Genomic DNA, 47,148 nt, shown 5'->3' on the forward strand with positions numbered 1-47,148 from the left:
GCTATATAGAACCCTTTCCCCAAAAGAGTCAATATCATTTTTTACTTTTTTGTAAAAATATAACATTATAACAATAAACATCTATTTCAAGACATCTCAAAAAAATAACTAAAAATAAAATAAATAGGCTGACTTTAAAGGAAATAGAGTGCCTCATTGCAAGGCATGAAAAGAGGAACACCGCTAAAATGGGTTAATCATAATAGCTTTTATAGCCTTTGTTTGACACTCCTTTAAAGGTTGCTTTACAGAGATTTCTCAACATAAGGTTGATGGAATTATGGGATAAAAAGAATTTGCATGATCTGTAATCTGTTAATCAAATCCTTGTAGAAATGTACTAAGCTATGTTAGCTTTTGTCATTTGACACTTAATGCTTTCGACATTTAATATTGAAAAGTACGCTTACAATCTATGTGGGATAACGAACAACAAAAGAACGATCCCGGACAGGACCCTGCTCTTGTCATTAAACGCTTGCGCCCTGAGCGCAGGCAAGTTTCTATCCGTTGGCTTACGGGAACAGTGCTAACGGGAATCACTTCCTGTATTCTTATGGGGATTGCACTTTTTACGGCTCTTGATGAACAACAGCGATTGGTAACACCGCCACAATGGTTTACAATAGATAATTTTTCACAAGCACAAGACCCTGAAGCCAATGGCTATAAAGGGGATCGTATTATGCCCACACATGCACGGCAAAGCTTCGATAGTAAACGCCAATTTGAACTATCAATTGTGCAAAAAAAAGGCGATGAAAAAATCATTCAAACACAACATTTTGAATGGATTCGCATGGCGTTAGCCGAAAAACGTCCTCAGAAATATAGCTATCCCAAATTTGATTCTTTAAGCATTCTTGCCAGCGATTCGAAAACGCAAAGCGTCAATCTACAAGATTCCGGGCAAATTTACGGTGCAAAAATCGAAACAAAACTCACCCTACGTAGCTATGATTTTAAGGTTAATCAATTCGATTTTAAGGACACTGATACGCTGACAGAGGAAGAAGCACAACAAGAGGTAAAAAAGGCTGGATTTACTTTAGAAAAAAGTAGTGAACTTCTTTCGGTCCTCACACTCATCGATCCTTTAAAATTAGAAGATGCCTCTTCTGATTCCCAAGGAACAGAATCTCCTGAAGTTCGAATCGTTCAAGAAAATGTAACCGTTTCTCCTCAAAATCAGCGGATCGATTTGGCGAAAAATTATGTTGAAGATATTATTCCTATTCGTAAAAAACAAAAAATCGCTGATGCTTTCAAAAAAACCAATTACACAAAAAATCAAATTGAAAAAGTTGTAAGCACTCTCGAAAAATATAGCCTTTCCGATACGCTTAAAGAGGGGAGTTTATTGCGCATTGGTATCGTGACACAAGCTGGAGAAGAAGACCATCTCGTACGCGCAAGTATTTATCATGGGATGTATCATGTTCTCACCATTGCCCTCAATGATAAAGGTCAATTCATTGAAAGCACAGAGCCTAAGATGTCTAAAGCACTAAAAACGGCTTTTCAAAATGGTATTCCTCATTCTTATATCAATAGCGCACAATTACCAACGGCTTATGATGCACTCTATAGTGCTTTGCTCAGCCACAATATATCACAATCGCTTTCTTATCGTCTTATTCGTCTCCTTGCCACCAATATTGATATGAAAAGCCGAATAACCCCCAATGATCAGATCGAAATATTTTATGCCGTCCCCCAAAGTGATACAGAAAGCCAAAATGGTAAAAAGAAAGCAAAAAAAAGCTCTCAAAGCACTGATCCAGAAATTCGTTATATTAGTGCAACTTTTGGCAATACAACTTATAAATATTACCGTTATCAATTAAAAGACGGAAGCATTGATTATTATGATTCTGAAGGGAAGAGTTCAAAGCCTTTCTTACTGCGAAAACCCACGCCCAATGGCATTTTCGGTTCCCCCTTTGGTCCGCGGAAACATCCTATTTTAGGCTATGTGCGCATGCATACAGGGGTTGATTGGGTAGCACCAAAAGGCTCACCTATTATTGCTGTAGGAGATGGTATTGTTACAAAAGTAGGCGTCACAGGCGGCTATGGAAACCATACGGAAATTCAACATGCGAATGGATATGTCAGCAGTTATTCACATCAAAGCCGTTATGCACCAGATATAAAACCAGGTGTGAAGGTACGACAAGGACAAATCATTGGCTATGTTGGGACAACAGGGATGGCAACCGGCCCCCATTGTCATTTTGAAATCATTGTCAATGGCGTCAAAGTTGATCCCATGCGCATCCGTATACCCGATAGCAAAGCCTTAACCAACCAAGACCTGCAAACATTCCTACAAGAAAAAAACAATATTGATTCCTTAATCAACAGTCCGATAAAACCCTCTGAAGAGACTTAAAGCATGGAAAGACCGTAATAAGTGTCTTTCTCACAAAAGCTTATCAATATAAAGTCTTTCAAAAAATATCTAAGAGTTTAAATGACCTCAAAAGTATTTCTGCGCTTAAAATATTTTAAAGGAGACGGGTACGCAAAAAATAGAGCAATGTTTTAAAATAGGTATAGCCTCTATCGCCTTATCAAGGTGTACAGTGGAAATATAAAAAAGAAAAAAGGCTGACCTTTCTTATCGTATTCTATCAGGCATCTGCAAATCGCATTCTTCTCCATCTCTTAAAAAGATCATAGTTAACAATATCTGCATTAAAATAAACACACAAATTGCAAAATGTTTGTTGAAACAAAAAAGAATGATGAGGAGGCATTTTAGCAAAAAAGATGAGCGTTCAAGCCTATAATAGAAAAACAGGAGAATCAGTTTTGGTCAAAGATTTTTTAGGGCCGAATAGAATTCAAAATATTTCCCTTGAAAGGTTATCGTAATTTATAAAAATATTTTTTTCTCATCATAAGGCTAATTTTGAAAAATTTTCTTTTAAACAAATGGCTCATTATTTTAACGATTGATGCTGAGTTTTGATAAAGGAATGACAATTTTTGTCTCCCCTCCTAAAGAAGACGTTTCAAAAAGTGGTTTTTCACCAAATTGCATATAAAAGCGGTTTTACCACCACAGGGGACCAAGTCCTATCTTTTGTACTAAAGTTTGACTCTTCATCCCCACGCCATCATCTTTTATAATGAATACCAATTGTCTATTGGGGCTTGAGGACCAGAGGAGATATAAATACGACATACCCGTTGATCAGGAAAAGCATGTTTTAAGGTATTGATCAGCCATTCACCCAAGATAATTCCAAAGGATGTAGCATCTTTTGAAGACAAGCAAGACTTTCATGAATGGTGATGATTTTGCCAAGCTATCTTTATTTTCTTCTCTTGAAAACGAATAAACAAAGAAAATTTACGCCTTTAAAAATCAATCAGAGATTTTTTTTGCACTCTTCGTGGCCCAGTTTTGGTAAAGGAATGACGATCTTTGTCCCTCCTAAAGAAGACGTTTCAAAAAGTGGTTTTTCACCAAATTGCATACAAAGCTGTTCCACCACCACACGACCAAGTCCTGTCTTTTGTTCTAAAGTTTGATTTTTCATCCCCACGCCATCATCTTCAACAATGAGCACCAATTGTCTATTGGCTTGAGGACCAAAGGAGATATAAATATGCCCCTCTCGTTGATCAGGAAAAGCATGTTTTAAGGAATTGGTCAGCAATTCACCTAAGATAATTCCAAGAGTTGTAGCATCTCTTGAAGACAGACGACAATCTTTAAAGTCCGTGTGAATGGTAATGTTTTCACGCAATTCAAAAGGGACTGATAATTCGACATCATGCACAACAGAACTGAGAAAGTCAGCCAAAAAAGTCGTTTCCATATCATCACTCAAGCGCAAACGACGATGGGCTGTGGAAATTGTCTGAATACGATCTCGTGCAGCTCCTAAAACAGAACGGACTTCTTCATTTTTACTCCGACTTAATTGAAGACCCAGTAAAGAAGACACCGTCCCAAGAGAGTTGCCGATACGATGACTTGCATCCTGCAACAATATTTCAACCCGTTGGCGTTCTTTCTCGGCATGATTACGCGCTCTTTCTAATTCTTGGGTCCGTTCTTTCACACGGGCTTCAAGAGCAGCATTCTCACTATGAAGCAGCAATTGATACAATTTTAAAGAGCGTACATCACGATGAAAACGATTAATCACAAAATAGGCAGAAATAAAAGTACTTACAACAGAAACAATCGCTGCCAATGTTAAAGCAGCCCGCATCAATGCGATTCCATCACGATGTTTTTGTCGCACCACATCATCACCATTAATAAAACTTGTCATCAATTGCGCTAAACGCGCCACTTGAATCTTTTGACTTTCAGAAAAAGCAGAAGGTTGAGAAGATTGATCAGGAACCGTATCAAGAGCCTGCATATGGGCATTCATAAATTCTTTTCGTGCTTCAACCTCGCCTTTAAAAGCCATAAACCATTCATCCCATTGCGGATGGGCATAAACAATAAGTGCGATATAATCGAGAATATCTCCCAACTCCCGCTCTGCATTTTCAAAGCGGACTTTATCTTCTGGTTTTCGAGTTTTTGCATAGCTGCGATCAGCAACAGCCATATCAATCAGGCTAATAAGCACCAAATCAGCCTGTTCGCGTAATTCTGAACTCGTATTTAACTGAGCAACTTCTCGATCAACGGCATTGGAAAGCAACATAATAAAAACCGATGCGAAAAGAGCCATCACGAGGGAAACAACAATTGCGGCCCACCGCCAGCGTGATATCGTTGCATCAGAAGAAGGCATTTGAGGCAGCAAATTTGTCTTTGTTGTCATAGAATTTCCATTGGCGAACTTGAAAGTCGTCATTTTTCAGTACAAAGGAAGGCAGCCTTATGGAACAAACACCAAAAGCCCATGAGAGCGTTTATATAGGCTTTTCTTGTATTCCGAAGAGACACACGCCTAACATTCTGAATTTCCTCAGATACTGACTTTACTGTAATAGCTATAACGGGAATAAAAAAAACAAGGCTACGCATCATAATTATTATGCTTTTTTAGCCGTTAAATGAACACAATGTACTCCCAGCAGAATAAGAATCGGGACCATAATCGGATTCACCATTGACATGAAGAAGCTCCTGTAATCGATGACGCGCCCTGCTTACACGGCTTTTAATGGTTCCAACGGCACAGCCACAAATAGCCGCCGCATCTTCATAAGAAAACCCTGATGCTCCAATGAGAATAATGGCTTCTCTTTGATCGGCTGAAAGCAGATTTAAGGCTTTTTTAAAATCTTGCAAATCAAGCGTTCCATATTGAGAAGGATGAACCGCAACATTTTGAGTAAATACACCATCAGTATCTTGAACTTCTCTCCCCTTTTTGCGCATTTGACTATAAAATTCATTGCGCAAAATGGTAAAAAGCCAAGCTTTAAGATTGGTTCCCATCTCAAAACTATCTTGCTTAGCCCATGCTTTCATCACCGTATCTTGGACCAAATCTTCGGCTTTATCGTGCTTGCCACTTAAAGAAACAGCAAAAGCACGCAGAGCCGGCAACACCAAAAGGAGTTCTTTTTTAAAGTTTTTCGCGCATTTTGACATAAAGGGTTCAAACCTTTTTCACATTGTTTAAAGCAAATTGCTCTGCACGCTCCAACTTTTCTAAAAGCTCGAGCAAACGCCGGGGTAGCGCTTCTTCTTGAATTTCCATGTAAAATTGGCGTAATTTCCGTGCTATCTCACTGTTCGTCCCGAGAAGATCATCTTCAACTTTAAAGTGTGTGGTGAGATTTTTTTCATCACGGTCATTCATTTTTCATCCCCCTAATCCATATAATATCAGTAGCACCGCGAAGAATTTTTCGCCTTATGGTTGTAAATATAACTCTCGGTAAAAAGTTCCATACAAATTGGAACTTTTTTATCTGTTGAGAATTTCAACCAACAAAATGCTTGAAAGGTCAAAGGAGTTATAAATTATGTCATTATCAACGCGCATTGCCCCGCATCTTCCCTATCTTCGGCGTTTTGCCCGTTCTGTTACAGGCAGCCAATCTTCTGGCGATGCTTATGTTTCCGCGATGTTAGAAGCCCTTATTGCCGACATTTCCATTTTTCCTAAAACATCCAGTGACCGGATTGGGACCTATTGGCTTTTTTGCCATCTTTTTGACCAAACCACCCCAAATATCCCTGAACCCCTGCCACAATTTGGGCTTGAACAAAAAACCAGTGCCAAATTATCCTATCTCACCCCCCGTGCGCGCCAAGCATTTTTGCTCATTGCCGTTGAAGAATTTAATGAACAAGAAGCCAGTGAAATCATGAATCTAGATACGAAAGAGTTTCGCAAGCTTCTCAACCAAGCCTCCATTGATATTTCTCAACAAATTGCTACAGAAGTGATGATTATTGAAGATGAACCTCTTATTGCACTCGATATTGAGCAAATGGTAGAAGGTCTAGGTCATCATGTTGTGGGCATAGCGCGTACGCGTGATGAAGCTGTCATCATGTATCATAAGAAAAAGCCACGGTTGATTTTAGCGGATATTCAATTAGCCGATAACAGTTCAGGCATTGATGCGGTCAATGAGATTTTGAAAAATGATCGTATACCGGTGATTTTCATCACGGCTTTTCCAGAAAGATTACTAACTGGTGAGCGTCCAGAACCAACTTTTTTAGTGACCAAACCTTTTAACCCAGATATGGTAAAAGCGCTTATTTCGCAGGCTTTATTTTTTCAAGAGAATGCTTCTAAAGCAGCTTAGAACAAAGTAAACCTCTTCCATTATGATCGTTACGCCTCTTTCAAAGCCTCCCATAGACAAATCTCATATGAGCGCGCTCATGCAAGCGATTCGTGGTGCTGATATTTGTGTTCTCTATCAGTCCACAAATCTGGTTTATTTATGGGCTGAAAACTTGCCGCACCATTTGCACCATAAATGGCGGGTTGGATGTCGTGACAGCGACTTTTTTTCACTTGACCTTGCAGATAATATGGAAACCATTAAATTGCAGGTTTTAGCCAATGGCAAAATGCAAACCGTTGAAGCACGTTTTGAAGATACGAGTAAACAAGAGATCTGGTACAAATTTTCTATTGATTGTCACCGCAATGATAACGGAGACATCATCGGTATTATTACCACCGGTGTTAATATTTCTGGCTTACGCCGGCGCGAACAAGTGCTTAAAATTCTCCTACGAGAAGTCAGCCACCGTTCTAAAAATCTTCTAGCGATCATTCAAAGTATTGCCAGCCAAACGGCTCGCTATACGGAATCCCTTCAGGTTTTCTTACGCAAATTTCAAGGTCGTCTTCATTCTCTTTCTCATTCTCAAGATCTGATCACCGATTCCGATTGGCGTGGCGCCCAATTTCGTGAATTGGTTCAAACACAAGCATTTGGCTATCTCATGAGAGAGACCGAACGTTTTTCACTTGAGGGTGTCAATCCTTATCTTTTTCCCAATGCCGCTTTGCATATTGGTTTGGCTTTTCACGAATTGATTGTTAATTCTCTTTCTTTTGGAGCCCTTTCGCAAGAAAAGGGAAGCGTTTGTGTGCGCTGTGAAATTGAAACAAAACTGAATGATAAAACGCACCTAATCATCACTTGGAATGAACACTTTGAATCCGGGTCCCCTCCCGAAAATAATAAGAAAGCTTGTTTTGGCAGTGCAGTTCTTGAAAAAATTGTTCCCATTTCTGTCAATGGTTCAGCTTCCTTCAAATGGACTAAAGAAGGGATTGTTTATTGCCTTTCTGTTCCAGATACTTATTTTGATATTTTTTCTTAAAAGAGCCTTTCAAACCATAAACTTCTTTCTTCAGAAAAATTTCTAACCTATTGAGCCCTGTTTTTCTTCAACCCAAAGGTATTTTCCCAACCTCGCAAAAAACTTAACAATGAAAATGCCACAATCAAAGCTCTCTCCCGCTGCCCATCAACATCCATCCCTCCCATAACGGCCTATTAAACAGAAACCCAAACGATGAAGAACAAGCCGTTTCAGCTTTTTATATACCAAATCAAAACGGGCCTATTTCCCCTCTTTTTTGTATAACTTTCTTGTATAGTTCTTGCAGTTTTCATATCTTTTTATTTTGAATAAAAATGATGAAATTTCAAGAGTTAAAGCTAACCATCACGCTTTAGAGCTTGACGGAGCTTAAAGCGCATCTATGACAAAATCAATAAACGAATAAAAATTACACAATTTTAATGCTTTTATTTTTATTCTAATGCTTTTATTGATTGCATTCTCAATCCTCCTTTTCACGCAAAAGAAAACACCCAAAACAGAAGATACTTTTCTCTTCACACACTTTTTAAATATTTCTCAGGACCTTCAAGCTCATTTCAAAAACAGTATCTGTAAAGAGGGTCCTCTCCCCCCGTCAAGTGAACCATCAAGCCCTTTTGTACCCGCCATAGCCCTTACGGACTAAAAGCAGCCATTGGGCATCATTATACCCGCCATAGAACAAACCCATTATATTACTCCGTACAACAAACCTTTGACATTAGAGAGCATTCACAAGAGACATTTTTAGTGTTTTTAACATATTCAGCCACCAGTTTTTCCCACAAGCTTGGCTTTTTGGAAACAGCTTGGAAACAGCTTGGAAACAGCTTGGAAACAGCTTGGAAACAGCTTGGAAACAGCTTGGAAACAGCTTGGAAACAGCTTGGAAACAGCTTGGAAACAGCTTGGAAACAGCTTGGAACGAAAAAACTTTAAAAACGTTAAACAATGAAGAAGCCTTAAGGCTAACAAATTGGAGTCCATACTGTCAATTACTCATTTGGAAAATATTTTATGAATCCCCTTCTTTTTATTCTCTTATTGGTTTCATGTACGGATGATTTTAACCGTTGCTATTCCAACAATACAATGACTAAAATCTACCCAACGGCTCAAGCCTGTGAACAAGCTATGGTGCCTTCCATAAAAAAGTCTGCATTTTATGGACAACAAATTTTTGCCCAATGCATAAAAATACACCCTCATGTACATCAACAAAAAGTAAAATTGATCTGGTCTGTAACAAACCGCGGAGATTTCCTGCTTAAAAGCCCAAATGCCAATGACAAGAGATCAACAGTCCACAAAGAAGACATTTTACCAATATTGCCTTCTCTTCTGCGTTCTTCTTCCACAAACCTCTTGCAGAAAAAACTTTAAACGCATAAACCCATCAGATCTGAAAAAATAATCAATAGAAGACATGATGGATAATAAGCCAATGCGACCTTCAAAAGCCCCTCACACAGAGCAAAATCCTCAGCCCCAAGATCTCCCCTTAGATCCTGCTGTAGAGCGGGTGAGAAAAAAACTGATGGGTTTAATGATGATTTCCGTTTTAATAACGTTGTTCCTCATTCTAACCGTCCTGTTCTTAATCGTTTATAAAGTTACAACGGGATCAGCACCAAAACAAACAGAGCTCTCTTCCTCCAACAACAAAAATCCATATGTTATCCACCACACGCTCTCTCTACCGAAAAAAACACAGATTTTGTCGCAAAGCTTGACAGACAACACTATTGTTCTAAAAGTTTTAACCCCGGAGGGACAAACAAAATTTATGATTTACAATTATCATACCGGTGCACTAATTGCCGTTCTTTCTATTGAAACGACAGAAGAAATATCAACGACAATACCTCATTAAGCAAGTCAATAACATCACCGGCTTACCCAGCATATTTAAGGGATTTAAACATTTTCCTCTGCTTCAAGATTGACCACTTGGGCGACGACGCGTTTTTCTCTGTATCCCCTCACTTCATCGAGATGAAGGGAAAAGCTTTCAAACAGTGCATTTCTATTCTTTAAAAAAAAACGGATATTGCCTGTGAAAACTCAAATGAAAGTGTAAGAAACCACACCTATACTCGTCATCATACCAACAGCATCATAAACACTTAATACAGCATGTTTAAGGGATTTAAATATTTTCCTCTGCTTCAAGATTGACCACACGGCGACGACGCGTTTTTCTCTGTATTCCCTCACTTAATCCAGGCAAAGGAGAAGCCTCTTCTGTTGATGTTGATGCATCTCCATTTTTAGAGCTTTCTGCTGTTGTAAGAGAAAGCTCAAGGGCTGATTCGTCTTGAGTCCGTACCGTACGCCGACGCGGAGAACGACGTGTCTTCTTAACAGGTTCAACATTTTCCTCAGAGCAACTGTTCTCTTGACTCGTTTTCTCATCCGATAGAGCCTCGACAGCATTTTCACGTGCATCGCCATTTTGTACTTTGACATGTGAACCAAGATCTTTTTTTTGCGACTGTGCCTGCAATACATCTGTATCACACGCGACAGCATCTTTTTTTTGATCTTCAGAATCTATTTCACTGCATTCTTGCCCGTTGTTTTCCTCACAATTTTCATCACCACGGTTTTCATCACGCCGAGCCGATTGGGACATTTGCCCCGCTGCAGCTAAAATAATACGCAAATAGTGCTCAGCATGTTGTAAATAATTTTCTGACATCACGCGATCCCCGGCACCTTGTGCATCACGCGCAAGACTGATGTATTTATCGGCAATTTGCTGAGCATTCCCTCGAATTTTAACATCCGGACCGCTACTTTCATAATTGCGAGATAACGGGTTAGGACCGCGACGATTATTATTGTTATTACCATTATTATTATTGCGACCGCGTACCCGTCTATTTTGTTGTGGCCTCATCTTTATCCCTTTATTGGAGTGTGTGTCTTAATTGACTCTTCTTCATTGCATTATTTTTTAATAATGCTGATCATGTTTAACATACGCTTATCAAGCTATCCGCGTTTTGTTTTACTCAAACGAACCCTACTGATATTGATAAAAGCATATATTTTCTTGAAAATCACGAAACAGCAGGGAAATCATAAATCAAAAATTCCCTATTTCTCTGTCAACCAGCAGAAACCTAGTGATGTTCACATAAAATGCCAAGTGTTTTTTTTTAAATAAACCATATTTCATTAAAAAAATAATTACCTTGTGGAAAACAAAAAGGAGAACACACATAGAACATACCTGACAAAGAACAAAAACCTGCCAGAGAACACGGAAAGCTTTCCTTTTTCTGCCCTAAAATCACCTTTTGCTTTAAAACCACCGCTCCTAAAAACGCTGATATGCCTTCCCCCTCGTGCCCCAAACTCATAAGCACTTCTGCCCGAACAAGTCACTGCGCGAACCTCTTTATTGTATGAATATAGCCTCTCTTCACCGCTAAAACAACCCCTTGCGAGCGATAATTCACAATCGCTTCACAAAACCCCTTAGATTCTTATAGATAGATTAATATGAAGAATTATTCAAGCCCTATAATCACCAAGAGACCACACTCTTCTTTCTCAAACTTACCAACGATCCTCTCAATTTCTATTTTAACCCTATAGATTTTTAAGTGAACACCCTTCTTCATTGATAACAAATTGAGCCTAAAAGGAAAATAGTTAAATAAAAAACATTAAATTATTTTAAAAAAAACGATCAAAGGTTACACTTCCTTCAAAATCGGATTCTTCTCAAAAAAAATGTTCCCCCTTAAAGTCTATCAATAAGAATGGCATACCACATTTTTCTCTTATCACACTTTTCTTATATTCTTGTCTTAATCTAAGAAAATTGGAGAGTATAAAATATACCCATTTGCGCCCCAATAAAGCGCTTTACGCATAAAATACCTTGAAGGTTATACCCTTTCAAAGCATCTAGAGCAATATCTTTTAGATAATGGAGATTGATTACCTCACGCTTTTGTTTGTTGCGTTTTTAAATGGGGTCACGACCCTCACGTAAAACAGAACGCCACCCTGTTGCCAATTCACGGGCTTGTTTTAAAGAAACATTTCGCAACGCTCCCAAGCCCATTTCGCGACAACGTCCGTGAAGGGTATAACGATAAAGCCATTGAGCACCGCCATCTTTACACTTATGAAGTAACAAGCCGGCACCATCACACTATTTGCCAGCTCCCAATGTTGCGAAAGCCCTTGCATTAAGACGATTCATAAGGACCATTTTTACTCCTTATCTTATACAAATTTAATCCACACACTCATCCCGCTTGTGATGTGCAAATGAGTGATTTTAATTGATGCAACATAAACAGCTTTGAAATGAGAGAATCTTACGTTATTCGGGTCTTTAATTCCATATGAATAACGCTAGATTATCATTATAAATAAATATCTTATAAAAGATCAGAAATGTTTTCTACTCAGTTTTGTCATGTCTATTGATCCATGTTATATCTATTGATCCATTTGTCGTGTCTCTCAACTTAAGTGACCCTTAAAGGACGCGGATTCTTTCTCCACATTGGTCTGTCAACACTCCGAACTTTTTCAAATTTTTACAACAAATTGACTTATAAAGACCATTCATCTTTTTTGTCTTAAACTTTTATATTGAGTAAAAAAAACTTATACCGTAGTTTTTTTATCCTCAATCTGTTTCTTTTTGGATCAATCAAAATCATTGACTTGCATGTTACACGTAAGGAAAGCATGCGCAGAGTAAAAACAGAGAAAGAAAAAATTAAGGAAGCCTCTTATAGATCGTTTCAAAGGCCAAGCAAAAGCTATCCATAACATAAGAATGCCGCTTAGTTTGCACTTTTATGAAACGTGAAAGAAGGAGGATATTTGATAAATTTTATACCCTTCATGCGCACCTTCCCCATTTACCAAAGCACCATCGCAAAATGATCTTTCCACACTGTTATTTTTCTTAAATGAAAAGCGCACAGTATGTTTTCCTCAAAACGCACATATCCCTTAAAATACTTTAAAGAGGCCCCCATGGGCTTATACGATCACGTCTAAATGGACCAGGGCTTGTACAAAATAAACGCATCTTATTGGTATAGAGGTTGTTGGTAATAAAGGCAAAGAGCAATGAAGCGTTTTTTATCTTTTCATTAAAATTCGCACTCTTTCAATTTTTCGTGTACCCCCCCTAAAAGTAATTGCGTTTTCTGCCTTTTTTATTTTCTTTTTCATTGAGAAAACAATCCCGTAAGAGAAAATAATTTCCATCCCCCGGTCGGACCATTGCCAAACATTGTTTTTTTGTCGTATCAGAAAGCTTATCCCACATTTCACGAATAGCAAAATAGGCCTCACTTTCCAAATTAAGACAATGCTGATAAACTTCTCTTTTCATATCGGGCATCACGGAAGCAGAAATTTCCTTGCAATACACACGCAAATCAAAGACAGGAATAGCCAATTCAACAGGCGCTTGTTGTGCTATTTTTTTGTGAGAAGAAAAATAACTGACCGCCTTTGCAAAAATAAAACACAAAATTACAATACAAAAGAGTATCACACAAACAAAAGCAATCTTGCGATATAATCTTTTAAAATAAGCCTTTTGCCTTGCACGGATTCTTTTTTCCATAAAGACTATACCCTTTAAAATTCCAAGAGAATCTTTTTACAACCCCAAATGATAAAAGCACTTTTTTACACAATACAGGGCATAACAGCAAATGATCAATAGACTTAAGGACGCTTTTTCTCTGTAGCATTAATATTTTTACTATTTTTTATCATAGAAAACTCTTATGAAAAATTTTCCTCCTTTATGAAAAAACAAAGATTCTTCATCCATCGCACTCTGTAAACAATTCGCCTTCGTTAAGACACGTTCCATTTATGGATAAAGAATGTTCATTATTTTGTATGTTGAATAAGAAATCTGCCTATCATAGGATTTTCTCATTTCAAATCTGTTTTCCCTGTTATACCCGTAAAATCACTTGATTTAACGTTACAATGCGGAGCTAACGCATCTATCAAAGACTGTCCAAGAAAGGCATGCCTCTAACCGTCTTAAGTTCTAAGAGCTTTTCGCAATATTATGAGCTAGAAAAGTGGACGCCAGAGCATACTCTTTTTTATGAAACATCAAGAGAGAAGAACCCTATCCATTTTATTCACGTCATGGAGGCTGGTTCCATTCACGCCCCCCTCACGAAATGAGCTTAAGAGGAGGATAACTCTTTAAGGTTTATCGCACATTGTGGACTAGAAAATATATTGATCTGTTTTCTCAGAGAGGGGTATGATCCCCCAAAGATACGTGAGAAACATAAAATGTAAAACATGATCTATTTAAAAGATATGGATCATTTTGAAAGCCGTAAAGCAAAAAGATACTGACAAGACGCGTAATTGTCCGCCTTTACATTTTCAATGAAGGCCGTCTCGCCATTTTTAGAAATAAACACCCCATCGAACATATAAAAGCTGGAGTCACGGATAGAGTTGCACCTGTCTTAATCTGAGAGCTCTTATTCATTTTACTCTCTCTCAAACATACTGTGACATTAGGATTTTGATACTGATTAAAAACAACAAAAAACTGCATTTTCTTAAAAAAAACGCGTTAAGGTTACAAACAGCAATGAGTTGAAACAACCCGTTTTTTTTCAAACTCGCTGTAAAACAACAATGGCAATATCATTAATAACACTGATCAAAATATTCATGCCCATCTCTTGCCTTTAAAGTCCCCTTCCTTCTAGATTTTTTATACCTCTTCTCTTGTATCACCCACTTGTGTCCACCTCTCTTATATCCGATTTTTGTCTCTACCCCCCTACTGCATAAACTTGTCTCCTCTGCATAAAGATGGAAGGAAAACGTAACAGCGTTTTGGGAGATTTTTTCGTCCAAAGCATAAGACGTTCTGAAATAAAGATCCTGCTGGCACGTAATGTTTTTTCTGCTGTCGATAAAGTCTTCTTAAAGCACCCCATATTTTCTATCACAAATTATGTAACAAAAAGAAAAGATACAACAAACAGCGCTTGATGTATTATGGTTCACATGCGTTTCGTTCCCATTTTCGTGATTGACGCACAGAATTCACTTAGACTTTCCCCTTTGGCTTTCCCCTCTTATAATATCTCTAGAAAAAAAGCTTTATTTTATAAAGTGTTATGGATAAAATATACTCGCAAAGTTCAGTAGATGATGAAAAAAATCTTATTTAGATGAAGCTCTACTCCCTCATATTTAACACACACGAACACTCATGTGTAAAATCTTACACGCCTCCTCCTCAAAGGAATATCGCGACAACGGGAGAAAAGATTGTTGATGTAAAATTCCTCACAAAATTTTTCATACAAAAGATTTTCATACAGGGTGTTTTCATGCAGGGTGTTTTCATGCAGGGGATTCCCAAATAAAGGCTTCTCACATAAAAAAAAATAGATTTTCCAATCGAAATCAACAAACTCTATTAAAAACACATTGGCATTGTTCGCCATCTAGCATTTATGAGAATAATCCCCCCGCCGCTTTCCCCATACTGCTTTCTCCATTGCCACTTTCCTCGTGCCACTCTCAACCCAAAAGGAACAAAGATCCTTTACACTTCAACGCCCTTAAAGACAACAAACGTAAAGAAATAAAAAAACACCTGCATTTTTACTTTAAACGCCCCTATTGAGATAAAAATGCCCAAGATTTTAGAGATTTCATTGCAAAAGAACGTCACAAAATACAATAATGAGAACAATGAAATAAAGGATCTAAAGCCATCCCCAAAATACAGATCGAGTATTCAGCCTATGAGGCAATAAAAAAAGCCACACCATTAAATGGTGTGGCTTATGAATAGAGATATAATTTAAATAACATAAAAAAAGAAATCAATAAGCAATATTTATACACAAAACGTATAGTATTGCAATATTTTTAATTATATTTATAAAACTTATCCAGAGATAAGTATAAAGCCAGAGATAAGTATAAAGAATGAGCAATGAAAGCACTTTTTTATCTCATTCATCTGAATGAAAAAAAGCCTGTTGTCTCTCTTATCGCTTTAACCATATGAAGAATAATATCTTTTTATTGAAGGAGACCGTTTGCAGTAAAACAGACTTTAAAAACAAAATATATTTAATAAATCAAACCACTTTGTTGATTTGTCTTAAGAAAACGCACGCGTAAACACTCCGTTTAAGCACAAGGAATGATTTATAATGATCGCATCTTAAAGGAGAGATCCAAAGTCATAAGATTTTCTCATTTTCAAACCTATTTTTCTCTAGGCTTCAAAATTTATCTATAAGGCTTGCCTTATGCACCCTCATCACACGCCCTCACCTTTTTTAAAAAACATCATGATAAACTTTTCTGAAATAATGCTTTTGTTCTTGAAGATGCACGCTCTATCAATTTTGACATTTTTAAAAACATTTCAAACGCATAGAAATTCCATACCCCACCGAAAATAGAAATAAGGTTTTTCTTTATCTATACACCTTCAACGCAGACATATTGCTTATGATCACTCTTTTCTATTTTCGCTTTTTTAAAAAAGAAGCAATACCAAAAGCCCCAGAAAGAAGTCCCTCTAGAATCCAATAGGGATGTTTTGACCAATATTGCTGTGTATTTCTAGCGGCTTTATGTATTGTAATTTCTGAAATAAAAGAGCTATAATCTTTTGACAGTCCAAGTATTATCAATTGTATTGTCAATTGAGAAACAAAACCACTTTTATCGACAGATGATTTTATTTTAATTTCTGATGCATTCATCTTAGTCTCTGGTAGGTTATTCCGCCGCTTACAATCCTATTCATATTGCTTTGATCATTTTCTTTCACATTTTACTTCTATTTGATACCGATAATATCAAGCAGATCTACCCTATCTTCTAAAGCATCCATGCGCTTTGAAATTTTTTTCATATCTTTATATGCTTTTTTCAACAATGCGTTCAAAGGAGCATGGCCCATTCTCCCGCTGGCATAAAGCACCACACGAATACATTCAGGATCATCAATATCTGCAATAGAAAATGGAAAAAGTGCCATTATATCCCCCTTTTTGAACAGCTCCATGGAGCATTTGAGTCTTTTTTCCCTTTGTCCGACTCTTTCATTTTTCATTAAACTGCATTAAACGCTTTTGAAAAAAATTCCTTTATCGGAAGCCTTTACAAAACATTTTTTTTAATTATTTCTGTTTTCCACCTAAAATGGTGATTTTTCCTCCCTATCCGCCCAACATGCATAATGACATGGCATACTTCGTCGACTTCTTCCAATAGAACAAAGCAAACCTAAAGCGATCTTTAAACGATAGTCTGGAAACAAACCGGCCTTTTAGTCTAGCGGGATTTTGGACTTTTCCGGTCAAATGCTCTCTATCACCACTTCTCAAAGAATTGAGATTTCATGAAGGCTCTCCAAGCAAATCCTCAATGTCACCCACACATAAAAAAACACTCTAGCTTTAACTACTTCTCAAACAAGGATATTTTACGGCATAACGGGATAAACAATTATCTAACAGATTTTCTCCTCGCACACTCATTCTGTTTTAAAAAAATTGGCTGACAAATACAAAATACCCTCTTTCAAAGAACAGTTCAAATTCTCAGCCAAGCGTTATAATAAATCACGAACTTGCTTGCACAAACAAATCACCCGTTTTAAAAGCAAAGAGCGCTTTCTTCATACACTGCCAAGGGGAAGCCGCTCCATTTCACCTTCCTGTGCCTTAATACATCATATTTGTTGACCGCCTCCCAACATCTTCAAAGGACGAAGATTTTAAACCCCACATCAGTTTGTTAACAATCAAACGGCTCTAAAAGGATTTTATCTGCTGATCACTCACTTGCTATGACTCACTTGCCATAAAGCTCTATGAGTTCTAAGCTCTAGAAATAAGTCCTGCTCTGCAGATTTGCTTATGTATGCATACTGACGAGATATCATTACCTTCAATGATAGCGTTTTAATGATCGTCTTTTATGACTTCATAAAAAATTATCTCTGCACTTTTTATCATTACCCATCAAAGCTCTAAACCCACTGCACGAGACGATATATCACGAGCTAATAAGAAAAAGACACGCAAGAAAGAGAGAGTGGATAAAACCTTTAATTTTTTAGACCAAAAAAAGCAATGAAATGAAGATTTTCTTCTCTCTATGATCCCCTTCCCTCTATGAGCCCCTCTCATCAATGATGAGAGTCTTGATTTTTTAAAGAGCAATAGGCAAAAAGACCTTATATCTCCAACAAAGGCGGTACAAAAAGTAAAATCATAAAAGAGGAGGGATCATTTTTTCAGGAGTATCTCACAGCTTTCTGCAGGATAGATTCGATAAGGCTTTTTTTTATAATAGAAGATTTTACAACCCTTTTGCTCTCTCTTTTATCTCTCTTAAAGCTTTCACTCTCAGGCTTTTATCGCATAAACCACCGCCATATTAACAGGACGTGTTTCATCTCCTCCTGTTTTTTGCAACAAGACCTTATGTTCATGCTCTCCGGCGGGATCTGTTAACATATTTTTTCTGAGCAGTACAGATACATACTCTTGAGTACTCCCCCAACCGTGGATTATAAGATTGTTTTCAGCCTCTGACAAACTATGCTGGTGTTTACCTGCCGAATCTGTTTTTCCTTCATGGGTATGGGCTTTAAAAGATTCTTCTTGTCGACTTCCCAAAAGACGTCCTTTATCAAGTTTTTTTCCACTATCGAGCCCCCGTAAAAACATTCCCCGCAAATCGGGAACATTAAATGTTGTTTTCCCATCTCCTTTTCCCCATATTTCCCCCAGAACAGCAAAGAGATTGGCATAGCTCTTTCGCGAATATTCTTTCCCATCACACAGCAGCCACCCAGAGGGTATTTTTTCACTCGCAAAAGTTCCAATAAATCCAGGTGAAAAAGATTCAGGTAAAGGAGGAAAGGGCGGAATTTCAGGAAGTTTTATGGTAGGATTGGTTAAAAACCAACCATCAGCATTTTTCCCAGCAATATCACGCGTATAGACGAGTTCATAAAGCCCTCCCTTTTGTATTTCTCCCCCCTTTAAAGGCATGATCCCCTCTGGCGTTGCCATATAGGTTGGTCTTGAGGGTAATTGATTTAAAGAAACATTTGTTATTCCTCTATTGACGCCCTGTGCTTTAAAGCGCACCACAATGCCATCCATATACGTCTCAAAAAAAGACTTTGTCGCCAAACGAAGGGCTGTTTTTTTATTCTCCCTATCAACCGTAAACTGTGTTTCAATCACGCCCCCATTATCCAACAAATATTCTTTGATACGTTGCATCATAGCGCGCGCACTATCATTGACTGAACTTGGCGGTTGCCCTTCAGCCCAGTTTATACTCTCATCAACATAAGCATTTTCTGACGCGATGATTGACCAATCATAAATCGAACTCATAGGAGACACTCTTTTTGCAAAAAGGAAAGACGCGCAAAAACGGAAGAAAAGAAAGCCACAATTTTATTTTTAGATTCCGGCCTTTCTTCCATTTTTATTTTCTTCATTTTCAAGCCTATTTTGTCATAATCCACATGGAGTAATTTTGTTTTCGCATTGACAAAAACCGCTTCAGGCTTCACACGCAACACGTCTTGTGCCAGAACACCCTGGTAGCGTTGTGGATTTCCTTTATAATTAAAGCGATAAAGAGGATATCCTTTTTTCTTTCCCACAAGGGTAATATTTTCTTTTGCTCTCACATCACAAAGCCCTAGAATTCCTCCAACCAATCCCAGCACCTGCTGCGCATCACGCAATGGATCTTTTGTCACAGAAGGGATTGTTGTCGATTTTCCGGAAGTTGTTCCGTAATTTCCAGCCGCCTGTGTTCCGATCTGTAACAAACGTTCCAACCGGTTCCAATCTTGATTATCCTTTTCTGACCATTTTTGACGCTCCGCATCTAAGATATTTTGACGGTTGAGATCTTGAATCATCCCCCCTTTCAGAGCATTTCCTTGCACATTACTCTGTCCTTGATAATAGGCATTTGCCGCATTCACTTGATCAAGCTGAGAGCGATCAATCATCTGATTTGCGTTCATCATATTACCAATATCTTGATTATATTGCTGTGCTGCTGCATTTGTTGCCAAAGCGCCTAACTCATCGGCGAGTACGCCGGTATGGGCTCCAGAGCCATAACGCCCCGCCCCAGACATCGATTGGTTAATGGCGTCAGAAGTTTTATTCAAGGCATTTTGCAATGCCATATTAAATTTACTATTGCTTCCAATCCAATTTCCCTTCGCCATACTGGAAAGATTTGTGGCGGTGTTGGTTGGTGCATTTAACCACTGTGTTAGCGCAGGATTATTATAAAGCCCTGCTGCTTGTTGTAAACCGTTCAGTGCATTTTGTGTCATATCGCTAAGACCCGCAACGCGCTCTCCTTGATAAACATTTCCACCAATTCCCTTTTTATAAAGCCCCTGTGCATCTGCACTGGCTTGTTTAAAAATATCCGCCGCCCAAGCAGGGGGGGCATTTGTTTGTGTTGTCGTCTGCACTTGAGGTGTTTTTTTTCTACTCATGGACCCAGAACCTTTCTATATTGAATAAGATTACGAGAATATCCTTGATGAGCGAGCCTTTTCGCCCACCCAATTCTTCCAAACATATGTATTTCTTCAGCCTTGATTGTTCGCGCCCATTTTTCGACCTCATCAATCAATTTGACCAATTTCAGCCCTCCCTCTCCAGCCAAATCTGAGAGAATGACGCATTTTTTCCCCGTATGGGTACTTTCAACTTTGGTGATTGCAAAAGCACTAAAGTGAATTTTATTTTTTAAGACCAGCCATAATTGAGCTTGTCCTGTAGCAATTTCTTCAGCAATTTTTTCCAGACAAACATCATCCGGAAAACGCTGAGCATATTTTTTTAATGCCGCATTAAGACCCTCTTGATAGGGCGCTATTTTTTCCCATGACCAGTGCTGTGTTAGGTGAGCAGAATACACATCTTGATGATCTTGATGATCTTGCATCATGATTTTAGCTTTCTTAATTTTTTTACGCACACCGAACATCCCCCTTACGCCGCCCCCCACGCACTCCTATTTACCCCACACCTTTCAAAAGGAAGCCCCCTCCCTTGTGTCATAAGATTAAGAGAGCGGTCATAAGATTAAGAAAGCGCTTTTTTCATAAAAAACCATGGTACAAATTCTTTCCGATCATAAAGAAGCATTAAACCCTGCCTTATTCCTTTGATAAGGGCATGACACCCCCATCTGTCCTGTCCTTTGATGATCATAGCTTGGCTCTCACACATATCTTTTAATGATAAAGGTTCAGCCTATCGCATGCATTTTTGATTATAGAGGCATGCTTATCGCATGCCGGCTGGCATCAATTCCACATCAAATCCCGTGACATGGGTCCAATTCATCCCCTCAGGAATACGCAATTTAAAGCGATAAAACCGTGCCCTTGCGCGACAATGAATTTGTCCGGTATTATGAGAAGGCTGTTTTTCTGGCAACCAAATCGTTTCCTCTTCAAAAGATTGTCGAAAGCGCATTCCCACAGACAAATAAAATTTTCCACTATTGACTTGAGGCATAATATTTTTCACCCGTGTTATCATGCCATTTGTCTGCCCCATTTCTTGTGAAGTGACCACACAAGCCATAGGAGGACCAGAAAATGACCCCAGTCTACCCTTTTGATCAAATGCTCCCAGAATAGGTGATTCATTTTTCCACGCTTTACTATCAAGAGAAAAGGATAAATCATCAATATTCTTAGCGACAAAATCAAGACCTTCTAGCGTTGTTCCAGTCAAGAAAATGGGCAGGATCATTTTGATATCCACGAGAGCTTTTGTCCATTTTTGCAACCCCCAATCATAAATGAGCAAAATCCGTTTATGAAGGTTTTCATCGCTATCCACCATCCAATAAACACGATTATACACGCCATCGATCGCCGCAGACATGGTATAGAGATTACTCTGTCTTGACTTTGCGGTCATCGTTCGATCAACTTTTTCAAAGCCAATGGGGATAATCTGTCCGTCATTTGCTATTTGATAAAAACCGCCCTCATCAGCAAAGAAAGCCAAATCACCACGACAAACAATTGATTCAGCATTTTTAGCCCCTCTTTTATCGTGGATTTTTTGGAAACTAAAAATAATCTTAGAGCCTGGGATAAAAGAGCCGGCATAGATTGCAGAACGCATAAAAATAATGGGATTTGTCGTCTCAGTTGCCCCTTGCACAAAACCGCCATCAGGAAAATCTTGATAATCGCAGCTTTTTTTCCCCACGGTCCAAAACTCTGCATCATTCAATCCCGACCAATGAACCCGTCTTGGATGTTCAGTTAATTTCATCAAACAAACGAAATCGCCCCAGACGCGAACGAGCCCCGCTTGTGGTGGATTTCCCCCTAAATTTCTAAATGTTTTATCATGAATAATATCGATCACTTGTGGTTTATCATTAGCATTTACCGCAATAATAAAATCACCAAACAAAGCAAAAGACCACGGCGCGTCAATATTCGCCATATAAGCCTTTCCTTTTTGGCTTATATCTTTCCACTTCATTGTTGTATTATCAAGCAAGAAGATTTTTTCTCTTGTCCCAACAAGAATAGAAACGCCATTTTTTGTTTTAACCGCAAGAGCGCCTAAAATAGGCTCTGGACATGGCTCTGACAAAGGTTCAAAGTTTGGCATAGGGATATAAGAGCCATCCGCCGGGAGTACATTGACAAGTTCATCGGTAAAAATTCCATTGATATCCGCCACATCGGGTCGATAATCAGCAATTGGGAAAAAAGCCATCAAGCCCCCCTAAAATGTTTCAAGCCCCCAGTGCCAAAACACCAAGGCTTGCTCATTGAAACCACAAAAACCCCTAGAATAAAGCTCTAAGGACATAAAATTGAATAAAATACAACTATAAGTTGCTAACCCCTCGAGAAAAATGATCCCACCCATCATGGCAAGCTTACCGCCTCCACCAACGCTCAACCAAAATCATTCCTCAGCACTTCCCAATACCAGCCGCCCCAATACCAGCCGCTAATGCCAGCACGCCCCCTCCCCCAAGATTGAGAAAAAAGCCAGTCCCCCCCTCCATAAATCTTTGAAGAACCCGTTCCACACAAGACCCATCCATTTCAAGAAACATCAAGGTTGCTGTGGTTAAAACCACAAGAGCCCTTAAAACGAGAGCAAAAAAATCCCACAAATAAACAACCTACAGTTGATTTATTGCAAAAATATCCACGTCTACAAGCCCTCCCAACAGCGGCTCATCCTCAACATCTATTCCTCAAAGCCAATCTGGATCTCAAGACCAATCTAGACTCCAACACGCATGAAAGCCCCATGAAAGCCCCAAAGCGACGCTTAAAAACATAAGCACTCGTTCAGTCTTCAATGCCCATATCTTAAGCATAAACAATTTAAAAAAAGGCCTTTTAGAAATTCATTGGCTGAATCTTTGAAGAGCCTTTTCTGCGTGATGTTTCAATACGCAAAGCTTGAAGCTGTTCTTGAAAATCTCTAAAAGAAACGGCAGCATATTCAGGATCTTTAAGGATATTTTTATAAAGTTCATATTTTGCCCGTGCTTTAATGAGATCAAAAGCATAAATCAACCAAGGATTATTGTCTTCTTTGAGCTGTTCATCGCTAATATGAATAGGCATATAAGAAAGCTGTACAGTTTCGACATTTTCTGGCGTTGGAAAGAGTCCTATTTTTTGATCAAGGCACGTATAAAAGAATGGTGTTCCTAACTCAGGATGCATACCATATTGCTGATGCAACACTTCCAAAGGCTTAAAAAATAACTTTGTTGGTGCTGTATTCTTTGTTGCTAAAAAGACTTCTTCCAGCGTTTTTTCTGATTCAATAAAAACGCCTTCTTCTTTTCCATACCATGTTTTCTCACTTTGTGTTTTAAACGTGCTTTTTCTCCTTTCATTAAAGAAAAAGGGTTCACGTTCACACAAACGCAAAGCTGTAACAATTGAATCTTGAATTTGCTGGGAATATTCAGCTGTTGTATCGTCAATTTCATCTTGAATAAGCGCGACCATAGAAGCAAAAGTTTGCGAGCGGTCTGAATGAGTAAGATCGCGATTGTTAGGATCACGAGATAAAGCGGTCATAAGCCTATCCTTTTTTTGGGAAGTATTTTAAATTTTTCCCCCAACAGAACCCTCTTGTTGGGGGAAGGAAGAAAATTTGCTTTAAGCAGGTGCTCCATAAGTTGGGATAACAATTGTTCCAAAATCTTGAGCCCCTTGCGCACTTCCTGGCAAGGTAAAGCACGTTTTTTTCATACCGATAATGGTTTTTGCTGCGACTCCGAATTCTCTTTCATAGTCGAAGAGTTCTTCCACCAATTTATAGCGTGTTGCCCCTCGATCTTTTCCAAAAGCGATCACAGCACTTTGCGCTCCAAGCAGCACCGCACGACGCACATTGGGGACAGCTTTGTTTGCAGTTCCCGACTCAACCCCTTCGGTAATATGTTCAGCTTCGCGTAAAACAACACCATTATACATGCCCAAAGATCCATCATAGAGTGGATTTTTAATACGGCTTCCACTATAGATTGCCTTGGTAATGTCGAGCCATTGCCCGGCATCGGTATTGGTTCGCAATTGCGTTACTTGGGTTGGATGAAGATAAAGCACATAGACATTTTCCCCATCGATCCGCACGGGACGAATTTTAGGATTCGCTAATTTAGCCCGTTCAACTGCTTTATCGACCAGATCAAGATCAAAAGTATCATTTTCTTTTAAATCTTCATCTTTTGTTTTTCCATTAGGGCGCAAAACGCGTTTATCGGTTGGTGCCGTTGGGGCATTAAAGCCATAATGAACGGGTTTGAGTGTAATGGATCGTCCTTCAAAGTTAATGGATTTTGCTGTATATCCGCAAACTTGAATGAAGAACATCATACTTAGGCGATCCGCATACCAATCCACCAAACCATTTTTTGCTTCCGTGCGCAAATCGTGGAGAATACGTTGCTGATCAATAGTTCCTTCATTTTTGACCCGCACCGCATGAACAAGCTCATTAATCGCCAAGCGATCATTGAGAAACTGTAGAGCTTCTTCATTTCCTTCCAATGTTTGCCCTTCACTGACCCCATCACCGAGCAACTGCACACGCAAATTAAAGCTAATGGAATCGCCACTTGCTTTTGTGGTTTCATCCTTTAACTGTACAATACTGTTTGAATCATTTCCAATTAACGGTGCAATCGGGATTGCTTTTGAGACTTCTTGATTTAAGAGTTTAGACCATGTGCGCACTGCCATTGGGTCATTGAGTCCGATATAAGTTACAGTCATTTTATCCTCGAAAAGTTTATTGACATAAAAAAAACCCGGCAAAGTGCCGAGCGCTCAAAACACCACATTTCATTTCGATGGTGCCTTAAGTTGTTCTCGTGTGTTTTGTTTCTGTTAGCCTCTCGCCTCCCCCTGATAAGAGCTCTCCTTACCCCGCCTGTACTTTGAGAATGTTCCCCCACGCGAGCCTCAAGCCCACGCATCTCCCTTCCGCATTTCACGCGCGAAAAACCCTCTCATGGGTCCGGCTAAAAGACATCCCCCACATCCCTGCTGCACCAGAAGCTTCCTCACATTTTCGCGTAAATACTATTCTTGTGATTAAAATTCTCTTCCCCCCATTAAACGATTAAAAGCCGCTTTATTTTTAGGATCAGCAACCCAAGTGCTAAATTCTGCTTCTGACATTTTATCCAGCATATCCAAAGAAATCGGCCCATTTGGCGTCAAGCCATTATAAGCAGCAAGAGTCCTTGCAGAATTGTGTCTTTCCTGCAAATTTTCCCCCATGTTATTCTGAACATTGCTATAGCCAAATTTTTGTGCAATCGTGTAAATCACTTCAGCCGGATTTTGATTTTTTTGCGCACAATCGCGCAAGATCTGCTTCAATTCATCACCAATCCTTGCATCAATATTTTGGGGATCGGCCATCTCAGGATAAAGCGAAGCAAAAGCTGCCAACTGCTTCGCACGCGTTTCATAAATAAAATCGGCCGCTTGATCAAAATCCTGGTGCTTTTGTTTAACACTTGCCACAGACTGCTGATAAAACGCCTGCAACTGTTCTGCTTCGCGAGCCGGGGAAGGTTGTTGTTTTTCCTGGAACAGCCCTTGTTTTTGAAGTGTTTTTCCCAACCATTGCATATAGCCCATAAAATCCTTTTGCGGATCTGGTGGTGCATTTTCTTCCCCTTGAACCTCTTTTCCGCTTTCTTGAGAAGATGGCTGTTGTTGAAGCTTTTGCCTGTGAAAATTTTCTTCCAACGTCTTTTCTTCTCTTCCACTTTCATCCTCTTCTCCCCCTTGTGTTGAGGCAAGAAAATCCTGTTTCAAATGGTTTTGTTCTGCCGGCGTTAAGTGTTCTTGATCCATGACATTAGCCTTCTCTCTTTTTTAAAAACAATAAAATGAAATTTTTCCGATAAAACAGCCTATAAGCATTGATCCCCCCAAGGTGCTCTGCTCACATGATCTCCAACCTATCGATACCCCGCACACCCATACGAAGAAGGCAAGATACCTCCCATCCTGCTTCCCACCATGAACAACGAAGTTCTATCGAACATTTTCCCCAACATGCCCTTATCCCACAAAACAACGCTTCTCATCTTCTTACGATAAAGATAAAGAGAAGCGGCCATTACACACGGCATAAGCAACACGAAAGATAGAAATTGATGGACACCCTTCCCTTGGATCACTTCCCTTGGATCAAATGTCTCCAACATTGCGCATTATAAAGCGTAATTATAAAGCGTCACTGTTGAGCATTTGCTCTTTGCAACATCTGCATCATCTGCTCTGCTCCGACACTCTGCCCCATTTGCGCTGAATCATTTTTCTCTTCTTGGAGAGCATTTTGCGCCTTTATCGCAATTTTATGAATAAGTGAAGCCGGCAAAGGGGAATAGCGTAAGAGATCGAGCATAATCTCTGGTGTTGCAAAATTTTGCATCAAAGGAAGCAATTGCATGATGAGAGCAAAAGTCCGCTCTTTTTCATTAAGACTTGTTGGTGCATCATCCACGACAATATCATATTCCAAACTTGTCACCATTTCGCGTGTTAAGGGAACATATTGGGCATTTTCATCCCCAGCAATACGCACCAATCGCCCATCGGAGAGATAATTTTGAATAAGATAGAGAATAATTTTCCCCTGTCGTTGCCGATATCGACGCAAAGCATCAAAAAAGGAAGCCAACAGATTAAGGGAAGATTGTCGGCGTTGTTGTTCCAGAATACCAGGCTGATTAACCGCTCGTGTTCCAATAAATTCAGAAGACAAGCCCGTCACCTGCTCGAGAGCACTCTTTGCTTCATTAAACAATTGGAAAAACCCTTGCGGGAATTGTGCCACTGGTTTAGGCTGGATTCTTCCACCAGACACAGCCCCACTTTTCAACCAAGTAATGCTATCGGCTCTAGCCCAACTCTCGATGGCTTGTCGATCATCATCAAAAGCATCACGTTCAGCCATAATCCCGCCTTTTGATTGGCTATTGAGCAAATGCATCACTTGACTAAAATATTTATTTGCCCACCGTTGTGGATCTTTTGTAGGGCGCACAAGCCCGTAAAAGTGCCGGCTTAATTTATCAAAAGTACCCGTAATACACTCCCATCCCAATTGACCTGCAGGGACCAAAGGCTTATCCGGGGCATCAAGCAACTTTCTCCCCAAAAATGCTCGTTTGACAATTTTTTTGGTCAACCTTGTTGCTTGAACATCTGGAAAGGCTTTACTTAAACTTTGAAAATCCTGCTCTGAATAATCGATAAATTGACCACTTTGCGGCTCGAGTACTTTATAAACCACCTCACGTTCAAACCAGCGACATTCAACCAATGTCACCATTTTAGGCCGTTGAGAACCGCCAGCCTCTCCTCCATCTTCCAGATAAGCTCCTTCTCCTTGGTAGCTTTTTGTCATCCCACTGTTGGTTGAGTGTAAAAACCCCTGATGTTTCACCCAATCGGCATGAAGATCGCTCCAATGCACATGGGGAAACATTTGTTGAGCGACAGCCAAAGGTTTTTCATCAATATACCATAAACGTTGTGCATCAATAAGATTAGGCTTAACAGCACTAGCATCCCAGACCATTTTCATAGGGTCCAGCCGTGCAATGATGGGTTTTCCTTGCGGATCTTCTTCATAATCAAGGCGTGTATCCGTCCAGCCCATACCGCAAATGATCGCATCTTGAAAAGCATCAGAATCTTCATATTCCCCATCAGCTTCATCGCGAAACCATTCAGCCGCCCCTGTCAGAATTTGGTTTGCAAAGGCAGCGCCTTCTTGTCGTGGAATAAATTGGACTTGTCGTTTATTATTGCGCTCAGCCCCAATAACAGCATTAATCAGCGGGGCAATACGGTTAAAAGTCATCACCGGTCTATTTTGTTCGTTCAAGACAGCCAAGTCTTGCTCATTCCATTGCCGCCCATTATAAAAATCGTAGTCTTCTTGGGCATTTTTTCGCCATTTTTCAACATGCGCAATATCGTCCTGATACCACCCCACGAGTTTTTTAAAAAGCGCTTGCTGTTCAAGCGTTTCGATTTGACCAAAAGAAGAAAAAGAAGAATCTGTAAGTATATTCATTAAAAAGCCATCCATGAAGTTTGAGAATGGAGAGAAGAGTGATAAGGTTTTTTTCGCGCTCTCGCATGGGGCTGTTCATAAGCCACACACATCAGTCCAAAGGCATCAGCCCCATGGCTTGCCCAATCATGTTCAGCGCCAAGACCAATATTGCGCTGTTCATCACGCTTTTCATGATACCAAGCGAGCGCTTTTCTGCCTGCAGCTGTTGTGTCACGATTAAACCATAGAGCAGGAAACAAACGCCTTACAGCTTCAATCCGCATTTTGACCGCGCCCGTTCCCTGATTAGGAATGATTTTGGTTTGAAAACCAGCTTGTTGGAGGGCACTTTCAAAACTGACATTATAAACACGATCTTTTGTTGCACCATCATGGGGCAAAACCATGAGAGCCTTTTCATATCCCCTTTGAAAGATCCATCCCACATGTTCACAGAGTGGTTGACCTTGAGCTTCATAATAATCAAGCACACGAATTTCGCGTCCCACAAATTGTGCGACCCACAAAGCGGTAGCATCGGCTTTTGCACCGGTTCCTCCGATATCCCAAAAGATTTTCACCTGCATCAAAGGATCCCGTGGAACGGTGGTAATCCGCCCTTCCATTTCAGCTTCGAGCAGACATTTTTGATAATAAGCCCCCTGCACAGCTTGGAGATATTCGCCTTCCCAAATATGGTTATACTGTTCTGGTCTTTGCTGCAAATCATCCAATCGATCCCGATTAAGCTTTTCGGGAAATTGCGGATTATCGCGCCAATTAATTTCCGCGCCTTTGATATTGGGATTATCGACATTTCGAAAACGTTTTTCCACGGAGGCATTTTCATGATATGGGTTCCAAGTAACCCATAATTCTGCATTCCAATCGTCTCCCTCTTCGCGCAAAGTTGGGATAAGGGTTTGCCAAGCGGTTTCAGTGACCGGCTCCGCCTCATCCACCCAGCAAAGGAAAACACGCCCCATAGACTTAATACTCGCGATATTTCGATCAAGCCCGGCAAACACATAAGAAATCCGCCCATCTTTTGATTTAATATATTTATCACCGATTTCATAATAATCTTGTAAAAAAGGATAAGATTCGATTGCGCGTTTAATTTCTTCCAAAGAGCTCTCATTGAGAGAATTTTGAAACTGTCGCGCACAAAGGATAATCCCGCGTTCTCCTGCCATTCCATGGCGATATCCCACCACAGCTGTCATCAAAGCAAAAGAGCGTGTTTTTCCAGAACCCCGTCCGCCCCAAGCGGCTCGGACATCCGCCTTTCCGGTAAAGACAGGAATAAGCTTTGGAATAAGAGCCACTTGAGCCGTTTTCTGCTCTATTTTTTGAGAAATTTTCTGAACCGTTGTCATGATAAATTTTTATACTTTAGCAACAATTGAGAGCAACAATTGAGCTCCACATTGTTGATAATGCCAATTTGATAATGCCAAATTTCATCATTCCAGAACCATTAAAAGAAAAAAGCTTATCTCAAAAGCGCTCTCTTCTCTTCAGCCAGATACGCAATGCATCCCGCTTTTTAGGCATTTCCTTTTTTTATACCCCCCCACTCCCCAAGGCGCGCGAAAAGCCCCGCCCCTTCAAACACCGCACTCCTGTCCCCCACAAAAGCACGGTATTCCTCCCCTCAATTTCACCGTTCCTTCACAAAAGCCCCTAAAATCTCAACATCACGCCCCTCACCCATCCCCAAACCTTAAAACACTTGTCGACCCCTCAAGAGCGCCCTAAAGCACGACCAACCGCCCATCACACCCTCTTAAAGTGTCACACTTCTCACCCATCAAAACGGTATTTTCTCATATCCCCTAAAACCCCTTGCACAAAAGCCTCTGTGCCCCACGACACCTTTATGGCATCATCCACCAAAGCCCCTCCAGCACACACCCTTGACGCCTCATCGCTCTCCACCGAACACCTTCCAGTATCACAAGCGCCTAACCAACCCGATAACCTCTAAACGCCCTTGACTATCATCATCCCTCAAAAAAAGCCCCCCCTTCCAAAACAGAAAACTTTCCTCACCCGCCTCATATTTTTCAATAGCACACGCTTATATTTCCTTAAGGTCACGCTTCAAGATCACACTTTTCCGATTGGGCTCCTTTTGATTTCACGGGAACAATCTCAATCCGCGAAATTGTTTTGACATTTCCTTCCTCACTCACCTGAAGAGGTAAAACTTTTGCCAACAGCGAAAAAAAAGGCACCGGATTATTCAGCGCATGATATTGCAGATAAGACACGAGTCCGTCTTCCCCATATTGAGATCCAGCCTGCTCAGCGGCTGTAAGTAAGGCTTCATTAAACCGCTTTGTTGTTTTATTCAAAGCCCCTTTTTTCCGTCCTCTTCGACGTAAGGGAAGACAATTTTTCTCAGCCATCATCATGTTCCTTTCAATCAAGAAAAACCAATTCCATGCCATGAAACAATGTCATGAAAATCAGCAACGAACCTTCAAAACACGCAACAATAAAAAAAGGAAAACCACCCCCAATAAGCCAAAAGCCCCAAGCAAAAAGCAAAAAGCTCGCATAATGCCGAAATCTTCACCCCCAAACCTCTGATCCCCTTCCATGCCCTCACAAAATGGCAACACGATCTAAAAGCCCATACAACGTGTAAATCCTCCACGTCCTAAAACTTCCCTAACCTTTTTTACAGATCCACACCTTTACGCTTTTGCGCCTTTACAGAAAAATCCTCCAAACCAACACCCCACACCACTTTAGTCAACACTAGTTTATTAACAACACAGCCTTATGGAGCAAAATATCCCCTACGCACTTCAGATTATCACCCTTCAAACGGATAGTTCTTCATAAAGCACGCCTTAATATCTCTGCTCTCTTCACAGCCCCTCAGAACAACACTGTTTTACGAGTGTGCAGCATAACAAGTATTTTATTTTTCTTGCCAATCTTTTGAAATTACTTTATCACTTAACAGATATTTTGATCGTCCACGCAACGGTCAATAAGGGAACTAAAAGCCCTAAACCCTAGCGTACAAATAAACCCACTTTTGTGGGTATCCCGGAATTCCGGGAGTTTTTGCTATGTCCAGGTGCTCGACCGCACTAAAAGCAAAAAAGCTGACTAGGGTTCAGTACTTTTAGACTCCCGGAATACTTATGCGAGGGCGCTCGCAACCGGCGGGGGGCATAAAGTGCAAACCAAAAATTCACATTTTAATGATATCTCTATTGGCAAAAGAATTCGTCATAGAAGAATTTCAATGCGGCTTTCTCAAAAGGAATTAGGAAGCCACTTAGGAGTGAGTTTCCAACAAATCCAAAAAGACGAAAAAGGCTTCAATCGTGTAAGCGCAGGGCGGTTACAAGAAATTGCCAAGCTACTGAAGGTTCCCATTACCTTTTTTTATGCAGATATTTCAAAAGAAGACATTCCAGAACATCACGCACACAATGAGAGAGAAATCTATAGCGAAAAGGAACAGACCCTTGTACAAAATTTTAGAGAGCTCCACCCTAAAAAACAAAAGGCAATTTTGTGGTTAATTTCCGATTAGATAAAAATGCCCACAAAGTCCCAATCCTTTGTTTCATTTTTACAGATCCACGCTTTTACGCTTTTGCGCCTTTACAGAAAAATTCTCCAAACCAACACCCCACACCACTTTAGTCAACACTAGTTTATTAACAACACAGCCTTATGGAGCAAAATATCCCCTACGCACTTCAGATTATCACCCTTCAAACGGATAGTCCTTCATAAAGCACGCCTTATCCCGGATATCTCTGCTCTCTTCACGACACCTCAGAACAGCACTCTTTTATGCGTATGCAGCATAGGCAATGTTTTAATTTTTCTTGCTAATCTTTTGAAATTACTTTATCACTTAAAAGATATTTTGATCGTCCACGCAACGGTCAATAAGGGAACTAAAAGCCCTAAATCCGAGCGTACAAATAAACCCACTTTTGTGGGTATCCCGGAATTCCGGGAGTTTTTGCTATGTCCAAGTGCTTACCAGCACTAAAAGCAAAAAAACTGACTCGGATTCAGTACTTTTAGACTCCCGGAATACCAATGCGAGGGCGCTCGCGACCGGCGGGGGGCATAAAGTGCAAACCAAAAATTCACATTTTAATGATATCTCCATTGGCAAAAGAATTCGTCATAGAAGAATTTCAATGCGGCTTTCTCAAAAGGAATTAGGAAGCCACTTAGGAGTGAGTTTTCAACAAATCCAGAAATACGAAAAAGGTTTGAACCGTGTAAGCGCAGGGCGTTTACAAGAAATTGCCAAGCTACTGAAGGTCCCCATTACCTTTTTTTATGCGGATATTTCAAAAGAAAACATTCCAGAACACCCCCCACACAATGAGAGAGAAATCTATAGCGAAAAGGAACAGACCCTTGTACAAAATTTTAGAGAGCTCCACCCTAAAAAACAAAAGGCAATTTGGTGGTTAATTTCCGATTAGATAAAAACGCCCACAAACATTATTCGTCGCTCTTCCCCTGCACCTAAAGCTTTCGAGATCGGATATCGCCCGTCTCCAATAATGTACAGCAGCTTCCCCCATTGAGAAGGACATCCCTCCACTTCAAACAACGCCCCTTGTGCAGTCCCCCTTGTGCAGTCCCCTCTTGTTCAGCCTCCCCCTTGTTCAGCCTCCCTTGACAACATCAAAGAGCAACAAGCAAAAAAGCAACAAAATCTTGGAAAAAAAACCTTGAGCACCCTCACCCCATTATCTTCTTACCCATCGTCTTCACAATGCCATCTTCGCAAGAGCTCTTATGTGGGGGCTCTTATCTGCTCTGGTTTAAAGATACAATGCCGATTATACCATTATGATACATTTTTACATTGACCTTGTCAAGTTTTTATATTGTTATTTTAATATTTTGTGTCATTCTTTCTCATAATCATCTTTCTCATGCAACCAGAATGACCAAAACATAAAGCACAAAATACAACATCATTATGTTGCTCATTCACACGTTTTTGAAAAAACATGGCCTTACTGCTTTTGCCATTTCATGACAGCGCGCTGTACAATAATGCGCCATACCTTGTGATCATAAAAACCAACCTCTCCCCTTTCACTCTCTTCTCCATTTTTTAGTACCACGCCCCCTCCATCCCATTCTCTTCCATTTTAACACGCTCTCCTCCCTCTCTGTGCTTTCCTCTTCTCTCCCCTCAACGCACCAATACCCCCTCTCTTCATCCCAACTTGTTTCTTCCATTGATAAACGCTTCGCCCTCAATTAGTTCTCACCTCCTCAACACATCACACAAAACCTCAATACGCCCCCAAAGGCTATACAACGCCTAAATCCCCCACGTCCTTGCACGTTCACTTCATTTTCACAGAACCACATTTTTACGCTTTTACAGAATTAAGCCAAATGCAACGTCCACAACAGTTTTACGAAAGCGCAACCCATAACCACTTAATTTCCCAGCAAGCTTATCTTCCCACGACCTTCCTCCATTCTCCACGCATTCCATCACACTTCTCACCGTCTCTTTTGAAGAATTTTCTGCCCTTCCTCAAAGAATGAAAGTTTCGATCAACACCGATTGACAATCCCACTTCCAAAAGCAGATTCAAAAAAACAAAACGTCCACACCACTCAGGCAACAATACGCTACACTCCAACTTCACCAAGCCAAGCCCCCTTCATATCACATCCCCTCAAACGATAGTTTTCCTTGATAAAAAACATCAAAGGTAAAAACAGATAGCTTAATTTTCCTCTCACACGACAGATTGAAAAGTGTCTAGAAAATTTAATTGATCAGCTTCAACCATGAGACTAATATTTAAAAGAAGATTACAGAAAGGAATTTCCTATGCAAAAGAAATTACCCAAAAGTTATATGACAGATGCTGAACGTGAGGAATTACGAGTAGGGGGGCTTTGTCAAAATAGTATTTATATTGCTGAATCAGAAGCAGCAGATCATGCTGGTGATGACAAAGCAGCATGGGAATGGTTAGCAATGGCTGATTTACCAGCGCACACACTCTTGTTTCTTAGATCTCAAAATGGAGCACAATTTATACATGATATGGGATTTTCTACCAAGAATGCGGATGAAGAATATGGTCCAGATTGGTTAGACAAAGGTGTTATGATCGGAGGTCATTATTTCTAAAGAATTAGAACGGATTTTGTCTCGCGAAGAAAGCTATGTGAAAGATATCAATGATACATTAGCCGCTAAGAGATTATGTGATGTACGAAATGATTTGTGTACTCATATTCGTAACGTTGGAAAGAGTGGGGGATTTATCATCGCTTCTTGATACAGAGCGTAGCATAATAAAAAGTGACTTACTCAGATATGCCAATAGCCAGGCTATGACCAGCAGCCACAGCATTAACTGAAATAAATGTTGTTAAGAAACACGGAGCACTTGTTAATGATCCTACGCGTTACAAAGTGATCAATGAGGCTTATAGTTTACCCAAAAATCGTAAAGGTGATTTGCCTTATGATGAAGCGCGCCAAGCCATGGCATCCCATTATGCACGGTTAGGAAATTTGGACAAAGCGCGTTTAATATCCGTTGAAAAATCAATTATTGACATGCGAAGAGAAAATATCAAGGCAATGCAAAAACTTTACGAAAAAATGCAAGCTAAAGCTATCGGCGTAGATCTATAAAGATCGATTAGCATACAAATTAAAAAGGCTTTTTCAAAGAGCTTTTCATAACGCTCGTATCAAATTACCGGCCGCCTCCCAAAGATCAAAAGTTTCGATCAAGACCAATTGACAATCCCACTTCCAAAAGCAGATTCAAAAAAACAAAACGTCCACACCACTGCGTAAACGACAAGCCTAACCTTTTCTACTCAACACCCCCACCTTCAGATCACCCTTCCTCAAAGGATAGCACTTCATCAATTCCAACAAGCAAGCTCTATCTCCTCTCAGCCCCTTCATACATCCCTTTGCACACTGCCTCTTGTATACCCCTCCATACGCACGCTTTCCTCTTCTCTCCCATCAACGCACCAATACACCCTCTCTTCATCTCAACTTGTGCTCTCCCCCTCAACTTGTGCTCTCCATTGACAAGATCTTCACCTCCAAATTCTCTCTCTCCATTCCACACCATGACAAAAGCTCCAATACGCCCCCAAAGCCTATACAACGCATAAGTCATTCATGTCCTTGCACGTCCACTTCACTTTTACAGAACCACATTTTTACGCTTTTACAGCTTTACAGAATTCAGCTCAATGAAACATTTATCCACCCCGCGCACTGCTCTATCAAGAATCTAACATCTTAGAGCAAATTTCTCTGACCAACCATTTATGCAAAGCAGCACACCGTGAGCGCACCTCAAAAACGTTGTTTCATCAATTTCAACAAGCAAACTTTTCCTAAATATTCTTACACTCCTCCCCATGGGGATAAAGAATAAAAGTTCTTTAAAATACTGATCTACAAAAATCCAAACGCCTCTGTCCAACCACGCATGGTATAATCAGTACACTCAGAGCCCCTCAAACAACAGTTTATGGTATAAGAAGATTAGTTCCGTGGAATTTCCCCCCATTTATGTTTCAGGTGCAAAATCCAAACGATCCCCTTGTTTTGTCACTCTCACCACTGTGTCATCGTGAATTTCTCCAAACAAGATTTTTTCTGCGAGCGGATCTTGAATTTCCTTTTGGATAATCCGTTTAAGGGGGCGTGCCCCATAAAGGGGATCATAGCCTTTATCGGCAAGGAATTGTCGCACTTCTGGTTTGATATGCAAGGTTATGTTGCGTTCATTGAGCAAACTTTGCAAATGCTGTATCTGGATATCCACAATGGCCTCCATATCTTTGCGTTGCAACCGCTGAAAAAGAATAATCTCATCAATACGGTTTAAAAACTCCGGACGGAAAGCGGTTTTGACAACATTCATCACATCGTCTTTTGCTTGATCAACCGTTTGTCCTTCCGGCAAAGCGGTTAAAAATTCAGCACCAAGATTAGAGGTCATAATCAACAAAGTATTACGAAAATCGACCGTTCTTCCTTGACTATCGGTCAAGCGCCCTTCATCCAACACTTGCAATAACAAATTAAAGATATCCGGATGCGCCTTTTCAATTTCATCAAAGAGAATAACTTGATAAGGTCTTCTTCGTACAGCCTCTGTCAGTACGCCCCCTTCTTCATATCCGACATATCCAGGGGGTGCCCCAATGAGCCGTGCTCCAGCATGCTTTTCCATATATTCCGACATATCAATACGCAACATAGCATTGGGATCTTGAAAAAGAAAAGCGGCGAGAGCTTTTGTGAGTTCGGTTTTTCCCACACCGGTAGGGCCTAAGAACATAAAGGAACCGAGGGGACGATTAGGATCTTGCAACCCAGCCCGCGCTCTCCGAACAGCCCGCGCCACCGCTTGAACCGCTTCACCCTGCCCCACGACACGGGTTGCAATTTCATCTTCCATGCGCAAGAGCGCTTCGCGTTCTGCTTCCAACATCCGATCAACAGGAATACCAGTCCAGCGTGAAACGATCCGCGCGACATGTTCAGCGGTCACCGTTTCTTCAACGAGATGATTTTGCTGATCATCATTTTCAGCTAAAGTCAATTGTTTTTCAAGTTCCGGAATAACACTATAAGCCAGTTCCCCAGCGCGTTGGAATTGTCCATCCCGTTGTGCAATGGCCAAAGCATTGCGCGCTTCTTCGAGTTGTTTTTTCAAATCAGCCGCATGTCCTAATTTTTGTTTTTCAGCCTGCCAAGCTGTTGTCATCTCAGCGGACTGTTGTTCCAATGTTTTGAGTTCTTCCTGCACATTGTTCAAACGTTCTTTTGCTGTAGGTTCAACATCTGTTTTCAAAGCTTCCCGTTCGATTTTCAACTGTAAAATTCGCCGATCCAGCGCATCTAATTCTTCCGGCTTTGAATCAACCTGCATACGCAAGCGTGCAGCGGCTTCATCGATCAGATCAATGGCTTTATCGGGCAAGAAACGATCGGTAATATAACGAGAAGAGAGTCGAGCAGCCGCAATCAAAGCGCTGTCTGCCAAACGCACTTTGTGGTGTTGTTCATATTTTTCTTTAATTCCGCGCAAAATAGAAATTGTATCCTCCAGCGATGGCTCAGAGACAAAGACCGGTTGAAAACGTCTAGCAAGAGCAGCATCTTTTTCGACATATTTTCGATATTCATCCAGGGTTGTCGCGCCCACACAATGGAGCTCTCCACGGGCAAGAGCCGGCTTTAACAAATTGGAAGCATCCATAGGACCATCAGATTTTCCAGCCCCCACAAGGTTATGCAATTCATCAATAAAAAGAATAATTTGCCCATTTTCAGCTTGCACCTCAGCCAATACCGCTTTAAGACGTTCTTCAAATTCCCCGCGATATTTTGCACCGGCAATAAGCGCGCCCATATCCAAAGCATAGAGTTGTTTATCGCGCAAAGTTTCTGGAACATCGCCATTGATAATGCGCAGCGCCAACCCTTCCACAATAGCGGTTTTTCCCACCCCTGGTTCTCCGATCAGCACAGGATTATTTTTCGTCCGCCGTGAGAGCACCTGAATGGTGCGTCGAATTTCTTCTTCTCGCCCAATGACAGGGTCGAGTTTTCCCTCACGTGCATCTTTTGTGAGATCACGGGCATATTTTTGCAAGGCATCATATTGACCCTCCGCATGGCGGCTTGTCGCTGTTTTTCCTTTGCGCAAATCATTAATTGCCTGATTAAGCGCCTGCGGGGTCAAGCCCGCCTTTGTTAGAATATCAGCTGTTTTTGCAGACTTTTCCATCAACAGTGCTTGCAACATGCGCTCGACAGTAACAAATTGATCACCGGCTTTTTGTGCGAGTTCCTCCGCCAGCGCGAAGACTTTTGCCACCGGCTGCGAGAGATAGAGTTGTCCATTTCCCCCCTGCACTTTTGGCAAAGCTTCGAGTGCTTCTTTAAGCGCTTTTTGAATAAGCTTGAGATCTCCCCCTGCTTTTTGGATAAGCGATGCTGCCAATCCTTGCGAATCATCTAACAACACTTTCAAGAAATGTTCCGGCATAAACTGCTGATGATCAGAAGAGAGAGCGTTATTTTGTGCTGATTGTAAAAACCCCTGCACGCGTTCGCTATATTTTTCCAAGTTCATTTTTTTCCTTTCTCAGAGCAACTGCATCCTTTTTTTCATCATCGCTCCAGCCCTTTTATTTTCTAAAAAACACTAAATCAAAAGCTCTCCCCAGCATGTCATAAAGACTGCCTCACCACACGAACACCAGAAACGTTAAAGCATGAAGAACTGTCGTGTTAAAATGAATATGGGATGTGATCTAAACGAGTGCAAGAGCAAAAATATGAAAGAAAAAATAAGGACAAGCAACGCGCGCAAAAAAGCATCATAGAACCAGAAGATAAAAGATTTTTCAAAAAAAGCGCGCTCCCAAAATGACCTCATCGCTTACGACAAATGAGCCCCCATCATTCTTTAAAAAACATTCAGGAAAACGCCTTCAAGAAGAACATGAAAGCGCCCCTTAAAAAAATTGACTTTACCCCGCCCTACGTCCCCTTCCATCAACACCCACATAAATCTTTCCCCCAAACCTCTGATCCCATTCCACGCCATAGTCCCCCCCCAAATCTTGCACAAAGCATCACGCCTCCACGGCTTACCCCACCCTCTTCACAGATCCACGTCTTTACGCTTTCCTATTTTCACTCAAAAGCCACCAACGAAAGACTCACACTCCTGCGCTACTCAGGACACAGCCACTTGGTAAACAACACAACACTTTAAACGCCTCTATCTTGAGATCCACCGCCCTTGGGGGAGGCGATGCGACAAAAGGTGTAAACAAGCAAGCTCCACAATCCACGCACACAAAAAAAGCACCTTACAAAAAAGCACCTTAAATGTGTAAAGCGATAGAGCTGATATCACCACAATTCAAAGATCAGTGTTTTACGCCATGATAGGATCAATGAACGCGCTGTCTTTTAGAAGAACAGAGCGCCACCCATTTGCACATTCACAGGCTTGTTTTAAAGAAACATCTCGCAACGCACCCAAGCCCATTTCACGACGCCGCCCGTAAATGGTATAACGGTAAATCCATTGAGCACCACCATCTTTACGCTTATGAAGTAACAAGCCAGCACACCATCACACTATTTGCCAGCCCCCAATGTTGCGACAGCCCTTGCATTAAGACGGTTCATCAGAGCTATTTTTAGTCCTTTCTTATACAAATTTGATCCACACACCAGCCCCACTTGTGATGTGCAAGCGTGTGTTTTTAATTGATTCAAGATAGACAAGTTTGAAATGAGAGAATCTTACATTATTCGGGACTCTCATTCAATATGAATAACGCTAAATTATCATTATAAATCAATGTCTTTTAGAAAACAGAAACGACATGGAGATCTCAAATCGCTCAATGATCATTCTCGACTGTCGTGTGAAGGGAGCGTTTTACTTTTTTTAATTTTTATAACACCAGTCATTCCAGTAGCAATAATGAAGGCCGACATCGTTAAAAAAGAGCCCATTAATCCAACGAGTGCAAAAAGTCCAGCAATAAGGCCAGACACGGCTTCCGCAGAATTTGCGAGGGTTGAAAAGGTTCCAAAGCTCTTTCCAAAATCTTCACGACGAGAATATAATTGAAGCGCTGAGACTAAACTAATATCCACAAATGTCCCCGTAAAGCCTAAAACACAAGCGAACACGAGAAGGAGTTTTAAAGAAAGGATTGCTGCCAAAGGCATAACAAACAAAACACCCCCATAAAGAATCCAAAAGATCATAAGCTTTAATGATGTAACATTGACGATCATTTTATGATAGAACAAACCACCTATAATCGTTCCCACAGCCATGAGAGAAAAAAGTGAACTCACAAAGCTTTCCTCTCCCCCTATAGAGAGGACAAAAGCTGGAATTAAAAATCTTAAAATTGCCCCCGTAAAGAGAATAGCAAACGCCGATCCAACGAGCGTAATAAATAAATTATTATTTTCAGTAGAAATAGCTTTAAGATAAGAAGCTGTTTCCCGATAAATTTTTATAAAATTAAATGAGTTACTCTCATTTGAATTTAAATTCATGAGATTCAATAACAGGATAATAGAAATAAAGTAGGTAAAAAAATCAAAAATGAGGACGGTGGATTTATTGGCTAAAAAAAGCAGGAGAGAACAAACTAAAGGACCAATGACGGCGGCAATTTCATTGATAATTTGTGCAAGGCTATTTGCCTTTGTCAAATCCTTGATTACAAACATTTTCAGGATAGCCGCTTGAAAGCTTGGTTGAAAAATACTTCTTCCGATTGTTGTACCTATTGCGGCCAAAACAAGCACAATAATATTTGCAGTCCCCGTTATAGTAGTTATAAACACGAAGAATGCGGCGAATAATCTCACCACTTCACTGCAGATCATATTTTTCTTCAAAGAAAAATTATCTGCACACCAACCGCCTATAGGACCAAAAAAGAGAAAAGGGATAAATCGAAAAAAATACACCAGACCAATCAAAAAGGCATTATCTGTTACGTCTAAAACAAGTAAAACAAAAACGACTTCATAAGCATAATCACCAACTTTAGAAATAAAGAGAGAAGAAAAGAGAGCTAATGGACTCTTTTTTAAAAATAACTTCATATCACCCACCCGACATTAAACTTTTCTACCATTAAAGTTCCCCGCCCTTTCATACAATTGGTGATATGAACTTCAAAGGGACACCCAATGAGTTGTCAAAATATCCCCGCTAAGTATCTCATACCCTGATAATCGACCTGTAAAGAACATTTTTTCATAAAAAAAGAGAATAATTCTTAAAGCGCCAAAAAATATTTTTCACCTTTAAAATGTTTTCATTTTTCTTGCCAATCTTTTAAAATTCCTTTATTGATGAGCACGTGTTTTTGATCGTCCACGCAACGGTCAAATAGGGATCTAAAAGCCCGAAATCTTAATACATAAATTTATCCCGCTTTGCAGGTATCCCGGAATTCCGGGAGATTTTGCTATGTCCAGGTGCTTAACAGCACTAAAAGCAAAAAGCTGATTAAGCTCAGTACTTTTAGACTCCCGGAATACCAATGCGAGGGCGCTCGCAACCGGAGGGGGCTTAACATGCAAACTAAAAATCCACAGTTTCAAACCAAAAACCCACATTTTATTGATATTTTAATCGGCAAAAGAATTCGTCACAGACGCATTGCCATGGGGCTTACTCAAAAGACATGAGAAAGCTTTTTAGGGGTGAGTTTCCAACAAATTCAAAAATATGAAAAAGGGTTAAACCGTGTAAGCGCCAAATGTTTACTGGAAATCGCTACAAAACTAGAAGTTCCAATAAGCTTTTTTTATGCAGATATTGTCACAAAAGATATGACTACAAAAGACCATCACACACATGATGATCAGGAAATCTATAGCGCAAAAGAACACGCTCTTTTAAAAAACTTTAGAGAGCTTACCCACAAAAAACAGCAAGCAATTTGGTGTCTAATCTCTGATTAGATAAAAGCGCATAGAAACATTCTTCGCGCATATTCCCCCAGCTTAAAATTTCCCCATGCTGGGTATCACCAAATCCCAAACGATGATATTTTACAACATTGTAGGATATCCCCAATTGTAGGATATAACCAGACCTCAAATGACGCTGTTTTACACCCTCATAGAGGAACATCCCTCCTAAGAATAACCAACATCACAGTCTCAAGACCTTCTACCATTCTCAGCAGAATTTTATCTGATTTAACGGATCTACAGTTTCACTTCTTAAGGCGATTTTTCTGCCAACATTTCTTTATGATCTCCTTCTTTTAGACAAACCACCAAAGGGATTTCATCTCTTATAAGTACGGAAATAATAACGTGTTACTCCAGCCTCATCATAAAAGACAGTAGACAGAAGACCTATACTTGTTGGCATTATTTGATAAGTCAAAATGATACCATTTTGCTGTTTATTTGGTTGATCTGTATAAATCACACGATATCCATTACGTTGCAACAGATCGATAAATAAAGGCGCAAAATGATCTTCTCTTTTGCTTCTTTTCACAATAAGCGTTGTATGAGCTGGCGGTAAAGAATGTTTAAGATTGTGAACAAAATCATGAGCAATTAATTTTATATCAGAGTTGGTAACATTTCGATCAACATAATTTGCATGATTCATAGATGCGCAACCAGCCACCAACACAAGCGGTAACGGTAATAAATATCTTGACATCTTAAACCCCCTCTCAATTGTATCCTCTCCTAAGGCGTTCTTAAACCAAAAGTTAAGAACACCTTTGCTAATAAAGAGTATTAACAGTGTATCGGTTTGTAATCAAGGGATTATAAATTAATTTTTCACGCAATAAAAAATAGCGACTTTCTCTGATAGCCCTCAAAGCTTATCCATATAGTGATGCTTCACATACAAAATATATATATTAAAAGTACATAAAACACAGGGAAGGCATAGCGTACCCTTATGCTATAGGGCACTTATTTTCACACTATTGCGTATCAATAAAGCCTCCACAAAGCATCCACTCCTCCACGGCTTAAAACAACCCCACCTTTTTCACAGATCCACGTCTCTACGCTTTTATATTTTCACTCAAAATCCACCAACGAAACTCCAACCCAGCACCAAACAATCCCCCTTCAAAAAGCAAATTCCCCCCACAAGACAAAACCTCCCACTCCCGCACCACTTCTGTAAACAAAAGTCTGTAAACAAAGGTCTGTAAACAAAAGTCTATAAACAACACCCCAGCCTCTTACCCCCCACACGCCCTCTCTCAAATCATCCCTCTCTCAACGATAATTCTTTTAAAAGGCGCTATTAAAAGGCGATGAACAAATCTCACAACACACTCTCTCACAAAAAACACTTTAATGTATAAATCTATATATAAATCTATTGTCCAATATCGCGCTCACAGAACGGTGTTTTAGGGCATGATAGGATACTTGTTTCATTGATGAGTAAATCATTTAGAAGAAACAATTGATAAAGAACTGTTGACCAATATTCTGATCCCCAATAAACAGAATAATCCCATCATTCCAGAAAGAAGAAATAACTTCCCCGAAGAAGTGTGATCTAAAACAAAGGCTCCCATAAATGGCGCCACCAACATCGCTAAATTTTGTATAGACTGCACCCATCCAGAAGCAACCCCAATTTGTTCATTAAAATTGGTTACCAGATAAACGTTAGAAGATATGGAAAAGTAAGCACTAACCATTCCAATGAGAAAAAAACAGAGCAACAAAGTCTCAATATGGAGTAAGTCTAAGTAAAAAAAACACACTGAGATCATGACAAAACAAATCATTGTCAACATTGCTGGCATTAACAATTCCGATATTTTGCCTGTAAGGGGTTTATGCTTTGATTTTTTTACACTCCAAAACCCATAATATTGACCTCTCACCTCAAAAGATGTAGATTCCTAACAGTACTAGTGTTATGAAACAGTCCAACTTCTTTCAGCGGATTCCTATTATTATCTACTTATGCGATTCACTTGCATAAAACTCCCCTCCTTTTTTCTATCTTCCCAACATCTCTTTCAACTTTATGCTTTTTTCACTAACCCTTCCCCTAAACTCAAGTATCCAGAGTTTTTTCTGCCCCCCCCCCCAAGTTTTCCTTAGAAAGCTCAGCACCACTGAGATACTGCAACCCTATTCCCCCCAAGCCTTACCCAATAGGCAAAACTCACACAATCTCCACCATAGCCCCCTTTATTCTTCTTCATCACTAACCTGTGGAGGTGGAGGAAGGATATAAGCCCCTGAAAGCCAGCGATTAAGATCAATGGCGCGGCATCGGGTGGAGCAAAAAGGATAAGCAGATTTTTGAGACATCTGACCACAAATAGGACAAGGATGCGCAGGACGAGTCTCTTTTGGCAAATTGGGCTCTTTTTGCTCAGAGCATTCTTTTGGACTATGGCGCTTCCTTTGGCTTTGAGATGTCTGTATTTTCTCCTCTTTCATTAAATTTTCTTCTGTTTTTATTTTTTCATTTTTGCTTTGCACTTTTTTCTACACTTTTTGCTGCTCTTTACCCTGCATGGCTCTTATCTTAAAGTTTTTCTACTGCATTTCTTCAGTCCACTGAGCGTAAAGTGGATAGTGATAAGCGGTCAAGAGATCGGCGGTTTCAGCCAAAGGCAATCCCACGACATTCGAATAAGAGCCTGCAATATAGACCACAAAAGCCCCTGCTTTTCCTTGGATAGCATAGCCACCCGCTTTCCCTTGCCATTCTCCTGAAGTAAGGTAAGCCTTCATCATAGGAGAGGTTAAGCGTCTAAAACGAACACGGCTTTCAACCAATTTTACGGTTATTTTTCCCTTTTCATTCAAAGCACAAATGCCGCCATAGACTTTGTGCACCCTTCCAGAAAGGAAACGTAAACATTCATAAGCCTCATCCTCGCTTTCTGGTTTGGGAAGAATAGTGCGCCCCACCGCCACCACCGTATCAGCCGCCAAGATAATCATTTTCTGCGCAGATAGTTTTTTGTAAACATTCTGCAATTTTTCTTGAAGGTTCTGATTTTCTTGAGGGGTGTGACTCTCTTGGGCGGGGTTTTGATTTTCTTGGGATTTTTGAGCACACCAGTGCAAGAGAGCTTGCGCTTTGAGTGCTTTTTCTTTTGCCAAACGTTTGGCAAGGTTTGCGGGATGTTCTTTTAATTTTGGCGTTTCATCAATATCGCTTGCATAAACCTGTTGGGGCTCAATACCCATTTGCGCTAAGAGCATTAAACGCCGTGGCGAAGCGGAGGCAAGCACCAAATGAATTGCTTCCCCCAAATGCATTTTTCCCCCAAGCTTTTCTGCCCAACGTTTTTCCCCCCACTCTTTTATCATTTTCATTTCCACCCCTTGTCAAAATCGGCTTATCTCTTACCCCATTTTAAGCGCCATTGATCTCCTTATTCTTTATTCTTTTTGTGCCCCTAGATTTTACGCCTTTTCAAGGTCATTTTAAACATTCGCTTTTTCTCATGTTAGAGAAAGTACCCTCGTTAGAGAAAGCCCCTTCAAGGTCTGTTAAAAATAACAGAAGGAATATTGTAACTTTTACAAAAAAGCGCAGGATCACCCATGAGATTACTTATAACGGTATATAATGCGTCCTTTTGTTAAATCATAAGGGGTCATTTCCACCATAATTTTATCACCGGCTAACACACGAATGCGATTTTTTCGCATTCTTCCAGCAGTATGTGCAATAATTTCATGATCATTTTCGAGCTTCACACGAAACATCGCATTCGGTAAGAGTTCAGTAACGATACCCGAAAATTCTAAAACTTCTTCTTTTGACATAAACAATCATTTCCTTATATAATGCACATATTTTATTAAGCTGTGCGTTATTTTCCAGCGTTCATACCCTATTTTCTCAAATTTGTGAATAAAGATTCAACAAAAAGAGAAAGGTTTTTCCAGTTTTCTCTCTTTTGTTCTCAAAAAACCTCACCCTCTCTTTTGAGTCCTTTCATTTTCTCAAATGTTATCTATCAATTTTTTTAATTTTTAGAGTGATCTTGGTTTCAGTATGACAAGATTGGGATCAGCATGACAAGAAATGGCGCTCCATCCCCCAATTTTTCTCTCCCTCACCCCCACCATCTCATCAACGCCCCAACACCACCCTACGGCACTCTCCCTCCTCTCTTCCAGCCTCTCATCCCCACACCCACTTACCTCTCCCTCTCCTTCCCAATTTGTTCCCCCACTCACAAGAAACTCTCCTCCCGTCACATCTCCTTTTCATCCCATACTCCCTTCACAAACTCTTCACCTCCAATCCTCTCTCTTCCATTCCACGCCATAGCAAAAGCACAAACCACACCCCAAAGATTGCACAACACATCAATCCTTCACGGCTTAAACAACCCTTTCCCATTTTTACAGCTACACGTTTTTACGCTTTTATATTTTTACAGAAATATACAGTCTAAACTGATAAAACCTATTGGCTTTCCCCCACAAAACAAAACTTCTCCACCCCGCACCACTTTTGTAAACAAAGATCTATCAACAAAAATCCAGCCTCTTACCCCGCGCACTCTCTCAAATCACCCCTTCAAAAACATGGAACTGACAGGATTAAACAAACCCTATTCCCCATGCTGATCACTTCATATGAATCCAAATCCCCCTCTAAGCGATAGCGCTTCATAAAGCACGCCTTTCCCCATCCCCCATACTTTTTCATGCATCCCTTCGCACCGCCGCGCCTCTTGTACACAACCATTCAAACCTATCCATACGCACTTTCTCCCTCCTCCACTTCAGCCTCTCGTCCCCCCCCACACACACTTACCTCTCCCTCTCCTTCCCAACCTATCCCCCCTCTAATCATGCCCCCCTTTTCATCCCAACTTCTCTCCCTCTCACAAGAGGCTCTCTTCCAGTCACATCTCCTTCCCATCTTGCCCCCTTCACAAACTCTTCACCTCCAATCCTCTCTCTTCATTCCACGCCATAGCAAAAGCACAAACCACACCCCAAAGATTGCACAACACATCAATCCTTCACGGCTTAAACAACCCTTTCCCATTTTTACAGCTACACGTTTTTACGCTTTTATATTTTTACAGAAATAT

The 47,148-nt window shown here is 40.3% G+C and carries 41 protein-coding genes and 5 pseudogenes; 11 read left to right on the top strand and 35 right to left on the bottom strand.

Annotated elements, in window-relative coordinates:
• The first annotated feature begins 415 nt into the window (after nt 1-415).
• Entirely contained in the window at nt 416-2,395 is a 1,980-nt protein-coding gene (locus tag PVV59_RS07875) for a M23 family metallopeptidase (RefSeq protein WP_273755590.1), read from the top strand.
• Between the two features lie 558 nt (nt 2,396-2,953).
• Here PVV59_RS07875 and PVV59_RS07880 read toward each other — a convergent pair.
• The 4 genes and pseudogenes from PVV59_RS07880 to PVV59_RS07895 form a co-directional block, all read right to left on the bottom strand.
• Nucleotides 2,954-3,291 (bottom strand): annotated as a pseudogene (locus tag PVV59_RS07880) (sensor histidine kinase); the annotation flags it as partial.
• An 89-nt stretch (nt 3,292-3,380) separates the two neighbouring features.
• Nucleotides 3,381-4,802 carry a sensor histidine kinase gene (locus tag PVV59_RS07885; protein WP_273755591.1) on the bottom strand — a complete coding sequence of 474 codons (1,422 nt, stop codon included), beginning with the start codon at nt 4,800-4,802 and terminating at the stop codon, nt 3,381-3,383.
• A 224-nt stretch (nt 4,803-5,026) separates the two neighbouring features.
• Nucleotides 5,027-5,581 (bottom strand): RNA polymerase sigma factor, encoded by a 555-nt coding sequence (locus tag PVV59_RS07890; RefSeq protein ID WP_273755592.1) that lies wholly within the window; start codon nt 5,579-5,581, stop codon nt 5,027-5,029.
• A gap of 7 nt (nt 5,582-5,588) precedes the next feature.
• Entirely contained in the window at nt 5,589-5,792 is a 204-nt protein-coding gene (locus tag PVV59_RS07895; protein ID WP_273755593.1) for a NepR family anti-sigma factor, read from the bottom strand.
• Between the two features lie 166 nt (nt 5,793-5,958).
• On the opposite strand from PVV59_RS07895, the gene PVV59_RS07900 reads away from it, so the two are divergent.
• The 5 genes from PVV59_RS07900 (at nt 5,959) to PVV59_RS07920 (ending at nt 9,668) form a co-directional block, all read left to right on the top strand.
• Nucleotides 5,959-6,753: a response regulator gene (locus PVV59_RS07900; RefSeq protein ID WP_273755594.1), complete on the top strand. Its 795-nt coding sequence runs from the start codon at nt 5,959-5,961 to the stop codon at nt 6,751-6,753.
• Nucleotides 6,754-6,775: 22 nt separating this feature from the next.
• On the top strand, nt 6,776-7,789 hold the full coding sequence (locus PVV59_RS07905) for a sensor histidine kinase (RefSeq protein WP_273755595.1): 1,014 nt from the start codon (nt 6,776-6,778) through the stop codon (nt 7,787-7,789).
• A 756-nt stretch (nt 7,790-8,545) separates the two neighbouring features.
• A complete protein-coding gene (locus PVV59_RS07910) occupies nt 8,546-8,734 on the top strand; it encodes a hypothetical protein (protein WP_273755596.1) in 189 nt (62 codons plus the stop codon).
• A gap of 78 nt (nt 8,735-8,812) precedes the next feature.
• Nucleotides 8,813-9,178, top strand: coding sequence for a hypothetical protein (locus PVV59_RS07915; protein WP_273755597.1), 366 nt, complete (start codon nt 8,813-8,815; stop codon nt 9,176-9,178).
• Nucleotides 9,179-9,221: 43 nt separating this feature from the next.
• Nucleotides 9,222-9,668: a hypothetical protein gene (locus tag PVV59_RS07920; RefSeq protein ID WP_273755598.1), complete on the top strand. Its 447-nt coding sequence runs from the start codon at nt 9,222-9,224 to the stop codon at nt 9,666-9,668.
• Between the two features lie 276 nt (nt 9,669-9,944).
• Here the strand turns inward: PVV59_RS07920 and PVV59_RS07925 are convergent, their stop codons facing one another.
• The 18 genes and pseudogenes from PVV59_RS07925 to PVV59_RS08010 all read right to left on the bottom strand — a co-directional run bounded on the left by PVV59_RS07925 (nt 9,945) and on the right by PVV59_RS08010 (nt 30,890).
• Nucleotides 9,945-10,697: a DUF4167 domain-containing protein gene (locus PVV59_RS07925; protein ID WP_273755599.1), complete on the bottom strand. Its 753-nt coding sequence runs from the start codon at nt 10,695-10,697 to the stop codon at nt 9,945-9,947.
• A gap of 1,008 nt (nt 10,698-11,705) precedes the next feature.
• Nucleotides 11,706-12,026 (bottom strand): annotated as a pseudogene (locus PVV59_RS07930) (Arm DNA-binding domain-containing protein); the annotation flags it as partial.
• 939 nt (nt 12,027-12,965) lie between these two features.
• Nucleotides 12,966-13,409, bottom strand: coding sequence for a hypothetical protein (locus tag PVV59_RS07935; RefSeq protein ID WP_273755600.1), 444 nt, complete (start codon nt 13,407-13,409; stop codon nt 12,966-12,968).
• Nucleotides 13,410-16,326: 2,917 nt separating this feature from the next.
• A complete protein-coding gene (locus PVV59_RS07940) occupies nt 16,327-16,569 on the bottom strand; it encodes a hypothetical protein (protein ID WP_273755601.1) in 243 nt (80 codons plus the stop codon).
• A gap of 77 nt (nt 16,570-16,646) precedes the next feature.
• Nucleotides 16,647-16,847 (bottom strand): hypothetical protein, encoded by a 201-nt coding sequence (locus tag PVV59_RS07945; protein WP_148255651.1) that lies wholly within the window; start codon nt 16,845-16,847, stop codon nt 16,647-16,649.
• A gap of 1,375 nt (nt 16,848-18,222) precedes the next feature.
• Nucleotides 18,223-19,227 (bottom strand): phage tail protein, encoded by a 1,005-nt coding sequence (locus tag PVV59_RS07950; RefSeq protein WP_273755602.1) that lies wholly within the window; start codon nt 19,225-19,227, stop codon nt 18,223-18,225.
• Entirely contained in the window at nt 19,224-20,363 is a 1,140-nt protein-coding gene (locus PVV59_RS07955) for a tail fiber domain-containing protein (RefSeq protein WP_273755603.1), read from the bottom strand. The genes PVV59_RS07950 and PVV59_RS07955 overlap by 4 nt, the downstream gene beginning before the upstream one ends.
• A complete protein-coding gene (locus PVV59_RS07960) occupies nt 20,360-20,860 on the bottom strand; it encodes a hypothetical protein (RefSeq protein ID WP_273755628.1) in 501 nt (166 codons plus the stop codon). Before PVV59_RS07960 ends, PVV59_RS07955 begins: the two co-directional genes overlap by 4 nt.
• Nucleotides 20,861-21,162: 302 nt before the next feature.
• The gene (locus tag PVV59_RS07965; RefSeq protein WP_273755604.1) at nt 21,163-22,626 is read right to left on the bottom strand and encodes a hypothetical protein; all 1,464 of its coding nucleotides are present in this window, start codon (nt 22,624-22,626) and stop codon (nt 21,163-21,165) included.
• Nucleotides 22,627-22,635: 9 nt separating this feature from the next.
• Complete coding sequence (locus tag PVV59_RS07970; protein ID WP_273755605.1) at nt 22,636-22,815, bottom strand: hypothetical protein; 180 nt, start codon at nt 22,813-22,815, stop codon at nt 22,636-22,638.
• Between the two features lie 13 nt (nt 22,816-22,828).
• Complete coding sequence (locus PVV59_RS07975) at nt 22,829-22,999, bottom strand: hypothetical protein (RefSeq protein ID WP_273755606.1); 171 nt, start codon at nt 22,997-22,999, stop codon at nt 22,829-22,831.
• A gap of 268 nt (nt 23,000-23,267) precedes the next feature.
• A complete protein-coding gene (locus PVV59_RS07980; RefSeq protein WP_273755607.1) occupies nt 23,268-23,963 on the bottom strand; it encodes a hypothetical protein in 696 nt (231 codons plus the stop codon).
• 81 nt (nt 23,964-24,044) lie between these two features.
• Nucleotides 24,045-25,163, bottom strand: a complete 1,119-nt coding sequence (locus PVV59_RS07985; protein WP_273755608.1) for a N4-gp56 family major capsid protein — start codon at nt 25,161-25,163, stop codon at nt 24,045-24,047.
• 321 nt (nt 25,164-25,484) lie between these two features.
• A complete protein-coding gene (locus PVV59_RS07990; protein ID WP_273755609.1) occupies nt 25,485-26,258 on the bottom strand; it encodes a hypothetical protein in 774 nt (257 codons plus the stop codon).
• A gap of 385 nt (nt 26,259-26,643) precedes the next feature.
• Nucleotides 26,644-28,509 (bottom strand): portal protein, encoded by a 1,866-nt coding sequence (locus PVV59_RS07995; RefSeq protein WP_404978359.1) that lies wholly within the window; start codon nt 28,507-28,509, stop codon nt 26,644-26,646.
• On the bottom strand, nt 28,494-29,855 hold the full coding sequence (locus tag PVV59_RS08000; protein WP_273755611.1) for a PBSX family phage terminase large subunit: 1,362 nt from the start codon (nt 29,853-29,855) through the stop codon (nt 28,494-28,496). The genes PVV59_RS07995 and PVV59_RS08000 overlap by 16 nt, the downstream gene beginning before the upstream one ends.
• 427 nt (nt 29,856-30,282) lie before the next feature.
• A complete protein-coding gene (locus tag PVV59_RS08005; protein WP_273755612.1) occupies nt 30,283-30,417 on the bottom strand; it encodes a hypothetical protein in 135 nt (44 codons plus the stop codon).
• A 158-nt stretch (nt 30,418-30,575) separates the two neighbouring features.
• On the bottom strand, nt 30,576-30,890 hold the full coding sequence (locus PVV59_RS08010; RefSeq protein ID WP_273755613.1) for a hypothetical protein: 315 nt from the start codon (nt 30,888-30,890) through the stop codon (nt 30,576-30,578).
• A 785-nt stretch (nt 30,891-31,675) separates the two neighbouring features.
• Here PVV59_RS08010 and PVV59_RS08015 point away from each other — a divergent pair.
• The 4 genes from PVV59_RS08015 (at nt 31,676) to PVV59_RS08030 (ending at nt 35,158) form a co-directional block, all read left to right on the top strand.
• Nucleotides 31,676-32,038, top strand: a complete 363-nt coding sequence (locus PVV59_RS08015) for a helix-turn-helix transcriptional regulator (protein ID WP_273755614.1) — start codon at nt 31,676-31,678, stop codon at nt 32,036-32,038.
• Between the two features lie 556 nt (nt 32,039-32,594).
• On the top strand, nt 32,595-32,957 hold the full coding sequence (locus PVV59_RS08020) for a helix-turn-helix transcriptional regulator (protein WP_273755615.1): 363 nt from the start codon (nt 32,595-32,597) through the stop codon (nt 32,955-32,957).
• Nucleotides 32,958-34,339: 1,382 nt separating this feature from the next.
• The gene (locus PVV59_RS08025) at nt 34,340-34,645 is read left to right on the top strand and encodes a hypothetical protein (RefSeq protein WP_273755616.1); all 306 of its coding nucleotides are present in this window, start codon (nt 34,340-34,342) and stop codon (nt 34,643-34,645) included.
• 288 nt (nt 34,646-34,933) lie between these two features.
• A complete protein-coding gene (locus PVV59_RS08030; RefSeq protein WP_273755617.1) occupies nt 34,934-35,158 on the top strand; it encodes a hypothetical protein in 225 nt (74 codons plus the stop codon).
• A 259-nt stretch (nt 35,159-35,417) separates the two neighbouring features.
• Here PVV59_RS08030 and PVV59_RS08035 read toward each other — a convergent pair whose 3' ends face one another.
• From PVV59_RS08035 to PVV59_RS08055, 5 genes and pseudogenes are all read right to left on the bottom strand, one after another.
• On the bottom strand, nt 35,418-35,663 hold the full coding sequence (locus tag PVV59_RS08035) for a hypothetical protein (RefSeq protein ID WP_273755618.1): 246 nt from the start codon (nt 35,661-35,663) through the stop codon (nt 35,418-35,420).
• A gap of 399 nt (nt 35,664-36,062) precedes the next feature.
• Nucleotides 36,063-38,642: an ATP-dependent chaperone ClpB gene (gene clpB / locus PVV59_RS08040; protein WP_273755619.1), complete on the bottom strand. Its 2,580-nt coding sequence runs from the start codon at nt 38,640-38,642 to the stop codon at nt 36,063-36,065.
• A 336-nt stretch (nt 38,643-38,978) separates the two neighbouring features.
• Nucleotides 38,979-39,119 (bottom strand): hypothetical protein, encoded by a 141-nt coding sequence (locus PVV59_RS08045; RefSeq protein ID WP_273755620.1) that lies wholly within the window; start codon nt 39,117-39,119, stop codon nt 38,979-38,981.
• Between the two features lie 375 nt (nt 39,120-39,494).
• A pseudogene (locus PVV59_RS08050) lies at nt 39,495-39,721 on the bottom strand (Arm DNA-binding domain-containing protein); the annotation flags it as partial.
• Nucleotides 39,722-39,930: 209 nt separating this feature from the next.
• Nucleotides 39,931-41,161: pseudogene (locus PVV59_RS08055) on the bottom strand (MFS transporter).
• 477 nt (nt 41,162-41,638) lie between these two features.
• On the opposite strand from PVV59_RS08055, the pseudogene PVV59_RS08060 reads away from it, so the two are divergent.
• A pseudogene (locus tag PVV59_RS08060) lies at nt 41,639-42,028 on the top strand (helix-turn-helix domain-containing protein).
• A gap of 331 nt (nt 42,029-42,359) precedes the next feature.
• Here PVV59_RS08060 and PVV59_RS08065 read toward each other — a convergent pair.
• From PVV59_RS08065 to PVV59_RS08100, 8 genes are all read right to left on the bottom strand, one after another.
• Entirely contained in the window at nt 42,360-42,749 is a 390-nt protein-coding gene (locus tag PVV59_RS08065) for a hypothetical protein (protein WP_273755622.1), read from the bottom strand.
• A gap of 358 nt (nt 42,750-43,107) precedes the next feature.
• Nucleotides 43,108-43,278: a hypothetical protein gene (locus PVV59_RS08070; RefSeq protein WP_273755623.1), complete on the bottom strand. Its 171-nt coding sequence runs from the start codon at nt 43,276-43,278 to the stop codon at nt 43,108-43,110.
• Between the two features lie 225 nt (nt 43,279-43,503).
• Nucleotides 43,504-43,950: an MFS transporter gene (locus PVV59_RS08075; RefSeq protein WP_342753294.1), complete on the bottom strand. Its 447-nt coding sequence runs from the start codon at nt 43,948-43,950 to the stop codon at nt 43,504-43,506.
• Between the two features lie 313 nt (nt 43,951-44,263).
• A complete protein-coding gene (gene yacG / locus PVV59_RS08080) occupies nt 44,264-44,518 on the bottom strand; it encodes a DNA gyrase inhibitor YacG (protein ID WP_273755629.1) in 255 nt (84 codons plus the stop codon).
• 99 nt (nt 44,519-44,617) lie between these two features.
• Nucleotides 44,618-45,406, bottom strand: coding sequence for a Maf family protein (locus tag PVV59_RS08085; RefSeq protein ID WP_273755625.1), 789 nt, complete (start codon nt 45,404-45,406; stop codon nt 44,618-44,620).
• 237 nt (nt 45,407-45,643) lie between these two features.
• Entirely contained in the window at nt 45,644-45,862 is a 219-nt protein-coding gene (infA, locus tag PVV59_RS08090; RefSeq protein WP_004856585.1) for a translation initiation factor IF-1, read from the bottom strand.
• A 210-nt stretch (nt 45,863-46,072) separates the two neighbouring features.
• A complete protein-coding gene (locus PVV59_RS08095; RefSeq protein WP_273755626.1) occupies nt 46,073-46,300 on the bottom strand; it encodes a hypothetical protein in 228 nt (75 codons plus the stop codon).
• Between the two features lie 502 nt (nt 46,301-46,802).
• On the bottom strand, nt 46,803-46,973 hold the full coding sequence (locus PVV59_RS08100) for a hypothetical protein (protein WP_273755627.1): 171 nt from the start codon (nt 46,971-46,973) through the stop codon (nt 46,803-46,805).
• Nucleotides 46,974-47,148: the final 175 nt, after the last annotated feature.

This window comes from Bartonella sp. MM73XJBT.G (genome assembly GCF_028618435.1).
Taxonomy (GTDB): domain Bacteria; phylum Pseudomonadota; class Alphaproteobacteria; order Rhizobiales; family Rhizobiaceae; genus Bartonella.

Excerpts from the sequence above, each read along its gene's own strand:
- PVV59_RS08045 (WP_273755620.1), bottom strand. The coding sequence starts at position 39,119 with ATGGCGTGGAATGGGATCAGAGGTTTGGGGGAAAGATTTATGTGGGTG.
- PVV59_RS07900 (WP_273755594.1), top strand. The coding sequence starts at position 5,959 with ATGTCATTATCAACGCGCATTGCCCCGCATCTTCCCTATCTTCGGCGT.
- PVV59_RS08035 (WP_273755618.1), bottom strand. The coding sequence starts at position 35,663 with ATGACTTATGCGTTGTATAGGCTTTGGGGGCGTATTGGAGCTTTTGTC.
- PVV59_RS07885 (WP_273755591.1), bottom strand. The coding sequence starts at position 4,802 with ATGACAACAAAGACAAATTTGCTGCCTCAAATGCCTTCTTCTGATGCA.
- PVV59_RS08100 (WP_273755627.1), bottom strand. The coding sequence starts at position 46,973 with ATGGGAAGGAGATGTGACTGGAAGAGAGCCTCTTGTGAGAGGGAGAGA.
- PVV59_RS07945 (WP_148255651.1), bottom strand. The coding sequence starts at position 16,847 with ATGGCACTTTTTCCATTTTCTATTGCAGATATTGATGATCCTGAATGT.
- PVV59_RS07980 (WP_273755607.1), bottom strand. The coding sequence starts at position 23,963 with ATGACCGCTTTATCTCGTGATCCTAACAATCGCGATCTTACTCATTCA.
- PVV59_RS08000 (WP_273755611.1), bottom strand. The coding sequence starts at position 29,855 with ATGACAACGGTTCAGAAAATTTCTCAAAAAATAGAGCAGAAAACGGCT.
- PVV59_RS07950 (WP_273755602.1), bottom strand. The coding sequence starts at position 19,227 with ATGAGTTCGATTTATGATTGGTCAATCATCGCGTCAGAAAATGCTTAT.
- PVV59_RS07995 (WP_404978359.1), bottom strand. The coding sequence starts at position 28,509 with ATGGATGGCTTTTTAATGAATATACTTACAGATTCTTCTTTTTCTTCT.
- PVV59_RS08010 (WP_273755613.1), bottom strand. The coding sequence starts at position 30,890 with ATGGCTGAGAAAAATTGTCTTCCCTTACGTCGAAGAGGACGGAAAAAA.
- PVV59_RS07935 (WP_273755600.1), bottom strand. The coding sequence starts at position 13,409 with ATGGAAAAAAGAATCCGTGCAAGGCAAAAGGCTTATTTTAAAAGATTA.
- PVV59_RS07920 (WP_273755598.1), top strand. The coding sequence starts at position 9,222 with ATGATGGATAATAAGCCAATGCGACCTTCAAAAGCCCCTCACACAGAG.
- PVV59_RS07955 (WP_273755603.1), bottom strand. The coding sequence starts at position 20,363 with ATGAGTAGAAAAAAAACACCTCAAGTGCAGACGACAACACAAACAAAT.
- PVV59_RS07915 (WP_273755597.1), top strand. The coding sequence starts at position 8,813 with ATGAATCCCCTTCTTTTTATTCTCTTATTGGTTTCATGTACGGATGAT.
- PVV59_RS07960 (WP_273755628.1), bottom strand. The coding sequence starts at position 20,860 with ATGTTCGGTGTGCGTAAAAAAATTAAGAAAGCTAAAATCATGATGCAA.
- PVV59_RS07990 (WP_273755609.1), bottom strand. The coding sequence starts at position 26,258 with ATGGATCAAGAACACTTAACGCCGGCAGAACAAAACCATTTGAAACAG.
- PVV59_RS08085 (WP_273755625.1), bottom strand. The coding sequence starts at position 45,406 with ATGAAAATGATAAAAGAGTGGGGGGAAAAACGTTGGGCAGAAAAGCTT.
- PVV59_RS07890 (WP_273755592.1), bottom strand. The coding sequence starts at position 5,581 with ATGTCAAAATGCGCGAAAAACTTTAAAAAAGAACTCCTTTTGGTGTTG.
- PVV59_RS08065 (WP_273755622.1), bottom strand. The coding sequence starts at position 42,749 with ATGTCAAGATATTTATTACCGTTACCGCTTGTGTTGGTGGCTGGTTGC.
- PVV59_RS07985 (WP_273755608.1), bottom strand. The coding sequence starts at position 25,163 with ATGACTGTAACTTATATCGGACTCAATGACCCAATGGCAGTGCGCACA.
- PVV59_RS07875 (WP_273755590.1), top strand. The coding sequence starts at position 416 with ATGTGGGATAACGAACAACAAAAGAACGATCCCGGACAGGACCCTGCT.
- PVV59_RS08025 (WP_273755616.1), top strand. The coding sequence starts at position 34,340 with ATGCAAAAGAAATTACCCAAAAGTTATATGACAGATGCTGAACGTGAG.
- yacG (WP_273755629.1), bottom strand. The coding sequence starts at position 44,518 with ATGAAAGAGGAGAAAATACAGACATCTCAAAGCCAAAGGAAGCGCCAT.
- PVV59_RS07940 (WP_273755601.1), bottom strand. The coding sequence starts at position 16,569 with ATGAATGCATCAGAAATTAAAATAAAATCATCTGTCGATAAAAGTGGT.
- PVV59_RS07905 (WP_273755595.1), top strand. The coding sequence starts at position 6,776 with ATGATCGTTACGCCTCTTTCAAAGCCTCCCATAGACAAATCTCATATG.
- PVV59_RS07895 (WP_273755593.1), bottom strand. The coding sequence starts at position 5,792 with ATGAATGACCGTGATGAAAAAAATCTCACCACACACTTTAAAGTTGAA.
- PVV59_RS07925 (WP_273755599.1), bottom strand. The coding sequence starts at position 10,697 with ATGAGGCCACAACAAAATAGACGGGTACGCGGTCGCAATAATAATAAT.
- clpB (WP_273755619.1), bottom strand. The coding sequence starts at position 38,642 with ATGAACTTGGAAAAATATAGCGAACGCGTGCAGGGGTTTTTACAATCA.
- infA (WP_004856585.1), bottom strand. The coding sequence starts at position 45,862 with ATGTCAAAAGAAGAAGTTTTAGAATTTTCGGGTATCGTTACTGAACTC.
- PVV59_RS07965 (WP_273755604.1), bottom strand. The coding sequence starts at position 22,626 with ATGGCTTTTTTCCCAATTGCTGATTATCGACCCGATGTGGCGGATATC.